General features: G+C 70.8%; 54 protein-coding genes and 1 tRNA gene (1 of these 55 running past the window's edge). 26 read left to right on the top strand and 29 right to left on the bottom strand.

All coding sequences use genetic code 11. From position 1 onward, the window contains the following. A protein-coding gene (locus tag ACTIF1_RS20395) for a BCCT family transporter (RefSeq protein ID WP_439598300.1) crosses the window boundary here: on the top strand, positions 1-154 show its end. Its footprint begins 1,793 nt before the window's first position; 154 of the gene's 1,947 nt are visible here — the last part of the coding sequence; its start codon lies beyond the left edge, outside the window; it ends in the stop codon at positions 152-154. A gap of 3 nt (positions 155-157) precedes the next feature. Continuing rightward, the gene (locus ACTIF1_RS20390; RefSeq protein WP_439598299.1) at positions 158-1,396 is read left to right on the top strand and encodes an MFS transporter; all 1,239 of its coding nucleotides are present in this window, start codon (positions 158-160) and stop codon (positions 1,394-1,396) included. On the opposite strand, the gene ACTIF1_RS20385 is transcribed toward ACTIF1_RS20390, so the two are convergent. The 10 genes from ACTIF1_RS20385 to ACTIF1_RS20340 form a co-directional block, all read right to left on the bottom strand. Beyond that, positions 1,397-2,383, bottom strand: coding sequence for a Bug family tripartite tricarboxylate transporter substrate binding protein (locus tag ACTIF1_RS20385; protein ID WP_439598298.1), 987 nt, complete (start codon positions 2,381-2,383; stop codon positions 1,397-1,399). 62 nt (positions 2,384-2,445) lie between these two features. After that, on the bottom strand, positions 2,446-3,633 hold the full coding sequence (locus tag ACTIF1_RS20380; RefSeq protein WP_439598297.1) for a hypothetical protein: 1,188 nt from the start codon (positions 3,631-3,633) through the stop codon (positions 2,446-2,448). 109 nt (positions 3,634-3,742) lie between these two features. Continuing rightward, complete coding sequence (locus ACTIF1_RS20375; protein ID WP_439598296.1) at positions 3,743-4,237, bottom strand: GAF domain-containing protein; 495 nt, start codon at positions 4,235-4,237, stop codon at positions 3,743-3,745. Further along, positions 4,234-5,136, bottom strand: coding sequence for a branched-chain amino acid ABC transporter permease (locus tag ACTIF1_RS20370; protein ID WP_439598295.1), 903 nt, complete (start codon positions 5,134-5,136; stop codon positions 4,234-4,236). The genes ACTIF1_RS20375 and ACTIF1_RS20370 overlap by 4 nt, the downstream gene beginning before the upstream one ends. After that, a complete protein-coding gene (locus ACTIF1_RS20365) occupies positions 5,136-6,005 on the bottom strand; it encodes a branched-chain amino acid ABC transporter permease (RefSeq protein WP_439598294.1) in 870 nt (289 codons plus the stop codon). Before ACTIF1_RS20365 ends, ACTIF1_RS20370 begins: the two co-directional genes overlap by 1 nt. 46 nt (positions 6,006-6,051) lie before the next feature. Further along, positions 6,052-7,257 (bottom strand): ABC transporter substrate-binding protein, encoded by a 1,206-nt coding sequence (locus ACTIF1_RS20360; protein WP_439598293.1) that lies wholly within the window; start codon positions 7,255-7,257, stop codon positions 6,052-6,054. A 103-nt stretch (positions 7,258-7,360) separates the two neighbouring features. Beyond that, on the bottom strand, positions 7,361-8,074 hold the full coding sequence (locus ACTIF1_RS20355; protein ID WP_439598292.1) for an ABC transporter ATP-binding protein: 714 nt from the start codon (positions 8,072-8,074) through the stop codon (positions 7,361-7,363). Continuing rightward, positions 8,071-8,859: an ABC transporter ATP-binding protein gene (locus ACTIF1_RS20350; protein WP_439598291.1), complete on the bottom strand. Its 789-nt coding sequence runs from the start codon at positions 8,857-8,859 to the stop codon at positions 8,071-8,073. Before ACTIF1_RS20350 ends, ACTIF1_RS20355 begins: the two co-directional genes overlap by 4 nt. A gap of 42 nt (positions 8,860-8,901) precedes the next feature. Next, positions 8,902-9,102: a hypothetical protein gene (locus ACTIF1_RS20345; protein ID WP_439598290.1), complete on the bottom strand. Its 201-nt coding sequence runs from the start codon at positions 9,100-9,102 to the stop codon at positions 8,902-8,904. A 138-nt stretch (positions 9,103-9,240) separates the two neighbouring features. Further along, complete coding sequence (locus ACTIF1_RS20340; RefSeq protein ID WP_439598289.1) at positions 9,241-9,855, bottom strand: nuclear transport factor 2 family protein; 615 nt, start codon at positions 9,853-9,855, stop codon at positions 9,241-9,243. 102 nt (positions 9,856-9,957) lie between these two features. On the opposite strand from ACTIF1_RS20340, the gene ACTIF1_RS20335 reads away from it, so the two are divergent. Together ACTIF1_RS20335 and ACTIF1_RS20330 are read left to right on the top strand one after the other, a co-directional pair. Beyond that, a complete protein-coding gene (locus ACTIF1_RS20335) occupies positions 9,958-10,932 on the top strand; it encodes a tripartite tricarboxylate transporter substrate binding protein (protein ID WP_439598288.1) in 975 nt (324 codons plus the stop codon). Between the two features lie 9 nt (positions 10,933-10,941). Further along, positions 10,942-11,538, top strand: coding sequence for a nitroreductase family protein (locus tag ACTIF1_RS20330; protein ID WP_439598287.1), 597 nt, complete (start codon positions 10,942-10,944; stop codon positions 11,536-11,538). 144 nt (positions 11,539-11,682) lie between these two features. Here the strand turns inward: ACTIF1_RS20330 and ACTIF1_RS20325 are convergent, their stop codons facing one another. Together ACTIF1_RS20325 and ACTIF1_RS20320 are read right to left on the bottom strand one after the other, a co-directional pair. Then, positions 11,683-12,993, bottom strand: a complete 1,311-nt coding sequence (locus ACTIF1_RS20325) for an aspartate aminotransferase family protein (protein ID WP_439598286.1) — start codon at positions 12,991-12,993, stop codon at positions 11,683-11,685. A 36-nt stretch (positions 12,994-13,029) separates the two neighbouring features. Next, positions 13,030-13,392 (bottom strand): DHCW motif cupin fold protein, encoded by a 363-nt coding sequence (locus ACTIF1_RS20320; protein ID WP_439598285.1) that lies wholly within the window; start codon positions 13,390-13,392, stop codon positions 13,030-13,032. 84 nt (positions 13,393-13,476) lie between these two features. Here ACTIF1_RS20320 and ACTIF1_RS20315 point away from each other — a divergent pair, with 84 nt between their 5' ends. From ACTIF1_RS20315 to ACTIF1_RS20290, 6 genes are all read left to right on the top strand, one after another. Beyond that, complete coding sequence (locus ACTIF1_RS20315; RefSeq protein ID WP_439598284.1) at positions 13,477-14,373, top strand: LysR family transcriptional regulator; 897 nt, start codon at positions 13,477-13,479, stop codon at positions 14,371-14,373. 125 nt (positions 14,374-14,498) lie between these two features. Continuing rightward, positions 14,499-15,869, top strand: a complete 1,371-nt coding sequence (locus tag ACTIF1_RS20310) for a CmpA/NrtA family ABC transporter substrate-binding protein (protein ID WP_439598283.1) — start codon at positions 14,499-14,501, stop codon at positions 15,867-15,869. Between the two features lie 3 nt (positions 15,870-15,872). Further along, a complete protein-coding gene (ntrB, locus tag ACTIF1_RS20305; protein WP_439598282.1) occupies positions 15,873-16,724 on the top strand; it encodes a nitrate ABC transporter permease in 852 nt (283 codons plus the stop codon). Next, positions 16,721-17,572 carry an ABC transporter ATP-binding protein gene (locus tag ACTIF1_RS20300; protein ID WP_439598281.1) on the top strand — a complete coding sequence of 284 codons (852 nt, stop codon included), beginning with the start codon at positions 16,721-16,723 and terminating at the stop codon, positions 17,570-17,572. Before ntrB ends, ACTIF1_RS20300 begins: the two co-directional genes overlap by 4 nt. After that, positions 17,569-18,015 (top strand): cyanase, encoded by a 447-nt coding sequence (gene cynS, locus ACTIF1_RS20295; protein ID WP_439598280.1) that lies wholly within the window; start codon positions 17,569-17,571, stop codon positions 18,013-18,015. Before ACTIF1_RS20300 ends, cynS begins: the two co-directional genes overlap by 4 nt. A 36-nt stretch (positions 18,016-18,051) precedes the next feature. Continuing rightward, on the top strand, positions 18,052-18,315 hold the full coding sequence (locus tag ACTIF1_RS20290) for a DksA/TraR family C4-type zinc finger protein (RefSeq protein ID WP_439598279.1): 264 nt from the start codon (positions 18,052-18,054) through the stop codon (positions 18,313-18,315). On the opposite strand, the gene glpD is transcribed toward ACTIF1_RS20290, so the two are convergent. Both glpD and ACTIF1_RS20280 read right to left on the bottom strand, forming a co-directional pair. Continuing rightward, positions 18,308-19,774 carry a glycerol-3-phosphate dehydrogenase gene (gene glpD, locus ACTIF1_RS20285; RefSeq protein WP_439598278.1) on the bottom strand — a complete coding sequence of 489 codons (1,467 nt, stop codon included), beginning with the start codon at positions 19,772-19,774 and terminating at the stop codon, positions 18,308-18,310. The genes ACTIF1_RS20290 and glpD overlap by 8 nt on opposite strands. 50 nt (positions 19,775-19,824) lie before the next feature. Further along, on the bottom strand, positions 19,825-20,733 hold the full coding sequence (locus ACTIF1_RS20280; protein WP_439598277.1) for a LysR family transcriptional regulator: 909 nt from the start codon (positions 20,731-20,733) through the stop codon (positions 19,825-19,827). Between the two features lie 120 nt (positions 20,734-20,853). On the opposite strand from ACTIF1_RS20280, the gene ACTIF1_RS20275 reads away from it, so the two are divergent. From ACTIF1_RS20275 to ACTIF1_RS20265, 3 genes are read left to right on the top strand one after another with little or no spacing between them, the layout of a single operon-like run. Further along, positions 20,854-21,861: a Bug family tripartite tricarboxylate transporter substrate binding protein gene (locus ACTIF1_RS20275; protein ID WP_439598276.1), complete on the top strand. Its 1,008-nt coding sequence runs from the start codon at positions 20,854-20,856 to the stop codon at positions 21,859-21,861. Between the two features lie 27 nt (positions 21,862-21,888). Next, a complete protein-coding gene (locus ACTIF1_RS20270) occupies positions 21,889-22,635 on the top strand; it encodes an SDR family NAD(P)-dependent oxidoreductase (protein ID WP_439598275.1) in 747 nt (248 codons plus the stop codon). A gap of 17 nt (positions 22,636-22,652) precedes the next feature. Further along, on the top strand, positions 22,653-23,636 hold the full coding sequence (locus ACTIF1_RS20265) for a ketopantoate reductase family protein (protein WP_439598274.1): 984 nt from the start codon (positions 22,653-22,655) through the stop codon (positions 23,634-23,636). Between the two features lie 6 nt (positions 23,637-23,642). On the opposite strand, the gene ACTIF1_RS20260 is transcribed toward ACTIF1_RS20265, so the two are convergent. Genes ACTIF1_RS20260 through ACTIF1_RS20245 form a run of 4 tightly spaced genes read right to left on the bottom strand, consistent with a single transcriptional unit; the run spans position 23,643 to position 27,565 of the window. After that, complete coding sequence (locus ACTIF1_RS20260) at positions 23,643-24,503, bottom strand: HpcH/HpaI aldolase/citrate lyase family protein (RefSeq protein WP_439598273.1); 861 nt, start codon at positions 24,501-24,503, stop codon at positions 23,643-23,645. A gap of 16 nt (positions 24,504-24,519) precedes the next feature. Beyond that, a complete protein-coding gene (locus ACTIF1_RS20255) occupies positions 24,520-25,485 on the bottom strand; it encodes a Bug family tripartite tricarboxylate transporter substrate binding protein (RefSeq protein WP_439598272.1) in 966 nt (321 codons plus the stop codon). Further along, positions 25,482-26,684 (bottom strand): CaiB/BaiF CoA transferase family protein, encoded by a 1,203-nt coding sequence (locus ACTIF1_RS20250; RefSeq protein ID WP_439598271.1) that lies wholly within the window; start codon positions 26,682-26,684, stop codon positions 25,482-25,484. Before ACTIF1_RS20250 ends, ACTIF1_RS20255 begins: the two co-directional genes overlap by 4 nt. Continuing rightward, a complete protein-coding gene (locus tag ACTIF1_RS20245; RefSeq protein WP_439598270.1) occupies positions 26,681-27,565 on the bottom strand; it encodes an FAS1-like dehydratase domain-containing protein in 885 nt (294 codons plus the stop codon). Before ACTIF1_RS20245 ends, ACTIF1_RS20250 begins: the two co-directional genes overlap by 4 nt. A gap of 95 nt (positions 27,566-27,660) precedes the next feature. Here ACTIF1_RS20245 and ACTIF1_RS20240 point away from each other — a divergent pair, with 95 nt between their 5' ends. Continuing rightward, positions 27,661-28,605, top strand: a complete 945-nt coding sequence (locus ACTIF1_RS20240) for a LysR family transcriptional regulator (RefSeq protein ID WP_439598269.1) — start codon at positions 27,661-27,663, stop codon at positions 28,603-28,605. A 31-nt stretch (positions 28,606-28,636) separates the two neighbouring features. Continuing rightward, positions 28,637-29,569: a dihydrodipicolinate synthase family protein gene (locus tag ACTIF1_RS20235; protein ID WP_439598268.1), complete on the top strand. Its 933-nt coding sequence runs from the start codon at positions 28,637-28,639 to the stop codon at positions 29,567-29,569. Between the two features lie 60 nt (positions 29,570-29,629). Here the strand turns inward: ACTIF1_RS20235 and ACTIF1_RS20230 are convergent, their stop codons facing one another. Next, positions 29,630-31,759, bottom strand: a complete 2,130-nt coding sequence (locus ACTIF1_RS20230) for a calcium-binding protein (protein WP_439598267.1) — start codon at positions 31,757-31,759, stop codon at positions 29,630-29,632. Between the two features lie 242 nt (positions 31,760-32,001). Here ACTIF1_RS20230 and hisD point away from each other — a divergent pair, with 242 nt between their 5' ends. From hisD to ACTIF1_RS20210, 4 genes are all read left to right on the top strand, one after another. Then, positions 32,002-33,309, top strand: a complete 1,308-nt coding sequence (gene hisD / locus ACTIF1_RS20225) for a histidinol dehydrogenase (RefSeq protein WP_439598266.1) — start codon at positions 32,002-32,004, stop codon at positions 33,307-33,309. A 1-nt stretch (position 33,310) separates the two neighbouring features. Continuing rightward, entirely contained in the window at positions 33,311-34,075 is a 765-nt protein-coding gene (locus tag ACTIF1_RS20220; protein WP_439598265.1) for an SDR family NAD(P)-dependent oxidoreductase, read from the top strand. Then, complete coding sequence (locus tag ACTIF1_RS20215; RefSeq protein WP_439598264.1) at positions 34,072-35,136, top strand: LacI family DNA-binding transcriptional regulator; 1,065 nt, start codon at positions 34,072-34,074, stop codon at positions 35,134-35,136. Before ACTIF1_RS20220 ends, ACTIF1_RS20215 begins: the two co-directional genes overlap by 4 nt. A gap of 182 nt (positions 35,137-35,318) precedes the next feature. Then, positions 35,319-35,492 (top strand): hypothetical protein, encoded by a 174-nt coding sequence (locus tag ACTIF1_RS20210; protein WP_439598263.1) that lies wholly within the window; start codon positions 35,319-35,321, stop codon positions 35,490-35,492. Here ACTIF1_RS20210 and ACTIF1_RS20205 read toward each other — a convergent pair. From ACTIF1_RS20205 to ACTIF1_RS20190, 4 genes are read right to left on the bottom strand one after another with little or no spacing between them, the layout of a single operon-like run. Then, positions 35,489-36,280: an ABC transporter ATP-binding protein gene (locus ACTIF1_RS20205; RefSeq protein WP_439598262.1), complete on the bottom strand. Its 792-nt coding sequence runs from the start codon at positions 36,278-36,280 to the stop codon at positions 35,489-35,491. The two genes, ACTIF1_RS20210 and ACTIF1_RS20205, sit on opposite strands and share 4 nt — an antisense overlap. Then, positions 36,277-37,338, bottom strand: a complete 1,062-nt coding sequence (locus tag ACTIF1_RS20200) for a FecCD family ABC transporter permease (RefSeq protein ID WP_439598261.1) — start codon at positions 37,336-37,338, stop codon at positions 36,277-36,279. The genes ACTIF1_RS20205 and ACTIF1_RS20200 overlap by 4 nt, the downstream gene beginning before the upstream one ends. After that, positions 37,335-38,438, bottom strand: a complete 1,104-nt coding sequence (locus ACTIF1_RS20195) for an ABC transporter substrate-binding protein (protein WP_439598260.1) — start codon at positions 38,436-38,438, stop codon at positions 37,335-37,337. Before ACTIF1_RS20195 ends, ACTIF1_RS20200 begins: the two co-directional genes overlap by 4 nt. A 16-nt stretch (positions 38,439-38,454) precedes the next feature. Next, positions 38,455-39,273, bottom strand: coding sequence for an alpha/beta hydrolase (locus ACTIF1_RS20190; RefSeq protein ID WP_439598259.1), 819 nt, complete (start codon positions 39,271-39,273; stop codon positions 38,455-38,457). Between the two features lie 226 nt (positions 39,274-39,499). Here ACTIF1_RS20190 and ACTIF1_RS20185 point away from each other — a divergent pair, with 226 nt between their 5' ends. Further along, positions 39,500-40,582 carry a YncE family protein gene (locus tag ACTIF1_RS20185; protein ID WP_439598258.1) on the top strand — a complete coding sequence of 361 codons (1,083 nt, stop codon included), beginning with the start codon at positions 39,500-39,502 and terminating at the stop codon, positions 40,580-40,582. A 44-nt stretch (positions 40,583-40,626) separates the two neighbouring features. On the opposite strand, the gene ACTIF1_RS20180 is transcribed toward ACTIF1_RS20185, so the two are convergent. The 5 genes from ACTIF1_RS20180 to ACTIF1_RS20160 form a co-directional block, all read right to left on the bottom strand. Beyond that, a complete protein-coding gene (locus ACTIF1_RS20180; protein WP_439598257.1) occupies positions 40,627-41,205 on the bottom strand; it encodes a cytochrome b in 579 nt (192 codons plus the stop codon). Next, the gene (locus ACTIF1_RS20175) at positions 41,202-45,083 is read right to left on the bottom strand and encodes an amino acid adenylation domain-containing protein (RefSeq protein ID WP_439598256.1); all 3,882 of its coding nucleotides are present in this window, start codon (positions 45,081-45,083) and stop codon (positions 41,202-41,204) included. The genes ACTIF1_RS20180 and ACTIF1_RS20175 overlap by 4 nt, the downstream gene beginning before the upstream one ends. Then, positions 45,076-45,345 (bottom strand): phosphopantetheine-binding protein, encoded by a 270-nt coding sequence (locus ACTIF1_RS20170; RefSeq protein WP_439598255.1) that lies wholly within the window; start codon positions 45,343-45,345, stop codon positions 45,076-45,078. The genes ACTIF1_RS20175 and ACTIF1_RS20170 overlap by 8 nt, the downstream gene beginning before the upstream one ends. A gap of 14 nt (positions 45,346-45,359) precedes the next feature. Beyond that, on the bottom strand, positions 45,360-46,991 hold the full coding sequence (locus ACTIF1_RS20165) for a (2,3-dihydroxybenzoyl)adenylate synthase (protein ID WP_439598254.1): 1,632 nt from the start codon (positions 46,989-46,991) through the stop codon (positions 45,360-45,362). 93 nt (positions 46,992-47,084) lie between these two features. Next, on the bottom strand, positions 47,085-48,287 hold the full coding sequence (locus tag ACTIF1_RS20160; RefSeq protein WP_439598253.1) for a M20 aminoacylase family protein: 1,203 nt from the start codon (positions 48,285-48,287) through the stop codon (positions 47,085-47,087). A gap of 82 nt (positions 48,288-48,369) precedes the next feature. On the opposite strand from ACTIF1_RS20160, the gene ACTIF1_RS20155 reads away from it, so the two are divergent. The 6 genes from ACTIF1_RS20155 (at position 48,370) to ACTIF1_RS20130 (ending at position 54,699) form a co-directional block, all read left to right on the top strand. Then, the gene (locus ACTIF1_RS20155; RefSeq protein WP_439598252.1) at positions 48,370-49,527 is read left to right on the top strand and encodes an alpha-hydroxy acid oxidase; all 1,158 of its coding nucleotides are present in this window, start codon (positions 48,370-48,372) and stop codon (positions 49,525-49,527) included. A gap of 99 nt (positions 49,528-49,626) precedes the next feature. Next, on the top strand, positions 49,627-51,882 hold the full coding sequence (locus tag ACTIF1_RS20150) for a TonB-dependent receptor (RefSeq protein WP_439598251.1): 2,256 nt from the start codon (positions 49,627-49,629) through the stop codon (positions 51,880-51,882). A gap of 100 nt (positions 51,883-51,982) precedes the next feature. Then, positions 51,983-52,663: a Fe2+-dependent dioxygenase gene (locus ACTIF1_RS20145; protein WP_439598250.1), complete on the top strand. Its 681-nt coding sequence runs from the start codon at positions 51,983-51,985 to the stop codon at positions 52,661-52,663. A gap of 46 nt (positions 52,664-52,709) precedes the next feature. Beyond that, a complete protein-coding gene (locus ACTIF1_RS20140; protein WP_439598249.1) occupies positions 52,710-53,723 on the top strand; it encodes a tripartite tricarboxylate transporter substrate binding protein in 1,014 nt (337 codons plus the stop codon). Next, positions 53,681-54,376: an Atu4866 domain-containing protein gene (locus tag ACTIF1_RS20135; protein ID WP_439598311.1), complete on the top strand. Its 696-nt coding sequence runs from the start codon at positions 53,681-53,683 to the stop codon at positions 54,374-54,376. Before ACTIF1_RS20140 ends, ACTIF1_RS20135 begins: the two co-directional genes overlap by 43 nt. Further along, on the top strand, positions 54,274-54,699 hold the full coding sequence (locus ACTIF1_RS20130; RefSeq protein ID WP_439598248.1) for an SDR family oxidoreductase: 426 nt from the start codon (positions 54,274-54,276) through the stop codon (positions 54,697-54,699). The genes ACTIF1_RS20135 and ACTIF1_RS20130 overlap by 103 nt, the downstream gene beginning before the upstream one ends. A 114-nt stretch (positions 54,700-54,813) precedes the next feature. Here ACTIF1_RS20130 and ACTIF1_RS20125 read toward each other — a convergent pair. Next, positions 54,814-54,887, bottom strand: a tRNA-Met gene (locus ACTIF1_RS20125).

Genomic DNA, 54,887 nt, shown 5'->3' with positions numbered 1-54,887 from the left:
CGCCCTGGCCGGCGCGCAGCCCACCGAGGCCAGCCGCCATCGCTGGTGGCGGGCGGAGGTGGCGGGCGCCGGCTATGACGTCTTCGGCTGGACGCGGGACGACATCATCGGTGATGTCCTGGCCGTGCTCGACCGCGCCCTCGCCAGGCGCTGAGGGGTGTCCAGGGTCCTGCTCTCCGCCGGCGCGCTGTTTGCCGGCGTGGCGCTGCTGCTGACGGGGCATGGGCTGCTGACCCTGCTGCTGCCGCTGCGCGGCGCGGCGGAGGGGTTTGGGCCCATCGCCATCGGCCTGCTCGGCTCGGCCTATTTCGCCGGCTTCGTCGCGGGCTGCCTGCACGGGCCGCATCTGGTGGGGCGGGCCGGTCATATCCGCGCCTTCGCCGCGGTGGTCTGCGGCGTCTCGGCGGTGGCCTTCGCCTATCCGCTGCTGGTGGGCGAAGTGGCCTGGGCCCTGATGCGCTTCGGCTTCGGCTATGGGTTGGCCGTGTTCTACCTGGTGGTCGAATCCTGGCTGAACGACCGCGCGACCAACACCACGCGCGGGCTGCTGCTCGGCACCTATGTGATGATCAACCACGCCGCCATCGCCACCGGGCAGATGCTGCTGCTGGCCTATCCCGTGGCGGGGTTCGAGCTGTTTGCGGTGGCGGGCATCCTGATCAGCCTGGCCGCCATTCCCGTCGCGCTCAGCCGGGCGCCGCAGCCGCAGCCGGTGACGGATGTGCGCTTCCGGCCGGGCCGGCTGTGGCGGGCGTCGCCGGTCGGGCTGGTGGGCAGCCTGATGGTGGGGCTGGCGAATGGCGCCTTCTGGGGGCTGGGCGCGGTGGCGGCCACCGGCTTCGGGCTGGACGCGACGGGTGCGGCGCTGTTCATGACGGCGGCGGTGCTGGCCGGCGCCGTGACGCAGATGCCGATCGGCCGGCTGTCGGACCGGATGGACCGGCGGCTGGTGCTGGCGGGGCTGCTGCTGGCCTCGATCGGCGTCGGCCTGGCGCTGGGGCTTTCCGCGCCGCAGGGTTTTGGGCTGCTGGCGCTGGCCGCCTGCTTTGGCGGGCTGGCCCTGCCCTGCTATTCCATCGCCGCGGCACATGCCTATGACCATGCCGACTCGGCCGATTATGTCGGCACCGCCTCCTCGCTGCTGCTGGTGAACGGGCTGGGCTCGGTCGCCGGGCCGATCGGCGCGGCGCTGCTGATGCGGTCCTTCCCCGGCGGCGGGCTGTTCCTGTTCATCGCGCTGACCCAGGCCGGGCTGCTGGCCTTCGTACTCTGGCGCCTGCGCCGCCGCGCCGCCCCCGCGCCGGAAGCGCGGGAGAGCTTCGACATGGCCGCCACCTCCCCGGCCATGGTCGGCGCCGTCATCGCGCCGGGGGCGGAGGCGGAGCCCAGGGACTGATCAGCCGAGCTGGGCGCCGGAGGCCCGGACCGCATCGCCCCATCGCGCCCGCTCCGTCGCGATGAAGGCGGCGAAGGCCTCCGGGCTCATGGCCGGCGCCGGCTCCGCGCCACGGGCGCGCAGCGCGCCCACCAGCGCCTCGTCCCGCAGCCCGGCGGTGAAGGCCTCGTTCAGCCGCGCCACCATGGCGGCGGGCGTGCCGGCCGGTGCAAAAATGCCGTCCCAGGCGCTGACCTCGAAGCCCGGCAGGACGGAGGCGACGGTGGGCAGGTTCGGATGCGTCGCCAGCGGCGTGGCGGAGGTGACGGCCAGCGTGCGCACCGCCTCGTTCTGCATGGCGGCGAAGGCGGCTGGGATCAGCTCGATCGCCATGTCGATCCGCCCCGCCGCCAGGTCCGTCATCGCCGCCGCATTGCCGCGATAGGGCACGTGCTGGATATCGACGCCGGCAGCGATGCGGAACATCTCCGCCGCGATATGGCCGGTGGTGCCATTGCCGGCGGAGCCGTAGCTCGCCTGGCCGGGGCGGGCGCGCAGCCAGGCGATCAGCTCGGGCAGCGTCTCCACTCGCAGGTCGCGCTTCACCAGCACCACCAGCACGATGCGCGACAGAGGCGCGACGGGGATGAAATCCTCATGCGGGCGGAAGCTCAGGCGGGGGTAGAGCGCCTCGTTGATCGCATGGGTGCCGTTGGTGCCGTAGAACAGGGTGGTGCCATCCGGTGCGGCGCGGGCGGCGACTTCCGCGCCGACATTGCCGCCGGCGCCGGGGCGATTGTCCACCACGATGGTCTGGCCGAGCCGCGCCTGGGCCGGGCCGATGGACAGCCGCGCCAGGGTGTCGCCGCCGCCGCCGGCCAGGAAGGGCACGATCAGCCGGATCGGCCGATCCGCCGCGGTTTGTGCCCGCGCCCCGCCGGCCGCCAGCAGCAGCCCGGCCGCCATGGCTCCTCGCCGCGTCAGGCGCGGCCCCTTGCCTGTTTGCATTGCTTCCTCCCCTCCAGACTAGAAAGCCCTCCCCCCCCGAAGGGGAAGAGGGCTTTTGTTTCTCAGACCGGCCAGGCTTCCAGCAGATCCACCGGGTCGCCATAGGTCTCCGCGAGCGCCCGCACCTTCGGGTCGCGCAGCGACAGCAGGTAGCCGTCCTCGACCAGCGGGCGGTTTCCGGCCGTGACCGTGGCGTCGTAGAGCACCAGGTCCATGTGGATATGCGGCTCCTCCCAGTTCGGCATCACGCGTCGGAGGTAGTCGGACGGCTTCGGCGCATTGATGCCGACATGCAGGCTGCCCGGCGAATTCGGCCCGGCGGGGTAGATGTCGAAGCGCGGTGCCTTGGGGTTATGGCCGCAGCCCAGCTCCTCCAGCGTGCCGCCGATCAGGTAGTCGCGCAGCACCTCGGCGGCGAAACCCTCGCCATGGACGGCATGGACCAGGTCGTCCTTGAACTCGACGCCGACCGGGCTTTCGAAGGGCTTGTCGAAGCCGACCGCCCAATTGGCCCAGACCGTGCCATTGATGCCGACCTTGTCCTCCGGCTTCAGCCCGACCATCGAGTATTCGAACAGGTTCGGCCCATGCGTCGGCAGGTAATGCACGTAGCAGCCCGGCTCATCCGCCACGTTGTGGCCGCGCCAGCGATTGTGCTTCCGCAGATGCTGCAGCATGGCATCGGTATAGGGGATGCGGAGATCCGTGCCGCGCGGGTCGGACAGGCGCAGGGTGAAGTCGCCCTGTTCGGGGAACATGCGGCCGGTGGCGCGGATGATCTCGCCCAGCAGGTCCAGCGGGAACTGCGCCTGCGGCGTGTGCAGCAGGTCGAGGTCGCGGAAGAAGGTGATCTTCACCCATCGCTGGCCCTGCTTGCGCCGCAGCCCGATGCAATAGGGGTCGAGCACGGAGGCGAACCAGGTGGAAACGACGAAAGTGGCGCGCGACAGCATCGCCTTCGCCTCCTCCGGCACCGTCACGTAGCGGGTGCTCTCGCCCATGTAGCTGGCGAAGGTGGCGCCGCGGCCGCGGGCGAGGCCCTGCACGGCCTGGATCACGCGCGGATCCAGCAGCGGGTCGGTCAGCATCACCACATGGTCGCCGGGGCGGATCGCCATTACGCGGCAGAAATTGTCGACACCGCGCAGATAGGCGCCGAGATCGGCCGGCGGATGTTTCACGGGATGCGGCAGGCCGCGGCGCGTCGGCGCGGCCAGGATGTCTTCGATGCGCGTGGGGAAGCGCGACATGGGTGTTTCCTCCGCCGGGTCACTTGAGGCCCTTAGAACCCTAAGTATTGCGGAGGTACGGCGCCGCCGTCCAGCCCCCCTTCAGAGGGCTGGATGGCGTGCGGGAGGGTCAGCCCTCCGAGATCACCTTCAGCACGCCGGGCACGGCGAGCGCGGCGAATTGCTGCGCCGTGGCGATATCGCCCTCGTTGTACCAGCCGGCCTCGTGCAGCAGGTTGATGGTGGCGATGCTCTGGCCGTCCCAGCGCACCGGCACGTTCAGCACGCTCTCGCAGCCCAGGCTGCGGATCAGCTCGTGGTCGTAGAAGACGTCGGTGATGTCGGCGTAGTTGTATCCAATGTAGGGCACGCCATCGCCCAGCACCTTCTGGAACCAATGCGTCGGGTTGATCGGCTTGCGGCCGCCGACCGGGTATGCCGCCGGCATGTTCGAGTAGTAGCGCTGGCTCTCATTCGCGCCGGGATGGATCACCAGGATGGTGAAGAGCTTGTGGCCGATGGCCTGGCCCATGGCGGCGTCCAGCGCGGCGAAAAGCTCCTGCGGCTGGCCGGGCTGGATCATGGCGCTGACAACTGACGAAAAATCGGGAACGGGGCGGGTCATGGGGACGCCTTGGTACGGGTTTTCTCAGGAATCATGCCCTGCGGCCGGAAGCGCAGCAGCAGGATCAGGCTCAGCGCGATCGCGCCCTCGCGCAAGGCCGCCTTCTGCACCGGGCTGACGCCGGGGATGATGGCGGAGAGGAAGCGCGTGGATTCCAGCAGCGCGATGACGAAGAGCGCGCCGATGATCGCGCCACGCATGGCGCCGACGCCGCCCGCGGTCAGCGCCAGCACGATGTAGATGGTCAGCAGCGGGGCGAAGCCGTCGGGCGCGATATAGGCGTTGTAATGGGCATAGAGCGCCCCCGCCCCACCCAGCACCGCGGCGCCGAGGGTGAAGGCGCGCACCTTGAACCACAGCACCGGCTTGCCGGCGACGGCGGCGACATCCTCATCCTCCCGGATCGCGCGCAGCACGCGGCCGAAGGGCGAATGCGACAGGCGCGCGAGCAGCACGAAGACCACGGCGACGGCGGTCCAGACGATGCCGAGATAGATCAGGTTGAATTCGGGCGGCGAGACGGCGCCGCGCCACGGCCCGGGAATGCCGGAGATTCCGTCCGTGCCATTGGTCAGCCAGATCTCGTTCGAGGCGGTCAGGCGAATGACCTCGGCAAAGCCCAGCGTGACGATGGCCAGGTAGTCGCCGCGCAGCCGCGCCACGATGAGCGCCATGATGGCGCCCGCGGCGGCGGCCACCACCGCGCCCGCCGCCCAGCCCAGCGGCATCGGCCAGAAGAGTTTTGTCGTCAGCAGCGCGGAGGCATAGGCGCCCAGGGCGAAGAAGCCGACCAGGCCGAGATTGACCATGCCGGTCAGGCCCCAGATCACGTTCAGCCCCAGCGCCATCAGCGCATAGAAGCCGGCGAAGACCAGCATGGCGATCAGATAGGCGTCCATCAGTTGCGCCCTCCCAGAATCCCCTGCGGCCGGAACATCAGCACCAGCAGGATGGCGAGGAAGGCGGTGACAGTGCGGTAGGCCGGCGAGAGCACGAGCCCCGCCATTTCCTCGCCGACGCCGACCACCATGGCGCCCAGCGCGGCACCGGGAATCGAGCCCAGCCCGCCGACCACGGCGGCGGCGAAGACGGAAAGCACGACGCGAAAACCGGTCAGCGGATCGATCGAGGTATCGATGCCCACAAGCATGCCGCCGCAACCCGCCAGCCCGCCGCCGATGAAGACCGCAACGCGGGCAATGCGGTTGGGATCGACGCCCTTGATATCGGCCAGCACGGGATTGTCCGCCACCGCCCGCATCGCGCGCCCCAGCCGCGAGAAGCCGAGCAGCAGGAACAGCGCGCCCGCCGCGACGATGGCATAGCCGGTGTTCTGCAATTGCTGCGGGTTGATGCGGATGCCGTCGAACCGCCAATCGCGCAGGATCGGCAGGTCGTAGCCGCGCAGGTCGTTGCCGAAGCTGAACCGCAGGATGTTCTCGATCAGCAGGGTCATGGCGACGGAGGCAATCGCCACCGTCAGCGGCCCGGCCGGGCGCAGCGGCCGGAAGGCGAGTTCCTCCGCCGTCAGGGACACCAGCCCCGCCACCAGGAAGGCCAGCGGCAGTGCGAGGCCCACGGGCCAGCCATAGACCGCATTCGCCACCCAGCCGGCGAAGGCGCCGGCCGTCGCGAAGCCGGCGATGGCGAAGTTCGGGTAGCGCAGCACGGCAAAAATGCAGTTGAAGCCGATGGCGGGCAGCATCAGCACGCTGCCCGCCATCACGCCATTCAGCAGGACCTGCGCCAGGTCCCTCCAATCTTCCATCAATTCACGCCTTCATGCGCGCGGGACAGGGCCCGTGCTGCGGATCTCAGACGAGTTCGAGCACCTTGTAGGCGCCGCCCTCGGCCACTTCGTAGCGGAACTTCGTGCCGCGGATATCGCCGCGCTCGTCGAACTCGCAGGGGCCGGAGGCGCCCTCGAAATTCACCGCGCGGCCGGCCGCGATCAGCCGCAGCCCGTCCGTCACATTGTCCACCTTCTCCCCATCGCCCTGGCAGATTTTTCGCACGTTGTCGCGAATGACGGTGCCCGTGGCGTCGCCGCCCTGGGCTGCCGCCAGGATCGCCATGGTGGCGTGGTCATGCACCTGCGCGGAGTAGGGGTCGACTTCCGTGCTGCCGAAGGCGGCCTTCAGGCGGGTGAAGGCGGGGCTGTTCAGGTCCGGGCTCGGCTGGAAGGTCGTCAACCCGTTCGTCACCTCGTTCGGCAGCGTGCCGAAGACGCTGGCCGGCGCGGCATAGGCGAAGGTGAAGCGGCGGCCGTCGAAGCCGGCGCGGAACAGCTCGCGCAGCAGGATGGTCACATCCGGCAGGTAGCCGTTCAGCATCACGGTGTCGGAGCGCGACCGCATGATCTGGTCCACCTCGGAGCGGAAGGCCGTCTTGTCCCGCTCATAGACCACATAGCCGGAGACGGCGCCGCCGCCGGCGCGCATCACCTCCGTCATCACGTCCTGGCTCGACTGCGCGAAGGGCGACTGCGCGGCCATGTGGAAAACGCGCCTGGCGCCCTTGCCGAGCAGCCACTTCGTCGCCGTCTCGATCTGCAGGCGCGAATTGGGCTGGGTGCGGAAGATATAGCCCTGGTGCGGCAGCAGGGTGATGCTGTCGGCGCCGGAGACGGTGAAGAGCGGCACCCGGTTCTCCCAGCACAGCGGCGCGACGGCCGTGGTGACGGAGGAGGCCCAGGTGCCCATCAGCGCCTGCACGCGGTCCACATCGATCAGCTTGCGCGCGCCGCGCACGCCGGCATCGGGGTTGGTCTGGTCATCCTCGAAGGCGAGCCGCACCTGGCGGCCCTTGATGCCGCCGGCGCTGTTCGCGGCCTCCACCACGCCCTGCATGGCGCGCAGCATGGCCGGGCCATAGGGGCCGCCCGCGCCGGTCAGCGGCGGCAGCGCGCCGAAGACCACTGGCTGCGTCTGCGCGAAGGCGCGGCCGCCGATGGCGAAGGTGGAGACGGCCGCGGCCGCCCCCAGCAGGGCGCCGCGGCGCCCGATTTGTGTCCCGATCATCAGCTGAGCTTCCCTTGTTGGTCGTTGCTGTCTCTCGGCCCCCTCACCCAACCCTTTCCCCCGAAGCCGGGGGAGAGGGCCTTGCGGGCAGCGGGGGTCTCATTCATCCGCCCAGGAACAGGCGGCGCACTTCGGGGTCGGCGGCCAGCGCCGCGGCCGGGCCGGTGCGGGCGACGCGGCCATCGACCAGCACGATGCCCTCCTCCGCGATCGCCAGCGCCTCCAGCGCATTCTGCTCCACCATCAGGATGGCGGTGCCCTCCGCATGGATGGCGGCGATGTCGTCGAAGAGGCTTTCGGCGGCCTTGGGGCTGAGGCCCGCAGAAGGCTCGTCCAGCAGCAGCAGCTTCGGCGCCACCATCAGCGCCATGCCCATGGCGAGGATCTGGCGCTGGCCACCCGAAAGGGTTCGGGCCGCGCGCCGGCGCTTCTCCGCCAGCATGGGAAACCGGGCAAACAGCCCCTCCACCCGCTGCGCCACGGTCGCGCGGGGCTCCAGATAGCCGCCCATCTCCAGGTTCTCGCGCACCGAGAGGCTGGGGAAGATATTCGCCTCCTGCGGCACGAAGGCGACGCCCCGCGCCGCCACGCCGCGCGGCGGCAGGCCGGTGAGCACCTCGCCGGCCAGCCGCACCTGGCCGGATTTCGCGCGCAGCATCCCGGCGATCGCTTTCAGTAGTGTGGATTTGCCGGCCCCATTGGGTCCGACGATCGCGGCCATGCGCCGCTCCGGCAGCGCGACGGTGATGCCCTTCAGGATCTCGTCGGCCGCGCCATAGCCACCGACCAGGGCTTCCACTTCCAGCAGCTGGGTCATGCGTGCGCCCTCCGGCCCATATAGGCCTCCTGCACCCGCGCATCCGCGGCGACCTGTTCAAAGCTGCCCTGCACCAGGAAGCGACCCTCCGCCATGACGATGACGGGGTCGCAGAGCGAGCTCACGAAATCCATGTGGTGCTCGACGATCAGCACCGTCATGCCCTCGTCCCGCAAGCTGCCGATATGGGCCGCGATTTCGGCCGAGAGGCTGGGATTCACCCCAGCCACCGGCTCATCCAGCAGCAGCAGGCGCGGCTCCGCCATCAGGGCGCGGCCGATTTCCATGAGTTTCTTCTGGCCGCCCGAGAGGGCCGCGGCCTGGTTGTCCAGGACCCGCGTCAGGTTCAGCCGGGCGGCCACCCCCTTGGCACGCTCGCGCAGCATCTCCTCCCGCGCCCGCATGACGGCAGGGCGCAGAATGGCGGCCGCCACCCCCTCCCCCGGCTGCGCCGGGCCATACAGAAGAAGATTCTCCAGCACCGTCAGGCGGGGGATGCCGCGGGCGATCTGGAAGCTGCGCACCAGCCTGGCGCCGGTGATTCGGTCCGGCCGCCAGCCCGTGATGTCCCGTCCATCAAACAGCACCTGGCCGGAATCGGGCCGGATAACGCCGGAGATGCATTGGAAGGCGGTGGACTTGCCGGCGCCGTTCGGGCCGATCAGCGCCGTGACGGTGCCCGGCCGCACCTGCAGCGACAGCCCATCCAGCGCGACCACCCCGCCAAAACTGCGGCGGAGATCGCTGATCTGCAAAAGCGGCGGCTGGGGGGAGGAATCCGTCATCACGGGAACGCTACACGCGCGCCCGCCCTCCCGGAAGCCGGGTCAGCTGGTCAGGCGGAACCGTTTCGTCGGTGGATGGTCCGGGCGGGGCGGCGGCGGCGCGGGGCGGCTGGGGCGCGCGGGCGGCCGCTGGGCCTCCGCCTCCTCCCGCATCCGCGCCATCAGTGCCAGCTCCGCCGGCGCTGCCTCCCGCAACAGGCCCGAGGCGAGCAACCGCTCGCGCCGGAAGGCCTGGTCGTCCATGCAAACCTCCTGAACCCCGGACGGGACTCGTTCGCCCATCCTTGGGCACTCCCTAGCTGGCAATGGCGGCAGCCATCCGGCAGGGCCATGACGAGGAGGTGACATGAGTCCCCTTAAGGAGTGTTCAACGGCGCGGGCCTACTCCTCCCAGCCATGCGCTTCCCCGGCCAGCCAGCGGCGCCCGGCGGCGTAGAGCGCCTGCACCTTCTCCCCCTTCAGCCCAGGCATATCGGTCTTCACCTCGTAGCCGATGCCGGTCTGCAGATAGGCCAGGTGGCGGTAGCCCTCCGGGAAGCGGGCCAGCAGCGCCGGGTCGAGCGAAAGCCTCGCCGCCGGGTCCACCGGGTCCATCCGGTCCTTCTCGTAGATCGGCTGGCGCAGCACGATTCCCCATTTGCCGTCCCGCTGCTCGATGAAGTCGTGAAAGCGGCCGGTGCAGACGACGTCCACCAGCACGCCATGCACCTCCGCCCGCTGGCTGATGGTCATCTTCGTCTGGGCGATGGCGCGTGTACCGGCCAGGTCCACCGAACAGCCGCCCAGGAAATGCAGGATCGAGACGCCGCGCGCCCAGCCGGCCTTGGAGGCGGCGATGAAATCCGCGGCCGAGGCCTGGCACCAGGTGGCCATCATCCGCCCCTCCTCATGCCAGCAGGTGGCGAAGCGGTCCCAATCCCCGGCATCGCGCCAGACCGCCCAGTTCTGCACCAGCTCCGCGACCTCGAGGCGGCGGAGCAGATCGGATTGGGACATGGCAGTTTCCTCGCTTCGAATGGCTTGACGGGCGGCGGCCTGGCCGCGATGGAGGCCGCAACAAACGATTGCACCGATTGCAACAGCCTCGGGAGAATGTCCATGACCGCGAAGATCGGCCGCCGCGGGGCCCTCGCCTTGCCCGCCCTGCTGCTGCCGCTGGCGGCCCGGGCGCAGGCCGCCTGGCCGGACCGGCCGGTGCGCTTCATCCAGGGATTCGCCCCCGGCGGCACCACGGATATCGTGGCCCGGCTGCTGGCGCCTGCCATGTCCGCCGCCTGGGGCCAGCCGGTGGTGGTGGAGAACCGCCCCGGCGCCGGCGGGACCCTGGCGGCGAATACCCTGGCGCGGGCCAATGACGGCCATACGCTGATGCTGCTGAACAACGGTTTTGCCGTCTCCGCCGCGCTGTACCGCAGCCTGCCCTATGACCCGCGCGCGGATATCGAGCCGGTGGCGATGGTGGCCTCCACGGGCCTGGTGATCCTGGCCGGGCCGAACGGGCCGCGCGACATGGCGGAGCTGGTGGCGCAGGCCAAGGCGCGGCCGGATGCCATCAACTTCGCCACCGTCGGCGTCGGCAGCACGCAGCATTTCGTGGCAGAGGCGGTGCAGGGCGCCGGCGGCTTCCGGATGACCCATGTGCCCTATCGCGGCACCCCGGCCGCCATCGTCGCGCTGCGGAACGGGGAGGTGCAGGTGGTGGCGGAGACGGCCTCCGCCGTGCTCGGCCAGATCCGGAGCGGCGAGGTGCGGGCGCTGGCCATCACCAGCGGCCAGCGGTCGCCACTGCTGCCGGAGGTGCCGACCATCGCCGAAGCCCTGGGCGCACCCGGCTTCGACATCGTCACCTGGTATGCCATCGGCGCGCCGGCCGGCACGCCGCCCGCCGTTGTGCAGCGCATCACCTCCGTGGCACAGGCAATGCATGGCAATGCGGAGCTGCAGGCGCGGCTCGGCGCGCTGGGGCTGACGCCGCGCGCGCCCGGCACCCCCGCCGAGACCCGCGCCGCCGTGCATGCCGAGATGGCGCGCTGGGCCGAGGTGGTCGAGCGCACCAATATGGAACGACAGTAGGAGTCCCGCGTGACCGACCGCACCGCCCCCGTTGCCCACCCCATCGCCCAGCTGATGCAGGACCGCTGGAGCCCGCGCGCCTTCACCGGCGCGCCGGTGACCGCCGCGCAGGAGGCCACGCTGCTGGAGGCCGCGCGCTGGGCCGCCTCCTGCTTCAACGAACAGCCCTGGGTCTTCGTCACCGCCCGCAAGGACGAGGAGGGCTTTGCGGGCCTGCTCTCCCTGCTCAGCGCCAACAACCAGGCCTGGGCGGGCGCGGCCGGGCTGCTGATGATCGGCTTCGCCCGCACCACCTTCGCCGCAAATGGCAGCCCGAATGTGATGGCGCAGTACGACCTGGGCCAGGCGGTGGCGCAGATGGCGCTGCAGGCGGTGGAGCTCGGCCTCGCCAGCCACCAGATGCGCGGCTTCGACGTGGAGCGGGCGCGCAGCGAGCTGGGCGTGCCGGAGGGGCATGAGCCGATGGTGGCGATCGCCTTCGGCACGCAGGGCGCGCCGTCCCTGCTGCCGGAAAAGCTGGCGGAGCGGGAAGTGGCACCGCGGGTGCGGAAGCCGGTGACGGAGTTTGCCCATGCCGGGCGGTATGGGGTGCCGGTGAAGGTGTGAGGGAGCGGGCGACAGCCCCCACCCCGACCCTCCCCCGTAAACGGGGGAGGGAGCAGCCAGAAGCCCTCCCCCGCACTTGCGGGGGGTCGCGGCGCTGCCGCGACGCCGAAGGCTGGTTGGGGTGGGGGCTCGGCGACCGCCCCCCTACCCCACCGCCTCCCTTACCAGGGCCCCCCGTATCTCGCAGAAATCCGCGAAGGCACTGACAAACCCCTCGCACTCCTCGGGCCCGACCATCAGCGACAGCGCCACCATCCCGCGCCGCGCGATGTAGTAGCCGCGGTCCAGCAGGTCGAGGAACAGCAGCTCCTTCAGCGCCTGGTTTCCTTCCGCCGCCTCCTCCGCATTGCGCGGCGCGGTCGGCATGAAGTGGAAGGCCATCATGCTGCCGCGGCCGGCCACCTGGATGGGCAGGTCGCCGGCCGCCCGCTGCAAAGCCTCGCGCAAAGCGTCGCCGCGGGCATTGTGCGCCCGGGCCACCTCCGGCGTGTAGATCTCGCTCAGCGCGGCGATGCCGGCGGACATGGTCAGGGTGTTGTTGTTGAAGGTGCCGGCATGCGGCACGGCATCCGGGCGGCGCGGATCGAAGATCGCCATCAGATCCTCCCGCCCGCCGAAGGCGCCGAAGGACATGCCGCCGCCCACATATTTTCCGAGTGTCGTCAGGTCCGGCGTGACGCCGGTGAGTTCCTGCAGGCCGCCGGGGGCGAGGCGGCTGGTCATCACCTCGTCGAAGACCAGCACAGCGCCCGTCTCATCCGCGAGCGCGCGCAGGCCGCGCAGGAAATCCTCCTCGGCCGCGATGCAGCCGCCGCCGCCCAGCATCGGCTCCAGGATGATCGCGGCCAGGTCGCCCGCAGTCGCGCGCGCCAGGGCCTGCGCCTCGGCCAGGTCGTTGTAGCCGGCGAGCACGACGCGATGCGGCACGTTGATCGGGTTGGCGCCGGGCCCGAAGGTCATCAGCCCGCCATGGTAGCCGCCGCGAAACCCCAGGATCGTCTTGCGCCCCGTGGCGATGGTGGCGCAGGCCAACGCCAGCAGATTGGCCTCGGTGCCCGAATTGGTGAAGCGCAAGGTCTGCAGGGAGGGGAAGCGATCGCGCACCAGCCGGGCGAAGCGCGCCTCGAAGGGGTTGTGCGCCGTCAGGTTCACCCCGGTGTCCAGCGCCCGCAGCACCGCGGCGCGGATCGCCGGGTGTGAATGGCCGAAGAGGCCTGCGGTGTATTCGCCGATCATGCTGACATAGGCATGGCCATCCAGGTCCCGCACCCGGCAGCCCTCCCCGCTTTCCGCCGTGAAGGGAAAGGGGCCGTGGAACAGCACGCTGCGCGTATTGCCGCCCGGCATCACCTGCGCGGCCTCCGCATGCCGCGCGGCGCTGAGGGGGCGCGCGCTGGCATAGCCTTCCCGCGCCTCCACCAGCGCATCTTCCAGCAGGGCATTGCGGACGGACATGGGGCTCTCCTCGGCAGCGGCCGAGGCTAGACCCGATCAATCGACGATGAACAGCCTCGCCCCGGTCGTGGTGCGGCTGCGATGCGGCTCCGCATTCTCCGCCACCTGGTAGGAACAACCCTCTCGCATGGTGAAGACGCGGCCATCGGCCAGCTCCGTCACCAGCTCCCCCTGCAGCACCAGCAGCACATGGCCGCGGGAGCACCAGTGGTCCGCGAGATACCCGGGCGAATACTCCACCATGCGCACGCGGATATTGCCCACCTCCAGCGTGCGCCACAGCGCGTGCCCGGTCTCACCTTCATGGCGCGTCTCCGGCCAGCCGGACCAGTCGGCCACCTGGAAGGGGACATTCTCGATGATCATGCCGCGCATCGCCTCGTTGAACACCGGCTGCATACCAGGCGCTTGACGCCCCAGCCACAAGCGGAAACTGTAGCGCGCAACGAGACCTGGCAAGCATCAGGAGCGGAGAGACAATTCATGCTGCCACCAGGCCTGCGCTGCTTCCTGGCCGTCGCCCAGGCGGGCTCGATGCGGGAAGCCGCGCAGCGGCTGCGCCTGGCGCAATCCGCCATCAGCCGCCGCATCCAGCAGCTGGAGGAGGATCTGGGCGTGCAGCTGCTGGAACGCGGCGCGCGCGGCGTGGCCCTGACGCCGGCCGGGGAGATCCTGCTGCATCATGGGCGGGAGGCGACGCATCTGACGGAGCGGCTGCGCGCGGACCTCGATGCGCTGCGCGGCGTGCGGCGCGGCCATGTGGTGCTGCGCCTGGCGGAAAGCTTCGCCGCCAACGGCCTGGCCACCGCACTCTCCGCCTTCCGCAGCGCCTATCCGGCCGTGACGCTGGATATCGCCGTGGTGGGGTCGGAGGCGATCCTCGCCTCGCTGCACGACCGCACCTGCCATCTCGGCATCGCCTTCAACCCGCCGGCGGATCCGGAGGTGGAGGTGCTGGCCTCCGCCGCCGAGCCCCTGGCGGTGATGGTGGCGCCCGGCCATCGCCTGGCCGATGCGCCCAGCCTGACGCTGGCGGACCTGGCCGGCATGCCGCTGGTCGCCCCCTCCTATCTCGGCAGTTCGCGCGACCTGTTCGACACGGCCTGCCGCGCCGCGCGGTCGCCGATCCGGCCGATGCTGGAGACCAATTCCCCGCATGTCGCGGCCGCCTTCATCGCCGATGGCAAGGGGGTGGCGGTGATGGTGCCGCGGGTGCTGGCGCTGCACCTGGCGCAGGGCAAGGTGCGCGCCGTGCCGCTGGCGGACCCGCTGCTGACCGGCGGGCGCATCGCGCTGCTGGCCCGGCGCGGGCGCCGCCTGCCGGCGGCGGCGGAGGCGCTGTCCGCCAGCCTGGCGCGGGTGCTGGAACAGGCGCGCTGATTGCACATGATTTGCACCATCCGCCCAGGCTTTGACCGCGGCCGCCTGGCCGGGCGCTGATCTGGCGGCGCCGCGGCGCGCGGCACGGCGGTTGCTTGGTTGGTCTCCAAAACAGGGAGACTGACATGACGCGTCGCCTCACCGCCGACCCGCTCGACCCCAAGGCCAGCCTTTCAGGCTGCGGCTGCGGGCGGCATGCCTCGCCGCTGGCCTGCTCCGCCGAGGTGCCCGATGGCGAGGAAGCGATGGCCGAGGTGGCCGAGGCCGCAGTGCTGCGCGCCGTCTTCCCGGAAGCCGCGACGCGCCGCGCCCTCGCCCAGCGCTTCGGGGCGGCGACGCTTCTGGCGGCGCTGGCCAGCGTCTTCCCGATCGAAGCGGCGAAGGAGGCGATGGCCCAAGGGGGAACATCTGGCGCCGGCGCGCCGGAGAAGCGGGACCTGAAGGTGGGCTTCATCCCCATCACCTGCGCCACGCCGATCATCATGGCGCATCCCATGGGCTTCTATCAGCGCCACGGGCTGAACGTGGAGGTGATCCGCACCGCCGGCTGGGCGGTGATCCGCGACCGCGCCATCGCGCGGGAATTCGACGCGGCGCATATGCTCTCCCCAATGCCGGTGGCCATGTCGCTCGGGGTGGGTGTGGCCCAGCCGATTCCCTTCGCGGTCGCGGCCATCGAGAACGTCAACGGCCAGGCCATCACGCTGGCGACGAAGCACCGGGAGAAGCGCAATCCGCGCGACTGGAAGGGTTTTCGTTTTGCCGTGCCCTTCGACTTCTCCATGCACAATTATCTGCTGCGCCACTACCTGGCGGAGAACGGCATCGACCCGGATCGGGACGTGCAGATCCGGTCCGTGCCGCCGCCCGAGATGGTCGCCAATCTGCGCGCGGACAATATCGACGGCTTCCTCGGCCCCGACCCCTTCAACCAGCGCGCGGTGTTCGATGGCGTGGGCTTCATCCATCTGCTGACCAAGGATCTGTGGGAGGGCCACCCCTGCTGCGCCTTCGCCGTGCCGCGCAGCGTGATCTCGGAAACGCCCAACACTTTCGCCGCGCTGATGCGGGCCATCGTGGAGGCCACGGCCTATTCCCAGAAGGCGGAGAACCGGCGGGAGGTCGCGGCGGCGATCGCGGGCCAGAACTACCTGAACCAGCCGGAGACGGTGGTGAACCAGGTGCTGACCGGCACCTATGCGGACGGTCTCGGCCAGGTGCGGCGCGTGCCGGACCGCATCGGCTTCGACCCCTTCCCCTGGCATTCCATGGCCATCTGGATCCTGACCCAGATGCGCCGCTGGGGGCAGCTGCGCCAGGATGTGGACTATGCGCAGGTGGCGAGCCAGGTCTTCCTCGCGCTGGATGCCGGCAAGGCGATGCGCGAACTCGGCCTGCCCGTGCCGGGAAGCCCGCTGCGGACGGAGACCATCATGGGCAAGGTCTTCGACCCAGCCAATCCTGCGGCCTGGACGGAACGCGCGATCCGCGCCTGATCCATGACTCGCAGAATTCCGTTCTGGCAGTCGGCGACGCTGTCGCTGCTGATCCTGGCGCTGTTCCTGGGCGGCTGGGAGCTGGCGATCCGTGCCGCGACCGGCACCAGCGGCCCGCCGATGGACCCCGAATATGCGGCGCTGCTGGGCCAGGCGGCGGCGCAGGGCGGGCAGACGGCAATGCCGAAACCCTCCGACATCTTTTTCCGGATTGTCGAGCTGGCGCGGGACCCGTTCTACGTCCGCGGCACCAACGACCAGGGCATCGGCGTGCAGATTTCCTATTCGCTGCTGCGCGTCGCGCTCGGTTTCGGCATTGCGGCGCTGGTGGCGATCCCGCTCGGCTTCGCCATCGGCATGTCGCCGCTGCTGAACGCCGCGCTGAACCCATTTATCCAGGTGCTGCGGCCGGTCTCGCCTTTGGCCTGGATGCCGCTGGCGCTGTATTCGATCAAGGACAGCGCGATCAGCTCCGTCTTCGTCATCTTCATCTGCTCGATCTGGCCGATGCTGCTGAACACGGCCTTCGGCGTCGCCAGCGTCCGCTGCGAATGGCTGAATGTCGGGCGCACGCTGGAAGCCGGCCCCTGGCGCACGGCGTGGAAGATCATCCTGCCGGCGGCGGCGCCGACCATCGTCACCGGCATGCGCATTTCCATCGGCATCGCCTGGCTGGTGATCGTGGCGGCGGAGATGCTCGTGGGCGGCACGGGCATCGGCTACTGGGTCTGGAACCAGTGGAACAACCTGTCCATCGCGGACATCGTCATCGCCATCCTGCTGATCGGGCTGGTGGGGCTGCTGCTGGACCGGCTGCTGGGCATGCTGCAGCGCGCCGTGGGATGGGCCGAATGATCCGGCCGGATGTGTCCGTCGAAGGCATCGCCCGCCGCTTCGGCGGCACCACGGTCTTCGAGGATGTGTGGTTCACCATCGCGCCGGGCGAATTCGTCTGCCTGGTCGGCCATTCCGGCTGCGGCAAGACGACCATCCTGAATATCCTGGCCGGGCTCGATGCGCCCGATGCCGGCGCGCTGATCGTGGATGGGAGGGAGGTCTCAGGCCCCGCGCTGGACCGCGCCGTGATCTTCCAGTCCCACGCCCTGCTGCCCTGGCTGACGGCGGCCGGCAATGTCGCTTTTGCGCTGTCCTGCCGCCACCGCGACTGGTCCCGTGCACGCTGCGATGCCGAGGCGCGCAAGGCCTTGGCGCGCGTCGGCCTGGAGGCTGCGGCGGATCGCAAGCCGGCGCAGCTTTCGGGTGGCATGAAGCAGCGCGTCGGCATCGCCCGCGCGCTGGCGATATCCCCCAAGATCCTGCTGATGGATGAGCCGTTCAGCGCGCTCGATGCGCTGACCCGCGGTGCCTTGCAGGAGGAGGTGGCGCGCCTCGTCACGGAAGCCGGCCAGACGGGCTTCATGATCACGCATGACGTGGACGAGGCGATCCTGCTCGCCGACCGCATCCTGCTGATGTCGAACGGCCCCGGCGCCCGCATCGCGGAGGTGGTGGCGAACCCCCTGCCCCGCCCGCGCACCCGCGCCAACCTGCATCACATGCCGGGCTACCACGCGCTGCGCGACCATGTGCTCGATTTCCTCATCACCCGCTCCCGCGAATTCCGCGCGAGCGCGCCGCCCGCCGGATGGTCCGCGCGGGCCGTGCCTGTCTGGGCCTCAAAGAACTGGGAGAATACCTTATGAACGACGAAAAGACCGCGCTCGGCCGCAAGATCCTGAAGCTGAAGAAGGCGAAGGGCCTGAAATGGGCCGACCTCGCCAATCGCATCGGCATGTCCCCCACCTGGACCTGCGCGCTCTGCATGGGGCAGATGAGCGCCGAGCCGCATCATGCCGAGGGCCTGGCCGATATCCTGGGGCTGGATGAGGAGGAGACGGCGACGCTCTGCGAAATCCCCTTCCGCGGCGCGGTGCAGATGCCGCCGACCGACCCGCTGATCTACCGCTTCTACGAGCTGGTGATGGTCTATGGCCCCAGCTGGAAGGAGATGATCCATGAGGAATTCGGCGATGGCATCATGTCCGCCATCGACTTCGACATGACCATGGAACGCCAGCCGGACCAGAAGGGCGACCGGGTGCGGATCGGGATGACGGGGAAGTTTCTGGCCTACAAGCGCTACTGACTTCCAATCGCCGGCCGGCCTGCCCATCTTCCTGGCATGGCAAGCGGATGGGCGCCGGACGGCGCGGTGCAGGATCAGATCGACGATACGGTGCGGGACGGCATCCTGCGCGCTCGCGCCCGGATGACGGCAGGCCCCGGCGAGATCCATTGCGTCGAATGCGGCGAGGAAATCCCGGCGGCGCGCCGGGCGGCCCTGCCCGGCGTGCGCACCTGCGTCGCCTGCCAATCCGCCCGGGACAAGCGCCCCGCCGCCTTCGGCATCAACCGCCGCGGCAGCAAGGACAGCCAGCTCAAATAGCGAATGCCTCGCGCTGCGCGGCCGTCATATGCAGGCCGAGGCGGGAGCGGCGCCAGAGGATGTCCTCGGCCGTGCGGGCCCATTCCTCGCGCCGCAACCAATCGACCTCGCGCTGGGTCAGGCCGGCGCCGTGGTCCTGGCCGAGATCGGCCATCGACGCGGCATCCCCCAGGAGCGCCGGCACCTCGCTGCCATAGGCGCGGACCAGCCGGGCGCGCAGCGGCGCCGGCAGCCAGGGGTAGCGGGTGGCGATCTCCGCCTCATAGCCCGGCAGGTCGCGGCCGCCGAAATCGCCGCCGGGCAGCGCCGCCGTGCCGGTCCAGGCCGGCGCCTCCCGCCCCAGAGCCTTGCCGATCTTCTCCACCGCCTCCTCCGCCAGGCGGCGATAGGTGGTGATCTTGCCGCCATAGATGCTGAGCAGCGGCGCGCCGGCCTCGTCCAGCTTCAGCACATAGTCCCGCGTGATGGCGGAGGGATCGTCCGAGCCATCGTCATACAGCGGCCGCACCCCGGAATAGGACCAGACGATCTCGGCCGGTGTGACCTGCCGCTTGAACTGGCGGCTGACCGCGGCGCAGAGGTATTCGGCCTCCGCCGGCGTGCAATGCGCCGTGGCGGCATCGCCCTCATGCGGCACATCCGTGGTGCCGACCAGGGAGAACCTGCCCTGGTAGGGGATGACGAAGACCACCCGGCGGTCGTCGTTCTGCAGGATATAGGCCTGGTCGCCCTCATAGAGCGCGGGCAGGACGATATGGCTGCCGCGGATCAGGCGGACGCTGCCGGCCCGCTTCGCATGGGTGCCGTCCTGCGCCGCCATCACCCAGGGGCCGGCGGCATTCACCAGGGCGCGGGCGCGCAGCGTCTCCTCCTCGCCGGCCTCGGCCCGCAGGCGCACCGTCCAGCCCTCGGCATCCCGCGTTGCGTCGACGAAGCTGGTGCGGGTGCGGATGCTGGCGCCGCGGCGGGCGGCATCCTTGGCGTTCAGCACCACCAGGCGCGAATCCTCCACCCAGCAATCCGAATAGGCGAAGCCATTGGCAATGCTGGGCGAAAGCGGCGCGCCGAAGGGGTGCTTCCGGAAATCCAGCCCCTCCGCCCCCGGCAGGCTGACCCGCCGCGCCAGGTGGTCATAGAGGAACAGGCCGGCCCGGATCAGCCAGCGCGGCCGCATCTCCGCCCGATGCGGCAGCACGAAGCGCATCGGCCAGACGATATGGGGGGCGATGCGCAGCAGCACCTCGCGCTCGGCCAGCGCCTCCCGCACCAGGCGGAATTCGTAGTGCTCCAGGTAGCGCAGCCCGCCATGCACCAGCTTGGAGGAGTTGGAGGAGGTACCCCCGGCGAGGTCCCCGCGCTCCACCAGGCAGGTTGAGAGCCCCCGCCCCACCGCATCCCGCGCGATGCCGGCGCCGTTGATTCCCCCGCCGATCACCAGCAGGTCGTAGGACTTGGTCATGGTGCTGTCATGTGGGGCGGCCGGCCGGCTGGCAAGCCCCTTCCGCCCGATCACGGGGCCGTCTCCAGGCCCCGCGCGGCCGCCTGCAGCTGGCGCTGCACGAACTGGGAGGCGGCGCTGGGGGCACGGTCCAGCGCGGTGGCCAGCAGCAATTCCCGCGTCAGGCGGGGGGAGACGATCTCCCGCGCCTTCAGGCTGCGGCGCAGCAGCTCCTCCCGCACCGTGGCATAGGGCAGCACGGCGCAGCCGACGCCGCGGATGGCCAGGGCCTTGATGATGGCCACGGAATCCACCTCGAAGCGCGGCGTGATGCGCAGATCCTGCTGCGCGCAGGCGGCGTCGAGAAGGCTGCGCAGCCCGTGCCCGGCGCCGGGCAGGATCAGCGGCACCTGGGCCAGCTGCGCCAGCCGGCAGGTCCGCGCCTGGCCCGGCATCAGCGCGGGCGGGCCGACCAGGCAGAGCGTATCCGTGGCCAGGCTGCGCAGCTGCACCGCCCGCCCGACCCGCCCGGCCGCGCCCAGCACGGCCACATCGACGCGGCCGGAGACCAGCCATTCCTCCAGCGCCTCGGTATTCGAGCTTTCCATGACCTGCACGGTCAGCTTGGGATGCTCCGCCTGGCAGGCGACCAGCAGCGGGGGGACCAGCAGCAGGCCGATGGAGGGCGGGCAGCCCAGCCGCACCACGCCCTCGATCGCCTGGCCGCGCTGGCCCACCGCCTCCTCCGCCTCGGACAGCAGGCGGAAGATGTCGCGCGCGCGGGCCATCAGCTCCAGCCCCGCCGGGGTGGGCTGGGCACCGCGGCCATCCCGCACCAGCAGCCGGGTGCCGAGGCTTTCCTCCAGCAGCCGCACCTGTCGGCTCAGCGCCGGCTGGGCCACGCGAAGCTGCTGGGCGGCGCGGCTGAAACTGCCCAGCTCCGCCACCTGCACGAAGTACCGCAGCTGGTGCAGCTGCATTTTTCATCCTCCCGCCGCGGCCGCGATAACTGATAGGCGGCATTGGTATTGGGCCGATCCGTGCCGCCATGGAAGGCTGCCCGCAACAAGACGCACAAGGCGTCGGGAGGAAAGGCGGCGATGCAGCAGGACAGGATCTCGGCGGCGCGACCCCACCCGGGGCGCCGGATGATCGCAGGCGCGGCGCTGGTCGCCGCGGCGGCCCTGGCCCTGCCCGCCGCGCCGGCGCTGGCGCAATATCCGGACCGGCCGGTGACCGTCATCGTCCCCTTCCCCGCCGGCGGCGGCACGGATGCCGTGGCCCGCGTGATGGCGGAGCGCATGGCCCAGCGCCTGGGCCAGCCCGTGGTGATCGAGAATCGCGGCGGCGCCAATGGCATCGTCGGCACCCAGGCGGCGGCCCGCGCCCGGGCGGATGGGCATGTGCTGCTGTTCAGCACCAGCTCCTCCATCTCCGCCAATCCGTCGCTGCGCCGCAGCCTGCCCTATGATCCCGTGAGGGATTTCGTGCCGATCGCCCGCCTCGGGCGCTTCCCTTTCATGCTGGTGGTGAATCCCAGCCTGCCGGCGCGGACGGTGCAGGACTTCGTGGCGCTCGGCCGGTCCCGCACGGTGCCGCTGACCTATGGCAGCTGGACCACCACCGGCATCGTGGCCGGCGAGAGCCTGCGCCGCCTGGCGCCGGTCGAGATCACCAACGTGCCCTATCGCGGCACCGGCGATGCGGTCTCCGACCTTCTGGGCGGGCGGATCGACGCGCTGTTCATCGACCTCACCTCCGGCCTGCCGCATGTGCGGTCCGGCGCCATGCGGGCGCTGGGCGGCACCGCGGCGACGCGGACGGAGGCGCTGCCGGAGCTGCCGACCATCGCGGAATCCGGCGTCGCCGGCTACGATGTCAGCTCCTGGGCCGGCTATTTCGCGCCCGCCGGCACGCCGGATGCGGTCGTGCAGTCCCTGGCCGCCACCATCATGGAAATCCTGCAGGACAGCGCCATGCGCAGCCGCCTGCTGCAGCTCGGCTTCGATGTCACGCCGCTCTCGGGCCCCGCCTTCGAGGCCTATGTCGCCGCCGAGCTCGACACCTGGCGCGCCCTGATCCGCCTCGCCGGCATCGAGCCGGAATAAGCCATGATGAACGGGAGTTTCCACGCAGTGCCAGGGCTCGACGGCAAGGTCATCCTCATCACCGGTGCGGGCCAGGGCATCGGCCGGAGCATCGCGGAACACCTGGCCCAGGCCGGCGCCCGCGTCGTGCTGGGCGACCTGGCGCCGCCGGCGCTCGGCACGCTGCCGCCGGATCGCGCCCTGGCGGTGGCGATGGATGTGACCCATGAGGCGATGGTGAAGGCCGCGGTCGCCGCCACGCTGGAGCGCTTCGGCCGGCTGGATGGGCTGGTGAACAATGCCGGCCTCTACAGCGGCATCCTGCATCGCGGCTTCGAGCAGATCGGCGCCGAGGAATGGATGCGGGTGATGGCGGTGAATACGCTGGGCGTGCATCTCTGCTGCTGCGCCGCGGCGCCGGCGCTGCGCGAGAGCCGCGGTGCCATCGTCAACATCTCCTCCGCCGTCGCCTTCAAGGGCAGCGCGGGGCTCGCCCATTACGCGGCCAGCAAGGGTGCGGTGGTGACCTATACCCGCACCATCGCGAAGGAGCTGGGCGTGGACGGGGTGCGGGTGAATTCCGTCGCGCCGGGCTTCACGCTCAGCGACGGCATCCTGGGGTCCGGCCGCAACGACCTCGAGGCGCGCAAGGCCGCGGCCCAGGCCTCCCGCTGCCTGCCGCGGGACCAGGCGCCGGAGGATGTGGTGGGCGCCGTCGCCTTCCTGCTCTCCGACGCCGCCGCCGCCATGACGGGGCAGACGCTGGTGGTGGATGGCGGCGTGGTGCTGCATTGAGCCGGGAGAGCAAGGGCATGCGGGTCTGCGTCTTCGGGGCGGGGGCGGTCGGCGGCCATATCGCGACCCGCCTCGCCCTGGGTGGGGCGGAGGTTTCCATCGTCGCGCGTGGCGCCAATCTGGCGGCGATCCGCGAAAAGGGCCTGACGGTGCGCGCGCCGGATGGCGAGCATCATGCCCGCGTCGCGGCGGCGGAGGACCCCGCGGCGCTCGGCCCGCAGGATGCGGTGCTGGTGACGGTGAAGGCGCCCTCCCTGCCCGGCGTCGCCGCCGCCATCGCGCCGCTGCTGGGCCCCGAAACCTTCGTAGCCTTCGTGATGAATGGCGTGCCCTGGTGGTATTTCGATCGCCATGGCGGCCCGCTGGACGGCACGCGGCTGCCGGAGCTGGACCCTGGCGAGCAGGTGCGGCGCGCCATCGGCGTGGAACGCAGCGTCGGCGGGGTGGTGCATTCCGCCACCACCGTGCTGGCGCCCGGCCTGGTGCAGGCGGTGAATCCGGTGAACCGCGTCATCCTGGGCGAACTCGATGGGCGTGACAGCCCGCGCCTGGCCGCGCTGGCCGGGATCCTGTGCCGCGGCGGCATGCAGGGGGAGGTCACGCGCGACATCAGGGGCGAGATGTGGGCCAAGCTGGCCGGCGGCCTGTCCAATGCGCCGATCTGCGTGCTGACGCGCAAGGATATCGCCCAGAGCTTCGCCGATCCGGTCATCCGGGCGGAGGCGCTGCGCCTGTTGCAGGAAGCCCTGGCCATCGCGCAGGCGCTGGGCGTGACGGTGGCGATGGAGCCGGAGACGCGCATCGCCCAGCTGGCCGCCTTCCGGCACAAGCCCTCGATCCTGCAGGACCTTGAGCTCGGCCGGCCGATGGAGATCGAGGCGATGCTGCAGGCCCCGCTGCGCCTGGCGCGGCTGGCCGGCGTCGCCACGCCGGCGCTGGATCTTTCGGTGGCGCTGGCCACCGCGGCGGCCGAGGCGGCCGGGCTGCATCGCCCGGCCTGAGAAGCCTCAGCGCGCCGAGGCGAGGATCCGCCTGGCGCGGCGCAGGATCGGCTCATCCACCATGCGCCCATCCACCTCGAAGGAGCCGCGGCCCTCGGCCTCCGCGGCTTCGGCCGCCGCGATCTGCCGGCGGGCGAGGTCCAGCTCCTTCTCGCTGGGCGAAAAGCCCTCGTTGAGAATCGGGATCACCGCCGGGTGGATGCAGCTGCCGCCCGAGAAGCCGGCGCGGCGGGATTTCGCCACCACGTCGCGCAGCTTCTCCAGGTCGCGGAAATCGGCGATCGAGCCGAGCGTGCCCATGGCCGCCACGCCGGCCTGCGCCGCGGCCACCGCCATGCGGCGCTTGATCGAGACCATCACCTCGTCGTCCGAGGTGCAGCCGATCTCGGCCGCCAGGTCCTCGGCGCCCACCAGCAGACCGGCGACGCGGGGCGAGGCCGCGCCGATCTCCGCCATGTGGTCGATGGCGGAGGCGCTTTCGATCAGCGGCAGCAGCCGGCAGCGCGGCGTGGTGCCCTCCAGATCGTCCACGACCTCCGCGATGAGGCGGATATGCCCCGCATCCATCGCCTTGGTGACCAGGATGCCGTCGACGCCGCAGGCGATCGCCGCCTCGATGTCGCGCACCGCCAGGCGCAGCGGGCGGTTGATGCGCACAAGCACGGCGGCGGGGCCGGTGCGGCAGGTGGCGACGGCCTCCGCCAGCCCCTCCCGCGCCGCCGCCTTCTGCGCCACGGGCACGCTGTCCTCGAGGTCCAGGATGATGGCGTCCGCGCCCGAGGCCGGGGCCTTGGCGACGAAGCGCGGCACATTGGCGGGCACGTAGAGCATGGACCGCCAGGTGGCGGCGCGCGGGGTGAAGGTCATGGTCGATCCATTCGTCTCAGTTCGCGGTCACGCCGGCGGCGCGGATCAGCTCGCTCCAGCGCGCCATCTCGCTGCGGATCAGCTGGCCGAAGGCCTCGGGCGTCATCGGCAGCGGCTCCGCCCCGTCCTGCCGCAGCCTTGCGGCCACTTCGGGCGAATTCAGGCTGGCATTGATCTCGGTATTCAGCCGCGCGATCACGGCGGCCGGCGTGCCGGCCGGCGCGGCGATGCCGTACCAGGGCACCGCATCGAAGCCGGGCGAGACGGTCTCCGCCGCCGTCGGCAGCTCCGGCAGGCTCGGCACGCGCTGCGCGCTGGACACGCCCAGCGCCTTCAACAATCCCTGGCGGGCGAGCGGCATCACGGTGGGCGCGCCGCCCCAGGTGAGGTCGACATGCCCCGCCACCAGGTCGTTCAGCGCCGGACCCAGGCCGCGATAGGGCACGTGTTCCATGTCCAGCCCCGTCGCATGCAGGAAGGCGAGCATCACCGTATGGCCGGCGCTGCCATTGCCGGCGGTGCAGTAGCGCAGCCGCCCGGGATTGGCCTTGGCGAAGGCGACCAGGCTCGGCAGGTCCTGGTAGGGCCGACGGGGGTTCACCACGAGCACGTTCGGTGTGGTCGCGATCATCGCCACCGGCGCGAAATCCCGCACAGGGCTGTAGGTGAGGTTCGGATACATGGCGACATTCACCGCCAGCGTGCCGACATGGCCGAGCAGCAGCGTGTAGCCATCCGGCGCGGAGCGCGCCACGGCCTCCGACCCGATGGTGCCGCCGGCGCCGCCGCGATTCTCCACCACCACGGGCTGGCCGAGGCGGGGCGTCAGCTGATCCGCCATGGCGCGGCCCAGCGTGTCATTCGCCGCGCCCGGCGGAAAGGGCACGACCAGGCGGATCGGCCGGCTGGGCCAGGGGGATTGGGCCAGCGCCGGGGTGGCGAGGCTGGCCGCCACGGCGGCCAGAAGATGGCGGCGCTTCATGCCGCGCCTCCCATCAGCCGCGCGCGGTCAGCGGCGCCATAGCCAAGTTCGGAGAGAATCTCGGCGGTCTGCGCCCCCTGCCGCGGCGCCGGTCGCGAAGCCGGCAGGCCAGATTCGGAAAAGCGGTTTGCGTGTCGCAATCCCAGCATGTGTTCCTCCCCTTCTTCTTGTGTGAGCGTGCCGGAGCCGCGCAGCTGCGGATCCTCCAGCAGCGTCTCCAGCGTGTGGTAGGGCATGGCCGGCACGTCGTGGCGGCGCAGCAGCTCCACCCACTCCGCCGTGGTCCGGTGCTGCAGCACCTCCGCCCGCAGCGCGAAGTAGTCGGCGACATTGGCGAGCCGCGCCGAGACGTTCCGGAAGCGCGGATCCTCCATCAGCTCCGGCCGGCCGATGGCCGTGAAGAAGCCGCGCGCCTGCGGGTCCGTATTGGCGGAGACGCAGATATAGCCGTCCTGCGTCCGCATCGGCCGGGCATCCGGCGTCATGATGCGCGGATCGCCGAAACTGCCCTCAGGGTCGTAGGTGCGCTGGCCGAGATGTTCGGACAGCACGAAGGTCGCCGCATTCTCGAACATCGGCACCTCGATCGCCTGGCCCGCGCCGCTGGTGGCGCGGGCGACGAGCGCGGCGCAGATCGCCTGGGCGGCGATGATGCCGACGATATGGTCCGTGAGGACAAAGGGGGCAAAACGCGGCTCGCCCAACACCTGTGCCAGGCAGGCGGCGACGCCGGACAGGCCCTGGATGATGGTGTCGTAGGCGGGCGCGCCATCATAGGGGCCGCCGGTGGCGAAGCCCGCGATGGTGCAATGCACCAGCAGGGGATTCAGCGCCGCCAGCCGCGGCCAGGTCAGGCCGAGCGAGTCCAGCGCGCGCGGGCGCATATTGCTGACAAAGACATCGCTGGTCCGCGCCAGGCGCTGGATCACCTCCTGCCCCTCCGCCGATTTCAGATCCAGCACGATGGACCGCTTGTTGCGGTTGAAGTGCATGAACTTGGGCGACATGCCGGGCGCACCAGGCGGCGCCTTGCCGCCCAGCTTGCGCATCAGGTCGCCTTCCGGCGGCTCCACCTTGATGACATCGGCGCCCTGCTCGGCCAGCAGCAGCGTGCTGGTCGGCCCGACGATGACGCCGGTGCAGTCCAGCACGCGGATGCCGGCGAGCGGCCCGCGCTTCGGGGCGGGGGCCTCGCTCACACCATCTCGCCCGGCTCGGCGGCGGCTTCCGCCTGGGCCACGACCTTGGCCGCCTCGTTCAGCGCCCAGAGCTGCAGCGTGCCGTCCTCGGCCCGCTTGCAGCGCAGCTCGCCCACGCGGTTGACGAAGAAGGGGTTCACGTTGCGCACGGAGAAGCGGCCGAGCTGGCCGCCCGGCAGGTTGCGGCGCGCCATCTCATGCAGGAACAGCGCATGCAGCCCGCCATTCACGACGAGGCCGGGATAGCCCTCCTCCTGCGTCGTATAGGGCTGGTCGTAATGGATGCGGTGGCCGTTATAGGTCAGCGCCGAATAGCGGAAGAGGTGCGTCGTCTCCGGCGCATAGACCTGGCTGTCATCGGGCGGCGGCAGTTCCACCTGCGCCTCGGCCTTGGGCGGCGCGCCCGCGCCGGGCTTGGCTTCCTCGCGATAGACGATGTCCTGCACCTCGGTCAGCACCGGCCTGCCGTCCATCTCCACCACATGGTCGACCCGGACAAAAATCATCTGGCCGGTGCGGCCGGTCTTCGGGGTGATGGCGCCGATGGTGGAGATGCGGCGGATCTCCGCGCCGATGGTGATGGGCGCCAGGTAGCGCAGGCGCCGACCGGCGAACATGCGGCGCGGCAGCGGCACCGGCGGCAGGAAATCGCCCTTGCGGGCGTGGCCATCCGGGCCGAGCTGGGACTGGCGGGCGATGGGCGCGAAGAAGACGGAATGCCAGCCTTCGGGCAGCGCATCGCCGCGCCGGTAGCGCAGGGGGTCCTGGTCCAGCAGGGCGGCCAGGCGGCGGACGATGGGCAGCGCCACCTCATCCTCCAGCACTTCCTGGCGGCCAATCCAGCCGGCCATCTCGCCGGGCTGCGCGTGCGTATCGGGCATCTTGCTTCCTCCGTGCCCCGACTCTCGCCCCAGGCGCGCCCCGCGTCCAATGCAATATGGTGACCGGGTGATGCGCGCGGTGCATCATGCGCGGCATGTATCTGGACCTGCCGGGCCTCGAGGCCTTCATCGCGGTGGCGGAGCTCGGCTCCTTCCGCCGCGCCGCCAGCCGCCTCGGCCTCAGCCAGCCGGCACTCACCCGCCGGGTGCAGCGGCTGGAGGGCGCGACGGGGGCCGAGCTGCTCGACCGCCGCGCCCAGCCCATCCGCCTGACCGCCGCCGGCACCGCTTTGCTGCCGGAGGCGCAGGAGGCCATCGCCAGGTTGCGGGAGGCGATGCGCCGCGCGGTGGATCCGGATCGCGGCCAGCGCATCGAGATCGGCTGCCTGCCGACGCTGGCCCAGCGCCATCTCGGCCCGCTGCTGGCCGCGCATGGCAAGTCCTGGCCGATGTCCGAGGTGGTGGTGCATGAAAGCTCCGCCACCGAGATCCGCACGATGCTGGATGGGAACCGCATCGACTTCGCCCTCGCCGCGATCGGCGCCGAGCGCTGGACGGTGGAGCGCCAGCCGCTGTTCGACGAGCCCTTCTTCCTGGTGCTGCCGCGCGACCACCGGCTGGCGGGCGGCAAATCCGTGGCCTGGGCGGAGCTGCGCGACGAGCGGATGGTGGCGACCCATGCCATCAGCGAGAATCGCCGCCTGGTCGATGCGGCGCTGGACCAGGCGCGCATCCATACCAGCTGGCGGATCGAGGTGCGGCACCTGGCCACGGCGGTCGCCATGGTGGCGGCCGGGGCCGGTGTGGTCGCCCTGCCCGCCTCCGCCCTGCCGGACCCGCTGCCGGTGGGGGTGGTCACGCTGCGCCTCGCGCGCCCGGCGCTGACCCGCCGCATCGGCCTGCTGACCCCGCGCGAGCGCCAGCTTTCCCCCGCCGCGCGCAGCCTCATGGCGGCGATCGTGGCTGCGCTGCGCCAGCCCGGCCCGGCGGCCGCGGCGCCCCGGGCCAGGGGTTTACGCAGGCCGGCCGCGCCCCGATAAGGCGCGGCAGAATTGCCGGAAAGACCCTTCCATGCCCCTCGATGTCACCGCCAAGGGCGTCTATGTCATTGCGCCCACGCCTTTCCACCCGGATGGCCGCATTGACGAGGCCAGCCTCGACCGGATGACGGATTTCTACCTGGGCGCCGGTTGCGACGGCATGACCATCCTCGGCGTGATGGGCGAGGCGCCGAAACTGGATGGCGCGGAATCGCTGGAGCTCAGCCGCCGCATCATCCGCCGCGCCGGCAAGGCGGGCATCATCGTCGGCGTCACCGCCCCGGGTTTTGCGGCGATGCGCGCCCTGGCGCATGGCGTGATGGAAGCGGGGGCCGCGGGCGTGATGATCGCGCCGCCCAGCCACCTGCGGAACGACGATGCGGTGGTCAGCTACTACCACCAGGCGGTGGAGGCGATCGGCGCCGATATCCCCTTCGTGCTGCAGGATTATCCGCAGCTGTTCCAGGTGCAGATGACGCCGGCGGTGATCCGCCGCATCGTCATGGATCTGCCCTCCTGCGTCATGCTGAAGCATGAGGATTGGCCTGGCCTCGAGAAGATCTCCGCTCTGCGCCGCTTCCAGGCGGAGGGCAGCATGCGGCCGCTCAGCATCCTCTGCGGCAATGGCGGCATCTTCCTGGACTTCGAGATGGCGCGCGGCGCGGATGGCGCCATGACCGGCTATGCCTTCCCGGACATGCTGGTCGATCTGGTGCGCCTGTCCCAGGCCGGGGAGCGGGAGCGCGCGCATGACCTGTTCGACGCGCATCTGCCGCTGATCCGCTACGAGCTGCAGCCGGGCCCGGGCCTGGCCGTGCGGAAATACGTGCTGATGCGGCGGGGGATCATTGCGTCGGATGCGCAGCGCCGGCCCGGCACCGCGCTGACCGCCACGGCACGGGGCGAGGTGGAGTATCTGCTGCAGCGGCTGGCGCGGCACGATGCGCGGGCGAAGCTGGACTGACGGAACCGGCAGGCCGGGTCTTCCCCGGCCTGCCGAAGCCTTTCCCGAAGCGCGCCGGCCTCAGATCGCCCAGAGGAAATCCGCCGCGGTGATCTGGGCCATGTCCATGCTGGCCATGGTGATCTGGTCGCCGCCGCCGAAGTCGATCACCAGATCCGACCCCAGCTGGGTCATGTCGTCCAGCACCGTGCCGGCCTGGGCGAAGGTCAGGCCGGTGCCGCGCAGGTCGATGCGGTCGATGCCATCTTCGAAGTCGCCGATGCGGTCGGCGCCATAGCCCTTGTCGAAGACGAAGAAGTCGGTGCCCTCGCCGCCCACCAGCAGGTCGTTGCCGGCCCCACCGTCCAGCACGTCGTTGCCGGCATTGCCGCGCAGCGTATTGTCCCATTTGTTGCCGGTGATGGTATTGTCGCGCTCGTTGCCATAGCCCTTCTTCGCACCATCCTGCAGGATCAGATCCTCCAGCTGGGCACCGAGCGTATAGTCATAGGCGGTGGAGAAGACGCGGTCCTTGCCCTCGCCGACCTTCTCCAGGATGACGTCGGTGAACTGGTCCACCCAATAGGTGTCGTTGCCGACGCCGCCCGCCATGCTGTCGAGCCCGAGCCCGCCCACCATCAGGTCATCGCCGCCGCCGCCGATCAGCGTGTCGTTGCCCGCCTCGCCAAAGAGCGTGTCGTTGTGCGCATTGCCGTCGACCAGGTCATGGCCGTCGCCGGCGAAGACCCAGTCGGCGCCGGAGCCGGCATCGATGACATTGGCGAAGCCGTTGCCGATGAGGGTGTTGTTCGCGGCATTGCCATTGCCGGTGGCGGCGCCGGCGGCTTCGCTCAGCACCAGCTTCTCGATATTGGCGCCCAGCGTGTGGGAGACGCTGGCATGCACCACGTCGTAGCCGCCGCCGGCGCCCGCCACGTCGCCGGTGACATCGCCCAGATCGTCGACATGGAAGGTGTCATTGCCGAGCCCGCCATACATGCTGTCGGACCCGTTGCCGCCATTCATCGTGTCATCGCCGGCGCCGCCGAGCAGATAGTCGCCCTCCGTATCGCCGAAGAGCTGGTCGGCCTCGTCGCCGCCATGGAGCGAGTCATTGCCGGCGCCGCCGCGCAGCGTATCGAGGCCCGCCCCGCCCTGCTGCAGGTCATTGCCGAAACCACCGACGAGGGAGTCATTCCCCTCATCGCCGCGCAGCGTGTCGTTGCCGAATCCGCCAGCCAGCGTGTCGTTGCCGGCGCCGCCGGCCAGCGAATCCTCGCCGGAGGCGCCGTTCAGCACGTCATGCCCGCCCTCGCCGCGCAGCGTATCGGCGCCGAGATCGCCGACGATGCGGTTGTCCAGCGCATTGCCGAAGCCGGTGCGGCCGGACGTCCCGCCGACCAGGGTCAGCGCCTCCACCTGCTCATGCAGCCAGGTATTGGTGAGGAAGCTGCGCACGGTGTCGTAGCCGGCCCCGGCCTGTTCCACGATCTTCGTCGTCGCGGAATAGACATTGTAGGTGTCGTCACCCTGCCCGCCGATCATGGTATCGGCGCCGCCGCCGCCATCGAGCGTGTCCTTGCCGGTGCCGCCATCGAGCAGGTCGTTGCCGGCGCCGCCGAGCAGGCGATCGTCATCGGCCCCGCCATAGAGCTTGTCGTTGCCGCCATTGCCTTCCAGCGTGTCCATGCCGCCCAGCCCGAGGAGCGTGTCGTTGCCGACAGTGCTGGTCACGCGATTCGCCAGGCTGTTGCCCGTCAGCTTCAGGTGCATGAAGTCGACCACCGACTTGCCGGCGAGGTTTTCGATCTGGTCGGGAAGGACGAAGTCCGTCCAGGCCACTTCCACCGTGTCGATCCCGCCACCGGCATATTCGATCAGCTTCGCGCCATCCGACTTGCCGACGACGACATAGGTGTCGTTGTCCGCGCCGCCATAGATGACGTCATGGGCGCCGACCAGGAAGCTGTCATTGCCTGCGCCGCCTTCCAGCGTGTCCACATGGATGGTGAAGAGGCCGGCTTCGTTGCCGCCATAAAGCTCGTCATCGCCGGCACCGCCGATCAGGCGGTCGTTCAGCACGCTGCCGGTCAGCGTGTCATTGCCGCCCAGGCCCTCCAGGCGAAAATAGTAGTCCTCGGCATAGGAGAATGCCCCGGCATTGTAGGAGTCATTCCCGTCGCCAAGCTTGATTGTCTTCCAGGTCGCCATCTTGCACCTTCCTGTGCAGGTGTTGCGGTGGCGGGAAGATGCCGGGGCAAGGTTGCGGCTGCGCCTCGCCGCCGTTCGGCTTCGTATCGCCGGATGGCGCGCTTTGCTGCACCGCAAAAAGACGGTTTCGCCTGTGTTTCGCGCGCGTCGTCCGGTGGGGCTGGACCTGTCTGCACAGAGGTGAAGCTTGCATACGCATGCAGGATGCAGGCAATCTCGCCCCGTTCTAAGAGGATGGCGACATGGCAGTCTGGCTCAAGCGCTCGATCGGCGCCGAGGACAAGGAGGCCGCGCAGGGCGAGGTGCGCGCCACCGTGGAGCGCCTGCTGGCCGATATCGCGGCGCGCGGCGATGCGGCGGTGCGCGAGATGTCGGCCCGCTTCGACGGTCTGCAGCGCGCCGATTCCCGCCTGACCGATGCCGAGATCCGCGCCTGCCTGGCGGAGCTGCCGGCGCGCGCGCTGGAGGATATCCGCTTCGCCCAGGAACAGGTCCGCAACTTCGCGCAGCACCAGCGGGCGGCGCTGCAGGATATCGAGGTGGAGACCCTGCCGGGCGTGGTGCTCGGCCACAAGAACATCCCCGTCAATTCCGTGGGCTGCTACGTGCCGGGCGGCAAGTACCCGCTGCTGGCCTCCGCGCATATGTCCGTCGTGACGGCGAAGGTGGCCGGCGTCGCGCGCATCGTCACCTGCGCGCCGCCCTATCAGGGCCGCCCCGCACCGGCCATCGTCGCGGCGCAGCACCTGGCGGGGGCGGATGAGATCCATTGCCTGGGTGGCGTGCAGGCGGTGGGCGCGATGGCGCTGGGCACGGAGACCATCGGCGCGGTGGATATGCTGGTGGGGCCCGGCAATGCCTATGTCGCGGAGGCCAAGCGCCAGCTTTTCGGCCGCGTCGGCATCGACCTTTTCGCCGGCCCGACCGAGACGCTGATCATCGCCGACGAGACGGTGGATGCCGAGATCTGCGCCACCGACCTTTTGGGCCAGGCCGAACACGGCCCGACCAGCCCGGCCATCCTGCTGACGAATTCGGAAAAGCTCGCCCGTGCCACCATGGCGGAGGTGGAGCGCCTGCTGACCATCCTGCCCACCGCCGCCGTGGCCGCGAAAGCCTGGGCCGACTATGGCGAGGTGATCCTCTGCGCCGACCATGCCGAGATGCTGCGCGAGGCCGACCGCATCGCTTCCGAGCATGTGCAGGTGATGACCTCGGATGACGACTTCTTCCTGAAGAACATGACGAACTACGGTGCGCTGTTCCTGGGGCCGCGCACCAATGTCAGCTACGGCGACAAGGTCATCGGCACCAACCACACGCTGCCGACGCTGGGCGCGGCGCGCTACACGGGCGGGCTCTGGGTCGGCAAGTTCCTGAAGACCGTGACCTACCAACGGGTCCTGACGGATGAGGCCAGCGCGATGATCGGCGCCTATTGCTCCCGCCTCTGCATGCTCGAAGGCTTTGTCGGCCATGCCGAGCAGGCGAATATCCGCCTGCGCCGCTATGGCGGACGCAATATCCCCTATGGCCAGGCGGCCGAGTAGCATGGCCCTGCCCCGCACGCCCTCCTTCCGCCTGGACGGCCGCCGCGCGCTGGTGACCGGTGCCGGCCGCGGCATTGGTCTCGCCGCCGCCGCGGCGCTGGCGGAGGCCGGCGCGCATGTGGTGTTGGCCGCGCGGTCGCGCGAGGAAATCGAGGCGGCGGCTGAGGAAATCCGTGCCGAGGGCGGCAGCGCGGAGGCGCTGGTTCTGGACGTCGCGGATATCGAGCGCGCGGCGGCGCAGATCGCGGCGCTGCCGCCCTTCCACGCCCTGGTGAACAATGCCGGCACCAACCGCCCCGCCGCCTTCCAGGATGTGACGCCGGCGGATTTCGACGCCGTCATGGCGCTGAACCTGCGCGCCGCCTTCTTCGTGGCACAGGCCGTGGCGCGCGGCATGATCGCGGCGCGGATCCCGGGCGCCATCCTGCATGTCTCCTCCCAGATGGGTCATGTCGGTGGCGCGCGGCGCAGCGTCTATTGCGCCTCCAAATGGGCGATCGAGGGCGTGGCGCGCGCCATGGCGATCGACCTGGCGCCGCATGGCATCCGCGTGAACACACTGTGCCCCACCTTCATCGAGACGCCGATGACGCGGCCCTTCCTGCAGGATGAGGGATTCCGCGCGCAGGTGATGCAGAAGATCAAGCTCGGCCGGCTAGGCCAGGTGGAGGATCTGATGGGCGCCATCCTGTTCCTGTGCTCGGACGCGGCCTCGCTGATGACGGGGTCTTCCCTGCTGGTGGATGGCGGCTGGACGGCGGGATGAGCCGGAAGCGGCAGGCCACGGCGACCGACGTCGCGCGCCTCGCCGGCGTCTCGCAATCCGCCGTCAGCCGCGCCTTCACGCCCGGCGCCTCCATCGCCGAGGAGACGCGGGAGCGGGTGGCGGAGGCCGCGCGGCAGCTCGGCTATCGCCCCAACGCCATCGCGCGGTCGCTGACCACGCGGCGCAGCCGCATCATCGGCGTCGCTGCGAGCTATCTGCAGAACCACTTCTATCCGGATGTGCTGGAGGCGCTGGCGCGTGGCCTGCAGGCGCGCGGCTACCAGATGCTGCTCTTCATGCCGGATGCCGGCCGCCAAGCCGATCCGCAATTGCAGGAGGTGCTGGCCTGGCGCGTGGATGCGCTGATCCTCGCCTCCACCACGCTTTCCTCCGCACTCGCGGACCAGTGCCAGGCAGCGGGGATTCCCGTGCTGCTCTTCAACCGCACCAGCCGCGCACCCAGCGTCTCCTCCGTCACCGGGGAGAATGAGCGCGGCGGGCGGCTGATCGCGGAGTTTCTCGTGGCCGGCGGCCATCGCCGCCTGGCCTTCCTGGCCGGCCTGGAGAATTCCTCCACCAGCCACGAACGCGAGACGGGTTTTGCCGGCTGGCTGGCCGAGAAGGGCCATCCGCCGCCGCTGCGCGAGGTGGGCCTGTACCAGTTCGAGGCCGCTTCCGCCGCCGCGCGCCGGCTGCTGGCGCGGCCCGACCCGCCGGATGCGATCTTCTGCGGCAATGACCACATGGCCACCGCGGTGGCGGAGGTGGCGCGGCATGAATTCGGGCTGCGGATCCCGCGCGACCTGTCGCTGGTGGGATTCGACGATACCGGCCCGGCACGCTGGCCCAGCTTTTCGCTCACCTCCTTCTCGCAACCGGTCCAGCCGATGGTGGATGCCACCGTGGCATTGGTCTGCGAGATGATCGAGGACCCCGCCGCGCCGACGCGGCATGAGGTGGTGCGCGGGGAACTTGTGGTGCGCGGCTCCGCGCGCGTGCCGCCTGAAGGCTGCGTCAGCCTGGGCGAGCAGCTGGTCTGGCGGCCCGTCGCGCAGGGTTGAGGCTTGCCAGGCGCTGAGACGGGGCGCGAGACTTGCATGCGTATGCAGAAGGACCGATCCCAGCCGGGTCACAACGGCGCGGCAGCCAGCGAGCGCCAGGGAGGAGGAGGTGATCTTCATCCATCGCGGCGCGCAGCAGATCACGACGCGGGAGGGCGAGATCATCGCGTGACCTGCGGCTGGTGGCCCAGCGCATCGAGACCTTCGCCCGCATCGTCGGGCCGGAGCGCATCATCGCCGGCGCCGATTGCGGCTTCGGCACCTTCGCGGGCTATGGCGCCGTGCATGGCGACATCGCCTGGGCGAAGCTCGCCGCGCTGGCCGAAGGCGCGCGGATCGCCTCCGCGCGACTCTAACGCGCGACGCTGCTGATCCCGTCGATCAGCAGCATGCGCTCGCCGCTTGAGGCAGGTTCGATCCGCGCCTCCACGCCATAGACCTGGCGCAGCATGGCGGGCGTCAGCACGGCTTCCGCCGCGCCATCGGCATGGGCCTGGCCCTGGTGCATCACCAGCAGATGGTCCGCCCAGCGCGCCGCCAGCGCCAGGTCGTGCAGCACCACCACCACGCTCCGCCCCTCCCGCGCCAGGTCGCGCAGCAGGGCCATCACCTCGAACTGCCGGCGCAGATCCAGCGCGCTGGTCGGCTCGTCCAGCAGCAGCAGGGGCGGATCGCGGATGATGGCCTGGGCCAGCGCCACCATCTGCCGCTGCCCGCCGGAGAGCGATTGCAGCGGCGCCATGCCCAGCTCGACCAGGCCGAGCCGGTCGAGGATCTGCCCGGCGCGCTGCAGCAGCGCGGAATCGTCATGCAGCGCCGCGCCATCCGGCAATGCGCGCCAGGCGCCGAGCAGCGCCTCGATCACCGTCAGCCCGGTATCCTGCGGCAGCGCCTGCGGCATGAAGGCCAGCAGGCGCGTGCGCGCGCGCGGCGCCAGGCCGATCAGCTCCTGCCCGCCGAAGCGGATGGAGCCGCGCGCGGGCACCAGCCCGGCGATGGCGCGCAGCAGCGTGGATTTGCCCGCGGCATTCGGCCCCACCAGCGCGGTCAGCCCGCCGGCCGGAAGCGGGCCGCAGGTGAAGTCGCGCAGCACGGGGCGGGCGCGATAGCCGGCGGTGACGCCGGAAAGCAGCAGCTCGCTCATCCGCGCCTCTTGCCGCCGAGGATGAGCAGGATGAAGACCGGCAGCCCGACGAAGGCGGTGACGATGCCGAGCGGCAGCACCGCGCCCCGCACCAGCATCTCGCTCGCCATGGCGGCGAGCGACATGATCGCGGCGCCGCACAGCAGGCTGCCCGGCAGCAGGAAGCGATGATCCTCCCCCAGCAGCAGCCGCGCCACATGCGGCGCGACCAGGCCGATGAAGCCGATGGTGCCGACCATGGCGACGGCGGCCGCCGCCAGCAGGCTGATGCGCAGCAGCGCCCAGAAGCGCAGCCCGCCGACATCCACGCCAAGCCCGCGCGCGCGCTCCTCGCCCAGCCGCAGCACCGTCATCCGCCAGGCGGCGCGCCAGGAGAAGGGGATCACCACCGCCAGCACCACGGCGACCATGGCGATGCCGTCCCATTGCGTGCGGCCCAGGCTGCCCAGCGTCCAGAAGACCAGCTGCTGCAGCGCATCCTGGCTGGCCATGAACTGGATCAGCGCGACCACGGCATTGAAGGTGAAGACCAGCGCGATGCCCAGCAGCACCAGCGATTCCACGCCGGCACCGCGCCAGCGGATGACCAGCTGCAACAGACCCACCGCGCCGAAGGCAAAGAGGAAGGCATTGGCCGAGACCGCCCAGCGCGGCGAGAGGCCGGGGATGGCCAGGCCGAGCACGATGGCCAGCGCCGCGCCGCAGGCGGCGGCGGAGGACACGCCGAGGGTGAAGGGGCTGGCCAGCGGGTTGTTCAGGATGGTCTGCATCTCCGCCCCCGCCGCGGCCAGCGCCATGCCGACCAGCACCGCCATGACGGCAGGCGGCAGCCGCGCCTGCCACACCAGGGTGCGCGCCAGCGGCGTGGCGGAGTCCGGATCGAACAGCGCGCGCAGCGCCTCGGCGAGAGAGAGGGAGGAAGGCCCGACCGCGACATCGGCCAGGAAGGCCGCCACGGCCAGCACGCCGAGCAGCGCCAGCAGCAGCCGCCGGCGGCGCAGGCTGGTTTGATAGGCGCCGAGGACCGTGGCGGCGCCGTGTGAAAGCGGCAGGCTCACGCCAGGTCGACCCAATAGGTGCCCTGCATCTTGATGGACAGGAAGCGATCGTTCAGCTCGGCGAGCGAGGCCTCGGGGTCGATGCCCTGCATCCGGTCCGGGTGCAGCCACTGGGCGAATTTCTCGATGGCCAGGTAATGCGCGGGCGTGTCGTTGAAGCCGTGCCACAGCGCATGCGCCCGGCCCTGCCGCACGGCGCTGAGGCCGGACAGGTTCTGGGCGGCAATGACGCGCGCCAGGCTCTCGCGCGCCTCGGCCGGCGTGGTCCCGCTGCCCATGGTGATGCCGCCGCGCGCCCCGCCGAAGGGACCGCCGGTGGCGACATAGCTGTGCGGATCGGTGGCGAGGACGAATTCCAGGCCGAGCTGGCCCATCGGCCCGGGCAGGATGCCGGCCGCGATGCTGCGCCCGCCGGCCGCATCGATCATGCCGGTGAAGATGCCGGCGCCGGAGGAGAAGCAGCAGGCGGTGCCGCCGGCATGCGCATGCAGCAGCACGCTGTGCCTCGGCGCCGCACCGCGCATCCGCGCCGCCACCGCCTCCAGCTTGCCGCGGTAATGCGCGTTGAAGGCGGCCGCCTGTTCCGCACGGCCGATCAGCGCGCCAAGCACGGCGAGGCTGGGTTCGGATTCAGCCAGTGGATCGGCGAAGAAGTCGATGACGGCGGAGGGAATGCCCGCCGCATCCAGCCGCCCGGCCAGGCCGCCGGCCGCCGCCGTGGTGTAGCGGCTGAGCAGCACGAGATCCGGCTGCAGCGCGACGATGCTCTCGAAGGAGACGGTATCGGAAGGGCCGCGGCCGATGATCGGGATCCGGTCCACCGCCGGGTTCAGCGCGCGCAGCTGCGCATATTCCTGCGCGCTGGCCTGGCGCAGGTCGGAGGCCCAGCCGGCGACCAGGCTCAGCGGATCCGGATGCAGCAGGCTGAGCACCGGCAGGTGGCGGCCCTGGGTCAGCACGATGCGCCGCGCCGGGCGCGGCAGGCGCACTTCCCGCCCGGCCAGGTCGCGGACCGCCACCGGTCCCTGGTTCTGCGCAATCGCCGGGGCGGCCAGCGGGGCCGCGAGCGAGGCCAGGAGCAGTCTGCGGCGGTTCAGCATGTCGCGGGATTCCGTATCAGCGTGTCGGCAGGGCGAAGCGGAGCGACGCGCCGAGCGCGGCATGCACCACCGAGCCATGGTTCTCACCGTCGAAGATCTGGAAGCGTTCGGCGGGCAGCGCCTCGGCGAAGCGGCGGGCGCGGGTGATGAGGCCATGGGCACGGCGCTTTGCGGCATGGGCATCCTCGCCCGGCGTCTCGGCCGGCTCCTCCTCCCCTCCCACGCCGATCATCACCGCGGGCAGCGGGCCGCGGGGCGGCCTGTGCGCCAGGCGTTCGAGCAGCTGGCCCTGGCCGAACCAGAGGGAGGGGCTGATGGCAACGATGCGGGAAAAGGATTCGGGCCGAGTCAACAGCAGATGCAGCGCGAAGAGCCCGCCGAGGGAATGGCCGAACAGCGCCTGTCGCGCGCGGTCCACCGGTGCCAGGCTTTCGACGAGCGGCTTCACCTGGCGCTCCAGGACCTCGAGGAAGGCATCGGCGCCGCCGGTCGCGGTCCAGGCGCCGCCATCCGGGCGGTCGCCGAGCCGGGCGGGATCGACTTCGGGCGTATAGTCCAGCGTGCGGCGCGCGCGGTCGAAGGGACCATCCACCGGATAGCCGATACCGACGATGATGCCAGGCGCCACGCCGGTGGCCGCCCCGCGCGGCGCCTGGATGCGCAGCGCCTCCACAACGCTGGCGAAGATCGCATTGCCGTCCAGGTGATACAGCACGGGGAAGCCCGCGGGCGGCGGCGGGCCGGCCGGCACGGCCAGCATGATGCGCTGGCCGCCCGGCAGGTCGAAGCACTGGCTGCGCGGCAGCACCACGGCGGAGGGGGTGGGAGGCATCATCCGACCAGGGAGGGTTCCGTCAGCCCGCGGCCGATCACGCGCGAATGAGAGTTATTCTCATGCAAACCTCTCTTAGCCGAGGTCGGGCCGAGCCGTCCACCCGCCTGCCGGTCAGCGCCCCATTGCGCCCGCGCCGGCCGAGATGATATTGCGAGTCATTCTCATAAAGCCCTCGCGGCTCCGAAGGTAGTGCCCCATGCGCATCAGATCCACGGCTCCGGCGGCCATGTCGCGCCGATCCCTTCTCGCCCTGCTGGGCGCGGGCGCCGGCCTCGCCGCGCTGCGCCCCGCGCCGCTGCGCGCGGCGCCCGTCGTCGCCACCTCGGTGAAGGTCCACGAGGGCCTCTATGAGATCGCGGTCAACCAGGCCAGCGGCCTGGTGCATGTCGCCGCCGTGGGACCGCGCGGCGCCAATGCCGCGAGGATCATCGGGCTCGACCCGCGCACGCTGGAGACGCGTGCCACCGTCGAGCTGGGCGAGGATGCGGCCTTCGGCCTCGCCTCCAACGACCGCCGCGGCCTGCTGCTGGCCACCGGCACGCGCTCCGGCGCCTTCAAGATCATCGATGCCCGCAGCGGCAGCGTCCGGGCCAAGCTGACCCAGGGCGAATCCTCGCATCTGCGCCATATCGCGGTGGATGAGGCGCGCGACCGCGCCTTCGCCACCTCCTTCGGCGCACGCGACCGGCCCAGCACCATCTGGGTGGCCGACACCGCCGGTGACCGCATCGTCAACGTCATCACCGAGGGACTCGAGGGCGGCATCATCGGCGTCACCTTCGACGCCGCGAATGACCGGCTGTTTGCCACGGCGCTGACGACGAACGAGGTGGTCGAGGTCAGCCTGGCGCGCAATGCCGGCATCCGCCGCTTCCCCTCCGGCGGCGAGGGTTCGATCAACATCGCCTTCGACCCCGCCAGCGGCCGGCTGTTCTGCGCCAATCAGCGCAGCGGCACGCTGACGGTGCTGAACGCCGCCTCGGGCGAGGTGGTGAAGTCCATCGAGACCGGCGCCGGCGCGCTCGGCGTCACGCTCTCCGCCGATGGCGGCATCTGCTACGTCGCCAATCGCGGCGCCGGCACGGTCAGCATCGTCGATACGCGGACGCTCGCCGTGGTGGCGAACCTTGCCACCGGCACGCATCCGAACACGGTCGCGGTGGATCGGCGCACGGGCCTCGCCTATGTCTCGAACAAGGCGCGTGCCCAGCCGCGCGGGCCGCGCCCTGCGGCCGGCGAGGCCCCCGCGCCGCGGCCGGCGCCGGTCGAGGATCCGAATGGCGATACGGTGAGCCTCATCCGGCTGTGAACCCATCGGCTGCGGCGTGGCCCGCCGCAGCCGATGCCGCAGGGTCAGGGCCTGGAAGGCGTTCCCCCGCCCCGCCTGGCCCTGCCCGCCATCCGAAGCAGCAGCCCATCGCGCCAGACGAAGTGGTGCAGCAGCGCCATCGCGACATGGCCGAGGATCAGCGCCAGAAGCAGCCAGGCGAGCTTGCCATGCAGCAGGTCGGCCGGCGCGGACATCCATTCGATGCGCTGTCCCGTGCGCGGCACGATCTGGTGGCCGAAGAAGGCATAGCCCCGTCCATTGCCGAAGGCGCGCAGCAGGCCGAGCGCCGGGATGATCGCCATCAGCGCGTAGAGCGCCGCATGGCCCAGGCGCGCCGCCCGCCCCACGCCATTTCTCTCCTGCGCCGGCCGCCGCCCGCGGTTGCCCCAGGCCCAGGCGAGCCGCAGCAGGATCAGCGCCAGCAGCACCGTGCCGATGGATTGGTGCGTGCCGACCCAGAATGCCATCAGCGGCGTGCGGCCCAGGATCAGCCGCAGGATCATGCCGGTGAACTGCCACAGCAGGATCGCGGCCATCAGCCAATGCAGCAGCCGGGAGACCAGGCCGTAGCGTTCCGGCGTATCGCGCCACTGCCGCGTCATCCCAAGGCCCTTTCGTCGCGCGCCAGCTGCGCCCGCAGCACGGGCAGGATCACCGCCATCGCGGCCTCCCCCAGCATGGCCGCGTGCAGTGCCGGCACATCCACCACATCCAGCCGCGCGCAATAGGGCGCCCACATCTCCGGCGAGATCGCGCGCCCGACATGGTCGCGCGCGGCGCGGAAATGCAGGATGGCGCCGTCGTAGCGGCGGTGGCGATGCGCGCGCACAAGGCGGTTGTTCCCCTCCACCACCCGCACCACGCCATCCAGCGCCGCCTCCGGCAGCCGGCCGAGCGGCATGCCGCCGCGGCGGAGGAAATCGATCACCGGGCCGCGCTGCATCGGCAGCTCGGGATGCAGCGAGGGATCGTGGCCGGCGATGTTCAGCAGCGCGCCATAGATGGCCGCGTCATCCGGCTCCGGCGAGGCGCGCCAGGCGTCGGAGGGATAGGCATCCAGCATGGCCAGCAGGCCGACCTCGCGGCCCAGCTCGCGCAGCCGCACCGCCATGGCCTGGGCGATCAGCCCGCCGACGGACCAGCCGAGCAGGTTCACGGGCCCCTGCCCCGCCGCCCCCAGCACGCGGTCCGCGTAATCGGCCGCCAGCGCCTCCAGGCTCTCCTGCGGCGCCACGGCAGGATCGAGCGAGGGCGATTGCAGCCCCATGACCGTCCGCTCCGGCGCCAGCACGCGTGCCAGCCCGCCATAGCACCAGGCGATGCCGCCGGCGGGATGCACGGCGAAGATCGGCGCGCGCGCCGGCTCGCCGCGGCCCAGCACGATCAGCGACCGCAAGCCGTCATCCGGCGGCGGCAGCGCGGTGGAATCGAGCAGGGCTGCAAGCCGCGCAACCGTCGGATATTCGAAGAGCGCGCCGAGGCCGGGATCGCGGCCGAATGCGCGCTGCACGCCCTGCATCAGCTCCACCGCCAGCAGCGAATGACCGCCGAGGGCGAAGAAATCCTCCTCCGCGCCCACCGCCGCGACGCCCAGCGCTTGTGCGAAGAGCCTGGCGACGCGGTGTTCCGTCTCCGTCGCCGGAGCGCGGCCCGCGCTGGTCGCCTGGTCAGGCCGCGGCAAGGCGCGCTGGTCCAGCTTGCCGCTGGCATTCACCGGCAGCGCATCGAGCGTCACGAAGGCCGCCGGCACCATGTAGTCCGGCAGGCGCGCCGCCACATGGCCGCGCAACGCCGCGGCATCGTGATCCGCGCCGGGCACGAGATAGGCGACCAGCCGCCTGTCACCCGGCCGGTCCTCCCGCGCCACCACGCGGGCCTGGCGCAGCCCCGGAAAGCTTGCGATGGCAGCCTCGATCTCGCCGAGCTCGATGCGCTGGCCGCGCAGCTTCACCTGGCCGTCCGCGCGGCCGAGATAGAGGATCGCGCCATCCGCCCGGAAGCGCGCGAGATCCCCGGTGCGGTACATGCGCTGGCCGGGATGGAAGGGATCCGGCACGAAGGCTTGCGCCGTGCGCTCCGGCAGGCCGAGATAGCCGCGCGCCAGCTGCACGCCGGCGATGAAGAGATCGCCCGTGACGCCGGGCGGCAGCGGCCGCAGGGCGTGGTCGAGCACATAGAGCCGCGTATTCCACACGGGAAAACCGATCGGCATCGGGTCGCTGCGGTCGCCGCGCGAGGCGTCCCAGTAGCTGACATCGACGGCGGCCTCGGTGGGGCCATAGAGGTTGTGCAGCTCCGCCGCCATGGTCGCGTGGAAGCGGTCGCGCAGCTGCGGCGTCAGCGCCTCGCCGGAGCAGAAGACGCGGCGCATGGCGAGGCCGGCGGCTGCGTCATCGGCCAGGAAGGCGGCCAGCATCGCCGGCACGAAATGCGCGGTGGTGACGCGCTGGTCGCGGATCAGGCGCGCGATGGCGGCCGGGTCGCGATGCGCGCCGGGGGCGGCGATGACCATCGGCGCGCCGGCGATCAGCGGCAGGAAGAATTCCCAGACCGAGACATCGAAGGTGGCCGGCGTCTTCTGCAGGATGCGGTCGCCCGGCCCGATTCCGTAGTGGACGCGCATCCATTCCAGCCGGTTGACGATGGCGCGGTGTTCGATGACGGCGCCCTTCGGCTCCCCGGTGGAGCCCGAGGTATAGATCACATAGGCCGCATCGCCCGGCGCCGGGCCCGCCGGCGCCTTGCCCTCCGCTGGCCAGTCCGCGGGCGCCAGGAAGGCGCCGCCATCGGGCAGCGCCGCCTCGGCCAGGGCCAGGCGCGGCCGCGCGGTGGCCAGGATGCGGGCGTTGCGGGCGGCGGGGTGCGCAGCATCCAGCGGCAGATAGGCGGCGCCCGCGCGCAGCGTGCCGACCAGCGCGACGATCAGGTCGAAGGACCGCTCCAGCGCCACGGCGACGATGTCGCCCGGCCCGATGCCGCGCGCGGCCAGCGCGCCGGCCAGCGCCGCGCTGCGCCGGTCGAGCTCGCCACAGCTCATGGCGCGGCCTTCGAAGACCAGCGCCTCCGCCTCGGGCCGCGCCGCGAGCGTCGCCTCGATCAGGCCGACCAGCGTGGTGTCGGGCACGGGATGCGCGGTGGCGTTCACCGCATGGACGAAGTGCTGCGCCTCCTCCGGCGTCGCGGTGGGCAGGATGGCGAGGCTGCCGGCCTCCAGCGCGGCGGCGCAGAACTGCGCGGCGCGGGTGGCATGCGCCTGGGTTTCCTCCGCGCTGTGCAGCGTCGGGTTCGCCTCGATCTCCAGGTGCAGCGCCTGGGCAGCGGGGTCGCCGCGCAGGTCGAAGGTGAGGTCATCCACCGGGCCGGTGCCGAGCAGGTGCAGGCTGGCGGTCAGGCCCGGAAATTCGGGTAGCGCGTGATAGGGCTGGATATTCACGATCGGCCCATGCAGGCGGCGGCCGGCCCCGACGCGCCCGAGATCGCGGCGCAGCTGTTCGCCACGGTAGCGGCCGTGGCGGCGCAGCGCGGCGAGCTGGGTGGCCACATCCTCCACGCCCTCCTGCAAGGGGCGCGCCTCATCGAAGCGGATGCGCAGCGGCAGCACGTTCATCAGCGTCGCCGGCACGCGCGCGGCGGTGCTGCCGAAGCGATTCATGAAGGTGATGCCGATGCTCGATTCAACCTCGCCGGTCAGCCGCCGCACATAGGCGCCGAGCAGCGCGGTCATCACATCGGGCCAGGCCAGGTCCTGCGCCGCGGCGAGGCGGCGCAGCGCGGCGTTGGCCTCGGGCGGGATCGCCGCCTGGGCACGATGCACGGCGCGCGCGGTCAGCGCGACGCCTTGGCCGATGCCCACGACCTCCGGCGCATCCGACATGGCGGCGCGCCAGTATTCGGCATCGCGGAGGCGCCGTGGCGATCCCCGATAGGCCGCATCCTCCGCCAGCACCGCCGCGAAGGGCGCCAGCGGCGGTCCCGGATCGCTTCCCGTGACATGCGCGCCATAGAGCGCGCCGACGCGCCGCATCAGCAGCTCCGTGCCGAAACCGTCCAGCACCAGGTGATGCGCGCGGTGGTACCAGAGGTGGTGCCGGGGCGAGAGGCGGAACAGCATCTCGGCCGCCAGCGGCCCGCGCGCCGGATCCACGGGCGTGGCCATGTCGCGCGCCATCGCCGCGCGCGCCGCCTCCAGCGGATCCACCTCGCTGGCGAGATCCACGATCCGCAAAAAGGGCCGCAGCGCCGGGTCCGGCCGCTGCCGGACGCCCTCCGGTCCCTCCGCGATGCGGAAGGACAGCGCATCGGCCTCCGCCACCATGCCGTCCACCGCGGCGCGGAAGGCCTCGGCGTCGAGCGGCCCGCGCAGCTCCAGGTAGTGGCCGGTGTTGAACAGCGGGTTGCCGGGGTCGAGGCGCTGCGCATACCACAGGCCCTCCTGCGCCTCGGTCAGCACGCCGCCTTCCAGCGCCGTGCCGTCAAGCATCGCGGCGGCTGGCCCTCGCGCCTTCGGCGCGATTAGCTATCGCACGCTCCGCCAGGGCCCACCAGGCACCGAGCGTCACCTTCTCCGCCACCGCGGCGAGGTCGAGCGGCGCGCCCGCCTCCGCCCAGCGCGTCAGCAGCGCCATGGCGCGCATGGAATCCAGGCCGAGGTCGATCAGGCTCTCCTCGTCGTCGATCTCCTCCGGCGGCATGCGAAGCACGCGGGCGAGATCGGCGCGCATGCGCTCGTGCGTCATGGCCATGGCGGGGCCTCCCTTCAGCTTTCGGGCTGCTCGGCCAGCAGCCGCGCGCGCAGCCGTGCGCGCAGCTCCTTGCGGCTGATCTTGCCGACGGCGGTGGTCTCGAAACTGTCGACGAGCACGACCTGGTCCGGCACCTTGAAGTCGGCGATCTGGCGCTGGCGCATCCAGGCGCGGATCGCCGCCGGCTTCGGCTTCTCGCCGCGCGGGATGAGGAAGGCGCAGCTGCGCTCGCCCAGGAATTCGTCCGGCACGGAGACCACGGCGGCATCGAAGACATTCGGATGCGCCAGCAGGTGGTCCTCGATCTCCTCGGCCGAGATCTTCTCGCCCGCCCGGTTGATGTGGTCGCCGGCGCGGCCCTGCACCACCAGATAGCCCTCGGGCGTGCGGCTGACGATATCGCCGGTGCGGTAGTAGCCATCCGGCGTGAAGGACCGCGCATTGGCGGCCTCCTCGTTGTGATAGGCGCGGATGGTATAGGGGCCGCGCGCCAGCAGGTTGCCGGGCGTCCCCTCCGGCACCGGATGGCCCTGGTCGTCCAGTATCAGCACCTCGTCATCCGGGCTGATCGGCCGGCCTTGCGTCGTCAGCACCAGCTCGGGCGGGTCGTCCAGGCGGGTGTAGTTTACCAGCCCCTCCGCCATGCCGAAGACCTGCTGCAGCTGGCAGCGCGGCAGCGCCTCCGCCACGCGGCGCGCCGCTTCCGTGGTCAGCTTGGCGCCGCCGACCAGCAGCACCTTCAGGCTCGACAGGTCGTGCGGCGTGGTCGGCGCCGCCTCGGCCCAGAGCAGCGCCAGCGGCGGCACCAGGCCGGTGATGGTCACCCCTTCCCGCGCGATCAGCGGGAAAGCCACCTCCGGGCTCGGCGAGGGGCTGAGCACCACGCGGCCGCCGGCATAAAGCGCGCCGAGGTGGCCGGGGGAGCTCATCGGGAAGTTGTGCGCGGCGGGCAGCGCGACCATCAGCGCGCTCTCGGCGGTGACGCCGCAGATCTCGTTGCTCGCGCGGAAACTGTAGATGTAGTCGTCATGCGTGCGCGGGATGAGTTTCGACAGTCCCGTGGTGCCGCCGGAGATCTGCAGGAAGGCGACGGAGGAAGGGTCCGGGTCGGGCGGCAGCGCGGTGAGATCGCCATCCAGCGCGGCGAAGTCGGAAAACTCCTCGGCCTCGCCGAGGACGAAGACCTGCCGCAGGCCGGGCACCGCCTGCCGGGCCTCGCGCGCAAGGGCGCGATAGTCGAAGCCATCGGCACCGCGATCGGTGCAGATGTAGCCGGCGGCCTCCGCCTTGCGCAGGAAGTGGGTGATTTCCGTGAGCCGATGACCGGGCAGCGCATAGACCGGCACCAGCTGGGCGCGGAACAGGCCGAAGATGGCGCTGAAGAATTCGGGAAGATTGCCGAGCTGGACCACCACCCGGTCCCCCGGGCGCAGGCCGCTGGCGAGGAAGCCGGCCGCGGCCCGCCCGGCCCGCGCCCAGAGCTCGGCATAGCTCCAGCGCTGGTCGCCGCCGATGATGGCCAGCGCCTCCGGCCGCGCCTCCGCGCGCTGGCGCAGGAAGCCCGGCAGGGTCTCGCCGCGCCAATGGCCGGCGGCGCGATACCGGGCGGCGGCCTCGGCGGGCCAGACCTGACGAAGAGGAAGCAAGGCCGGTGTCCGTTCTGTCTGCGGCAAGGCGTGGGTTTAGTTGCGAATGATCCTCATTAGCGGTCCCGCCGGGGGGCGACAAGCACGGCCTGCTCAGCGCGCCCCTTCCCCCGCATCGCCCAGCGCATGCGCCACCAGGCTCACCCAATAGGCGGCGCCGATCGGCAGCAGGCCGTCATTGAAGTCGTAATGCGGGGTATGGACGTGGTGGTAGCTGCCATCCGGCGCAAAACCATTGCCCGCGAGCATGAAGGCGCCAGGGCGTTGCTGCAGCAGATAGGCAAAATCCTCGCCGGCGGTGATGGGCGGATAGTCGTCATCCACCGCCCCCAGCGCCGCGGCGGCGCGGGCGGCCAGCCGTACCTCGGCCGGGGTATTCACCACGGCCGGATAGGCATGCTGGTAGTCCACCTCCGCGACGCAGCCATGCGCCAGGGCACAGCCGGCGGCCAGTTCCCGCAACCGGCGCTCCATCACCTCCCGCGCCACGGGCAGGAAGGACCGGCCGGTGCCGGAGAGGAAGACCTCGGCCGGGATCACATTCGGCGCCCGCGCATCGCCGGCCACGATATGGCCGACGCTGAGCACCGCGGTCTGCCCGGCCGGGATATTGCGGCCGATCACGCTCTGCAGCGTGGCGATGAACTGGGCCATGGGCTGGGTGGGGTCGGTCGCGCGATGCGGCACGGCGCCATGGCCGCCGGTGCCGCGGAAGCGCACGGACCAGCCATCCACATTGGCCAGCATCGGCCCGGTACGAGTCCCGAAGCGGCCCAGCGCCAGGCCGGGCTCATTGTGCAGGCCGAAGACGGCATCGGCGGGGAAGCGCTCGAACAGCCCCTCCTCCACCATCAGCCGGCCACCGGCCAGGCCTTCCTCGGCGGGCTGGAAGATGAAGTGCACGGTGCCGTGGAAATCCGGATGCTCCGCCAGGTACCGCGCGGCGCCAAGCAGCATGGTGGTATGCCCGTCATGGCCGCAGGCATGCATCACGCCGGGGGTCTGGGAGGCATGGGCCAGACCCGTCGCCTCCTGGATCGGCAGCGCGTCCATATCGGCGCGCAGGGCGATGGCGCCGCCGGGGCCGCGCCGGCCGCGCAGCGTGCCGACCACCCCGGTGCGGGCGATTCCCTCGACCACCGCGATCCCCCAGCCGCGCAGCTTCGCCGCGACCAGGGCCGCGGTGCGGGTCTCCGCAAAGCCCAGCTCCGGGTGGCGGTGCAGGTCGTGGCGGATGGCGGTGAGCTCCGCCTCATGGCGCGCGAGGCGCGCGAGCAGGTCCGGGGCCAAGGTCATCTCGCGGCTTGTGGTTGCGAGTGAGTGTTACTTGCAGTACCTCCGCCCGGCAAGCATCCCGCCAAACGCGGCGGGTGATGAGGTGAAGCCCATTTCCGGCGCCTTCCAGATTCCCCCCGACATCGCCTGCCTGGCCGATTACGAACGCCATGCGCAGGCGCGGCTGCCGGCGCCGGCCTGGGCCTATCTCTCGGGCGGCGCGGCGGATGAGCTGACGCTGGCGCGCAACCGCGCGGCCTTCGACGCCATTCCGCTGCAGGGCCGCGTCTTCGCGGATCTGCGCGGCGGCGGCACGCGGCTCGACCTGCTGGGCGAAAGCCTGGAGCATCCCATCCTGCTCGCCCCCGTGGCGCATCACCGCCTGGCCTGCCCGCAGGCGGAGGTGGCGACTGCGGTGGGGGCCACCGGCGCCAGGGCGCTGATGGTGGCCAGCACCGAGTCGGACAGCCCGATCGAGGAGATCGCGGCGGCGGCGCGGGGCCGCTTCTGGTTCCAGCTCTATATCCAGCACGACCGCGCCTTCACCCTGGCGCTGCTGGCCCGCGCCGAGCGCGCCGGGGCGCGCGCCATCCTCGTGACGGCCGATGCGCCGGTCAGCGGCTTCCGCAACCGCGAGCAGCGCGCCGGCGTCACCCCCGCGGCGCTGGGGGAGGCGGTGAATCTGCGCGGCGCCCGGCCCGGACCCCTGCCCCAGGCCGGGCTGGGCGAGAGCCTGCTGTTCAACGGCTTCCTCGACCAGGCCGCGCGCTGGGAGGATTTCGCCCGGCTGCGCGCCGCCACGAAGCTGCCGCTTCTGGTGAAGGGGATCACCGCGCCGGAGGATGCCGAGCGCGCGATCCGGGAGGGCGCGGATGGGCTGGTGGTCTCCAACCATGGCGGCCGGGTGCTCGATTCGCAGCCCGCCACCATCGAGGTCCTGCCCGCCATCGCCCGCAGGGTGGCCGGGCGGGTGCCGCTGCTGCTGGATGGCGGGATCCGCCGGGGCACGGATGTGCTGAAGGCGCTGGCGCTGGGTGCCTCGGCGGTGCTGATCGGCCGGCCCTATGTTTTCGCTCTGGCCGTGGCGGGGCCCGCCGGTGTGGCGCATGCGCTGCATATCCTGCGCAGCGAATTCGAGGTGGCGATGGCGCTGACCGGCTGCCGCAGCCTGGCCGAGATCGGGCCTGGGGTGATCTGGCGGCCTGCCCAGGCGGATGTTGCCGCAATGCCACAGGGCGCGTCGGCGGGTAACGAAACATGACCGGATGACGGAAGGTTACTTGCGACTGATTCTTAGTTGCAGCAAAACACGGCCAGTGAGCGCTAACCCTGCCGGCGGCGCGTAGTTGAGGAAAGCACCATGGCTGCCAGGCCGACATTGCGAAGCATCGTCTCCCAATCCGCCTTCGGCGCCGGCCTTGCGGCCAGCATGATGCTGGGCGGCGGCGTGGCCGCGCAGGCCCAGACCCAGACGGGCACGGAGCCCCAGGCCGCCGCAGAGACCGCCCCCGAGCTGCGCCTGCCGCAGGTCGGCGTGGTGGGCGAGCAGCCGGCCAATACGCTGCGCGGCACCACGGGCCTGGGCCGCCTCTCCGGCCCGATCCAGAGCCTGCCGCAGACCATCCAGGTGGTGCCGCAGGAGGTGCTGCGCCAGCAGAATGTGACGACGCTGGAGCAGGCGCTGCGCAATGTGCCGGGCATCACCTCCTCGGTCGGCGAGGGCAATGGCGGCGTCAATGGCGACCAGCTCCGCATCCGCGGCTTCAATGCGCAGAACGACCTGTATGTCGACGGGCTGCGCGACTTCGGCACCTTCCGCCGCGATGCCTTCACCTTCGAGGAGGTGCAGGCGCTGCTCGGCCCCTCCGGCCAGACCTTTGGTGCGGGCTCGGCCGGCGGCACGGTGAACGTGGTCAGCCGCACGCCGCGGCTCGGCAACTTCTTCAATGTCGAGGCGACCGCCGGCATGGGGCCGCTGTTCCGCGGCACGGCCGATGCGAACTACCAGCTGAGCGAAACCTCGGCGATGCGCCTCAATGTCATGGGGCAGCAGTCGCGCACCTCCGGCCGCGACATGCCCTTCGGCAGCCGCTGGGGCGTCGCCCCCTCCATCGCCTTCGGCCTGGGGACGGATACGACCTTCACGCTGGAATACCTGCACTACGAATATGACGAGCCGACCGATACCGGCGTGCCGGTGCTGACGCGCCCGGGCAGCAGCGTGGGCCAGCCGATCACCGAATACGGCGTCAGCCGCAACACCTGGTATGGCACGCCGACGGATCGCGACAAGTCGACGCTGGACCGCATCACGGCGCGGCTGCAGCACAATGCGACGGATTGGCTGACGATCTACAACGACACGCGCGCCAGCCACCAGGAACGCTTCTTCAGCTACAGCATCCTGGGCTGCGACACGACCTGCGTCGGCAATTTCTTCAACCGCACCGGCACGCCGCAATACACCTATAGCGGCGCCGGCTCGCCCTATGATTCCACCACCTGGGGCGTGCAGAACGTCACCACGGCCGTGGCGCGCTACAACACCTGGGGCTTCCGGCACGAGACGACGCTGGGGCTCGATGGCTGGTACGAGGATTTCGAGCGCACCGGCTACAGCTACGGCGCCGACCGCTCCGCCTTCCGCGGCAATCTCTTCGACGCGGACAACGACACCTCCTATGGCTACACGCGCTCGACCGCCGCGAATGCGACGCGCGCCGCGCAGACCACCGCCGTCGGCGTCTTCGCCAGCGAGCGGCTGTGGCTGACGCCGGAATTCTCCGTGCTCGGCGGGGTGCGCTGGAACCGCTTCCAGACCGACTACCAGTCCTATGGCCCGGGCATCGCGCAGACCGAGCTGAACGCCGACAACAGCTTCGTCGATCCGCGCGCCTCGATCATCTGGGAGCCGACGCGCGACTACACCTTCTACGTCTCCTACGCGCAGTCCTCCTTCGCGCCGGGCTCCAACTGGGCGACCCAGCCCGGCCAGGCCTCGGCGAACAACACGCGGCTGGAGCCGGAGCGCAACACGATCTACGAGGCCGGCGCGCGCGGCAGCTTCCTCGACGGGCGGCTCGGGCTGAGCGCGGCGGTCTACCAGATCACCAAGAACAACGCGACGGAGACGGATGCGCTGACCGGCACGGTCTTCTCCTCCGGCGACCGCCAGCGGATCCAGGGCGTGGATCTCGGCGCCACCGGCCAGCTGATGCCGAACTGGACGCTGAATGCGCGCTACAGCTTCATGGACAGCGAGACCACGCGTTCGCTGACCGCGGCCAATGTCGGAAAGGAGGTGCAGCTGGTGCCGGAACACTCCGCCACGCTCTGGACCGCCTATGAGATCGGCCGCGGCGAGCGGCGGAACCTGACCATCGGCGGCGGCATCACCTATGCCAGCAGCATCTACCTGAACGCCGGCAATACCCAGGAAGTGCCGGAGACCTTCTCGCTGGATGCCTTCGCCTCGCACCGGCTGAACGATCAGGTGACGCTGCGCGTCAACGGCTACAACCTGACCGACCAGCGCAACTACACGCAGGCCACGAGCGGCCGCGCGGTGCTGGGCACGGGCCGGGCCTTCACCATGAGCCTGGCGGCGAGCTTCTGAACCACCCGGCCCCGCGGTGGGGCCGGACCGAGACGACGCGAAGGGGCTGTCCGGATGCAGATCCGGCCAGCCCCTTCGGCGTGACGAGAGGAAACGGGCCATGCTGGTGCATATCGAGAATGTCCTGACGGCCGAGGAGGTCGCGCATTGCCGGCAGCGGCTGGAGCGGGCGGACTGGGTGGATGGCCGCGTCACCGCCGGCGATCAGTCAGCCAAGGTGAAGCAGAACCTGCAGGTGCCGGAGGATTCGGCCGCGGGCCGCGAGCTGGGCGAGATCGTGCTGCGCGCGCTGCGCCGATCGCCGCTCTTCACCTCCGCCGTGCTGCCGCTGCGGATCTATCCGCCGATGTTCAACCGCTATGACATCGGCATGACCTTCGACACGCATGTCGACAATGCGATCCGTGCCCTGCCCGGCGGCGCGCGCATGCGCACCGATGTCTCCTCCACCCTCTTCCTCACCCCGCCCGAGGATTACGACGGCGGCGAGCTGGTGGTGGAGGATACCTATGGCGCGCAGTCGGTGAAGCTGCCGGCGGGCGACATGGTGATCTACCCCTCCACCAGCCTGCATCGCGTCAATCCGGTGACGCGCGGCAGCCGCTGGGCGTCCTTCTTCTGGACGCAGTCGATGATCGACGACGACCGGCAGCGCCGGCTGCTGTTCGAGATGGACATGTCCATCATCCAGATGCGGATGGTGGTGCCGGACGACCATCCGAGCGTGCTCGGCCTGACCGGCTGCTACCACAACCTGATGCGCATGTGGTGCAAGACCTGAGGCTGCGCCTCGGGTTTCGCGCTCATCTTCGCTTATCGAGGACTGCATGACCAAGCTGTTCCCCCTCGCCGCCGACCATGCTGAAGACTCCCGCGCCTGGTCGCGGCGCGCCGCGCTGCTCGGCGCCGCGGCCCTGCTCTGCGCGCCTGTGACGCTGCGCAGCCAGGTGCTGTCCCGCCGCCCGGTGACGCTGGTGCTGCCCTTCACGCCCGGCGCGCCGCCCGATGTGGTGGCGCGCATCCTGGCGGAAGGAATGCAGCGCCGCCTCGGCAATGCCGTTGTGGTGGAAAACCGGCCTGGCGCCAGCGGCAATATCGGCGCCGACCTGGTGGCGCGCGCGGCGCCGGATGGCCATACGCTGCTGGTGCACACCTCGACGCTGGTGATGAATGCGAGCCTCTATCGCTCCCTCACCTACGATCCGCTCACCTCCTTCGCGCCGATCACGGCGCTGGTCGATGTGGATTATGCGCTGGTGCTGCATCCTTCGGGCGGCGCCTCGCTCGAGCAATTCCTGGCGCGGGCGCGGGCGCAGCCGGGCGTGCTGAACTACGCCTCCCCCGGCATCGGCACCCCGCATCACCTGACCATGGAGCTGTTCAAGCGCGCGGCCGGCGTGGACGTCACGCATGTGCCCTATCGCGGCACGGGGCCCGCCGTGACGGATCTGCTGGGCGGCCAGGTGGCCGCGATGTTCATGCCGGTGAATGCGGCGCTGGAGCTGGGGCGCGGCGGGCTGGTGCAGTCCGTCGCGGTGGCCTCCCCCGCCCGGCTGCGGCTGATGCCGGAGGTGCGGACGGTGGCCGAGCAGGGCGTGCCCGGCGTGACCATCAAGGACTGGTTCGCGCTGCTCGCCCCTGCCCGCACGCCGGCGCCCATCCTGGAGTTGCATACGGAAACCGCGCGCGCCGTGCTGGCGGAGCCCGAGGTGGCGCAGGCCCTGACGGCGCAGGGCTTCAACCTGCTGGGCGGCCCCGCCGCGGCGCTCGGCGCCACCATGGCGGCGGATCTGGAACGCTGGGCCAGCGTGGTGCGGGAGGCGCATATCACCGCGGAGTAAGCGCCAGCCGCGATGCGCCAGCGTGCCACCCCAATCGCGGCATGTCGGTGAGGGAGGATGACCATGTCCGGCGGCAACTGCTGCCGGATGGCCGCTATGACGAGGCGCGCGGAAGGCGGCGCAGCGCCTATCGCGGGCGCTACGAGATTCGCGGCGGCCATATCGACCACTGGGACGATACCGGCCTCACCGCGGAGGACCCCTTCGTCGATGCGAATACGCTGAACCACGGCGGCATGGTGTTCCGGCGGGAGAAACAGGGCCGATCGCGCCTCAGGCCGGCAGCACGACCCGCGCCCGCAGGCCCGCGTCGCGCGGTTCTTCAACGTCGCGGAGCCGCATTATCAGGCGCGGGCGAGGTGCCATCTCCTCCAGCAGCCGCCGGGGCAGCCTCATGCGGAAGGAGAACCATCATGTCGGCACAGGCAAAGCGCGTCGCCATCGTCACCGGCGCGTCACGCGGCATCGGCGCGGCCATCGCGACACGGCTCGCGCAGGACGTCTTCGCCGTCATCCTCATCACGCGCGCAGCGCCGGAAAGGCGGAGGCCTTGGCCACGCGGATCGTCGCGGAGGGCGGCGCCCCCATCCCCCTTGCCGCGATGTCGCCGATCCCGCGACCTTCCGGCGCCTCTGAGAGCCAGGTGGCGGTGAACCTGCGCGGCCGCTGCAATGGCCTGCGCGAAGCGGCCCGGCGTCCGCGGACGGGCGGGCGTTTCATCAACCTCTCGACCAGCGTGCTCGGCATGCGGCTCGAGAATTACGGCATCTATGCCGCCACCAGGGCGGCGGTGGAGGCGCTTACGGGGATCCTGGCAAAGGAACGGCGCGGACGTGACATCACCGTCAATCCAGTTGCGCCCGGCCGTTTGGGCACGGCGCTGTTCCTGATTGAGTCCGCTCGGCCGCCTCGGCACGCCGGCGGATATCGCGGCGGCTGTTTCCTTGCTGACCGGGCCGGATCGCGGCTGGATTAGCGGCCAGGCGCTGCGGGCCAATGGCGGATCGGTATGATGGCCGGCGGGAGGATGATGTAAACGCGAAAACCCGCCGGACCGTGTTGGGTCTGGCGGGTTTGTATTCGCATTGGGATGCGGGGACAGGATTTGAACCTGTGACCTTCAGGTTATGAGCCTGACGAGCTACCGGGCTGCTCCACCCCGCG

Source organism: Falsiroseomonas sp., assembly GCF_051860665.1.
Classification (GTDB): domain Bacteria; phylum Pseudomonadota; class Alphaproteobacteria; order Acetobacterales; family Acetobacteraceae; genus Falsiroseomonas.
This window is presented reverse-complemented; position numbering and strand designations above follow the sequence as displayed.

What these genes read in the sequence shown, in the direction of transcription:
- cynS (WP_439598280.1), top strand. Translation starts at nt 17,569, where the DNA reads ATGAACGACGAAAAGACCGCGCTCGGCCGCAAGATCCTGAAGCTGAAG.
- ACTIF1_RS20190 (WP_439598259.1), bottom strand. Translation starts at nt 39,273, where the DNA reads ATGATGCCTCCCACCCCCTCCGCCGTGGTGCTGCCGCGCAGCCAGTGC.
- ACTIF1_RS20335 (WP_439598288.1), top strand. Translation starts at nt 9,958, where the DNA reads ATGACCGCGAAGATCGGCCGCCGCGGGGCCCTCGCCTTGCCCGCCCTG.
- ACTIF1_RS20260 (WP_439598273.1), bottom strand. Translation starts at nt 24,503, where the DNA reads ATGACCTTCACCCCGCGCGCCGCCACCTGGCGGTCCATGCTCTACGTG.
- ACTIF1_RS20365 (WP_439598294.1), bottom strand. Translation starts at nt 6,005, where the DNA reads ATGGAAGATTGGAGGGACCTGGCGCAGGTCCTGCTGAATGGCGTGATG.
- ACTIF1_RS20290 (WP_439598279.1), top strand. Translation starts at nt 18,052, where the DNA reads ATGGCAAGCGGATGGGCGCCGGACGGCGCGGTGCAGGATCAGATCGAC.
- ACTIF1_RS20220 (WP_439598265.1), top strand. Translation starts at nt 33,311, where the DNA reads ATGGCCCTGCCCCGCACGCCCTCCTTCCGCCTGGACGGCCGCCGCGCG.
- ACTIF1_RS20350 (WP_439598291.1), bottom strand. Translation starts at nt 8,859, where the DNA reads ATGACGGATTCCTCCCCCCAGCCGCCGCTTTTGCAGATCAGCGATCTC.
- ACTIF1_RS20320 (WP_439598285.1), bottom strand. Translation starts at nt 13,392, where the DNA reads ATGCAGCCGGTGTTCAACGAGGCGATGCGCGGCATGATCATCGAGAAT.
- ACTIF1_RS20255 (WP_439598272.1), bottom strand. Translation starts at nt 25,485, where the DNA reads ATGAAGCGCCGCCATCTTCTGGCCGCCGTGGCGGCCAGCCTCGCCACC.
- ACTIF1_RS20185 (WP_439598258.1), top strand. Translation starts at nt 39,500, where the DNA reads ATGTCGCGCCGATCCCTTCTCGCCCTGCTGGGCGCGGGCGCCGGCCTC.
- ACTIF1_RS20180 (WP_439598257.1), bottom strand. Translation starts at nt 41,205, where the DNA reads ATGACGCGGCAGTGGCGCGATACGCCGGAACGCTACGGCCTGGTCTCC.
- ACTIF1_RS20310 (WP_439598283.1), top strand. Translation starts at nt 14,499, where the DNA reads ATGACGCGTCGCCTCACCGCCGACCCGCTCGACCCCAAGGCCAGCCTT.
- ACTIF1_RS20230 (WP_439598267.1), bottom strand. Translation starts at nt 31,759, where the DNA reads ATGGCGACCTGGAAGACAATCAAGCTTGGCGACGGGAATGACTCCTAC.
- ACTIF1_RS20175 (WP_439598256.1), bottom strand. Translation starts at nt 45,083, where the DNA reads ATGCTTGACGGCACGGCGCTGGAAGGCGGCGTGCTGACCGAGGCGCAG.
- ACTIF1_RS20280 (WP_439598277.1), bottom strand. Translation starts at nt 20,733, where the DNA reads ATGCAGCTGCACCAGCTGCGGTACTTCGTGCAGGTGGCGGAGCTGGGC.
- ACTIF1_RS20380 (WP_439598297.1), bottom strand. Translation starts at nt 3,633, where the DNA reads ATGTCGCGCTTCCCCACGCGCATCGAAGACATCCTGGCCGCGCCGACG.
- glpD (WP_439598278.1), bottom strand. Translation starts at nt 19,774, where the DNA reads ATGACCAAGTCCTACGACCTGCTGGTGATCGGCGGGGGAATCAACGGC.
- ACTIF1_RS20275 (WP_439598276.1), top strand. Translation starts at nt 20,854, where the DNA reads ATGCAGCAGGACAGGATCTCGGCGGCGCGACCCCACCCGGGGCGCCGG.
- ACTIF1_RS20385 (WP_439598298.1), bottom strand. Translation starts at nt 2,383, where the DNA reads ATGCAAACAGGCAAGGGGCCGCGCCTGACGCGGCGAGGAGCCATGGCG.
- ACTIF1_RS20345 (WP_439598290.1), bottom strand. Translation starts at nt 9,102, where the DNA reads ATGGACGACCAGGCCTTCCGGCGCGAGCGGTTGCTCGCCTCGGGCCTG.
- ACTIF1_RS20150 (WP_439598251.1), top strand. Translation starts at nt 49,627, where the DNA reads ATGGCTGCCAGGCCGACATTGCGAAGCATCGTCTCCCAATCCGCCTTC.
- ACTIF1_RS20370 (WP_439598295.1), bottom strand. Translation starts at nt 5,136, where the DNA reads ATGGACGCCTATCTGATCGCCATGCTGGTCTTCGCCGGCTTCTATGCG.
- ACTIF1_RS20235 (WP_439598268.1), top strand. Translation starts at nt 28,637, where the DNA reads ATGCCCCTCGATGTCACCGCCAAGGGCGTCTATGTCATTGCGCCCACG.
- ACTIF1_RS20375 (WP_439598296.1), bottom strand. Translation starts at nt 4,237, where the DNA reads ATGACCCGCCCCGTTCCCGATTTTTCGTCAGTTGTCAGCGCCATGATC.
- ACTIF1_RS20315 (WP_439598284.1), top strand. Translation starts at nt 13,477, where the DNA reads ATGCTGCCACCAGGCCTGCGCTGCTTCCTGGCCGTCGCCCAGGCGGGC.
- ACTIF1_RS20265 (WP_439598274.1), top strand. Translation starts at nt 22,653, where the DNA reads ATGCGGGTCTGCGTCTTCGGGGCGGGGGCGGTCGGCGGCCATATCGCG.
- ACTIF1_RS20340 (WP_439598289.1), bottom strand. Translation starts at nt 9,855, where the DNA reads ATGTCCCAATCCGATCTGCTCCGCCGCCTCGAGGTCGCGGAGCTGGTG.
- ACTIF1_RS20205 (WP_439598262.1), bottom strand. Translation starts at nt 36,280, where the DNA reads ATGAGCGAGCTGCTGCTTTCCGGCGTCACCGCCGGCTATCGCGCCCGC.
- ACTIF1_RS20140 (WP_439598249.1), top strand. Translation starts at nt 52,710, where the DNA reads ATGACCAAGCTGTTCCCCCTCGCCGCCGACCATGCTGAAGACTCCCGC.
- ACTIF1_RS20240 (WP_439598269.1), top strand. Translation starts at nt 27,661, where the DNA reads ATGTATCTGGACCTGCCGGGCCTCGAGGCCTTCATCGCGGTGGCGGAG.
- ACTIF1_RS20160 (WP_439598253.1), bottom strand. Translation starts at nt 48,287, where the DNA reads ATGACCTTGGCCCCGGACCTGCTCGCGCGCCTCGCGCGCCATGAGGCG.
- ACTIF1_RS20300 (WP_439598281.1), top strand. Translation starts at nt 16,721, where the DNA reads ATGATCCGGCCGGATGTGTCCGTCGAAGGCATCGCCCGCCGCTTCGGC.
- ntrB (WP_439598282.1), top strand. Translation starts at nt 15,873, where the DNA reads ATGACTCGCAGAATTCCGTTCTGGCAGTCGGCGACGCTGTCGCTGCTG.
- hisD (WP_439598266.1), top strand. Translation starts at nt 32,002, where the DNA reads ATGGCAGTCTGGCTCAAGCGCTCGATCGGCGCCGAGGACAAGGAGGCC.
- ACTIF1_RS20195 (WP_439598260.1), bottom strand. Translation starts at nt 38,438, where the DNA reads ATGCTGAACCGCCGCAGACTGCTCCTGGCCTCGCTCGCGGCCCCGCTG.
- ACTIF1_RS20325 (WP_439598286.1), bottom strand. Translation starts at nt 12,993, where the DNA reads ATGTCCGTCCGCAATGCCCTGCTGGAAGATGCGCTGGTGGAGGCGCGG.
- ACTIF1_RS20215 (WP_439598264.1), top strand. Translation starts at nt 34,072, where the DNA reads ATGAGCCGGAAGCGGCAGGCCACGGCGACCGACGTCGCGCGCCTCGCC.
- ACTIF1_RS20245 (WP_439598270.1), bottom strand. Translation starts at nt 27,565, where the DNA reads ATGCCCGATACGCACGCGCAGCCCGGCGAGATGGCCGGCTGGATTGGC.
- ACTIF1_RS20360 (WP_439598293.1), bottom strand. Translation starts at nt 7,257, where the DNA reads ATGATCGGGACACAAATCGGGCGCCGCGGCGCCCTGCTGGGGGCGGCC.
- ACTIF1_RS20170 (WP_439598255.1), bottom strand. Translation starts at nt 45,345, where the DNA reads ATGGCCATGACGCACGAGCGCATGCGCGCCGATCTCGCCCGCGTGCTT.
- ACTIF1_RS20145 (WP_439598250.1), top strand. Translation starts at nt 51,983, where the DNA reads ATGCTGGTGCATATCGAGAATGTCCTGACGGCCGAGGAGGTCGCGCAT.
- ACTIF1_RS20355 (WP_439598292.1), bottom strand. Translation starts at nt 8,074, where the DNA reads ATGACCCAGCTGCTGGAAGTGGAAGCCCTGGTCGGTGGCTATGGCGCG.